This is a genomic window from Intestinimonas butyriciproducens (assembly GCF_016901775.1).
GTDB lineage: Bacteria > Bacillota > Clostridia > Oscillospirales > Butyricicoccaceae > Pseudobutyricicoccus.
Window position 1 is genome coordinate 1 of sequence record NZ_JACJKW010000017.1, and the last position, 57671, is coordinate 57671.

The 57671-nt window shown below is 49.6% G+C and carries 62 protein-coding genes, 1 tRNA gene and 2 pseudogenes (1 of these 65 running past the window's edge); 40 read left to right on the forward strand and 25 right to left on the reverse strand.

Annotation, left to right across the window (positions count from 1 at the left end):
- Positions 1-502: 502 nt before the first annotated feature.
- The 3 genes from H6A25_RS09555 to H6A25_RS09565 all read right to left on the reverse strand — a co-directional run bounded on the left by H6A25_RS09555 (position 503) and on the right by H6A25_RS09565 (position 2543).
- Entirely contained in the window at positions 503-1423 is a 921-nt protein-coding gene (locus H6A25_RS09555; RefSeq protein ID WP_204751921.1) for a restriction endonuclease, read from the reverse strand.
- Positions 1424-1621: 198 nt separating this feature from the next.
- Positions 1622-1710: transfer RNA gene (locus H6A25_RS09560), tRNA-Ser, on the reverse strand.
- Between the two features lie 38 nt (positions 1711-1748).
- A complete protein-coding gene (locus tag H6A25_RS09565) occupies positions 1749-2543 on the reverse strand; it encodes a protein-ADP-ribose hydrolase (protein ID WP_204751922.1) in 795 nt (264 codons plus the stop codon).
- 129 nt (positions 2544-2672) lie between these two features.
- On the opposite strand from H6A25_RS09565, the gene H6A25_RS09570 reads away from it, so the two are divergent.
- The 37 genes and pseudogenes from H6A25_RS09570 to H6A25_RS09750 all read left to right on the forward strand — a co-directional run bounded on the left by H6A25_RS09570 (position 2673) and on the right by H6A25_RS09750 (position 35512).
- The gene (locus H6A25_RS09570; protein WP_243423318.1) at positions 2673-3038 is read left to right on the forward strand and encodes a cysteine-rich small domain-containing protein; all 366 of its coding nucleotides are present in this window, start codon (positions 2673-2675) and stop codon (positions 3036-3038) included.
- A complete protein-coding gene (locus H6A25_RS09575) occupies positions 3035-3586 on the forward strand; it encodes a DUF2284 domain-containing protein (RefSeq protein ID WP_204751923.1) in 552 nt (183 codons plus the stop codon). Before H6A25_RS09570 ends, H6A25_RS09575 begins: the two co-directional genes overlap by 4 nt.
- A 159-nt stretch (positions 3587-3745) precedes the next feature.
- Positions 3746-4150, forward strand: coding sequence for a cell division protein SepF (locus tag H6A25_RS09580; RefSeq protein ID WP_243423324.1), 405 nt, complete (start codon positions 3746-3748; stop codon positions 4148-4150).
- A gap of 328 nt (positions 4151-4478) precedes the next feature.
- A complete protein-coding gene (locus H6A25_RS09585) occupies positions 4479-5411 on the forward strand; it encodes an RNA polymerase sigma factor (RefSeq protein WP_204751925.1) in 933 nt (310 codons plus the stop codon).
- A 70-nt stretch (positions 5412-5481) separates the two neighbouring features.
- Complete coding sequence (locus H6A25_RS09590; protein WP_204751926.1) at positions 5482-5682, forward strand: helix-turn-helix domain-containing protein; 201 nt, start codon at positions 5482-5484, stop codon at positions 5680-5682.
- A 148-nt stretch (positions 5683-5830) separates the two neighbouring features.
- Positions 5831-6127 (forward strand): hypothetical protein, encoded by a 297-nt coding sequence (locus H6A25_RS09595; protein WP_204751927.1) that lies wholly within the window; start codon positions 5831-5833, stop codon positions 6125-6127.
- 85 nt (positions 6128-6212) lie between these two features.
- Entirely contained in the window at positions 6213-6437 is a 225-nt protein-coding gene (locus H6A25_RS09600) for a helix-turn-helix domain-containing protein (RefSeq protein ID WP_204751928.1), read from the forward strand.
- A complete protein-coding gene (locus H6A25_RS09605; RefSeq protein WP_204751929.1) occupies positions 6430-7608 on the forward strand; it encodes a DNA methyltransferase in 1179 nt (392 codons plus the stop codon). Before H6A25_RS09600 ends, H6A25_RS09605 begins: the two co-directional genes overlap by 8 nt.
- A 3-nt stretch (positions 7609-7611) precedes the next feature.
- Positions 7612-8535, forward strand: a complete 924-nt coding sequence (locus H6A25_RS09610) for a Bpu10I family restriction endonuclease (protein ID WP_204751930.1) — start codon at positions 7612-7614, stop codon at positions 8533-8535.
- Between the two features lie 24 nt (positions 8536-8559).
- The gene (locus H6A25_RS09615; protein WP_204751931.1) at positions 8560-10455 is read left to right on the forward strand and encodes an AAA family ATPase; all 1896 of its coding nucleotides are present in this window, start codon (positions 8560-8562) and stop codon (positions 10453-10455) included.
- Between the two features lie 306 nt (positions 10456-10761).
- The gene (locus H6A25_RS09620) at positions 10762-11070 is read left to right on the forward strand and encodes a DUF3847 domain-containing protein (protein WP_204751932.1); all 309 of its coding nucleotides are present in this window, start codon (positions 10762-10764) and stop codon (positions 11068-11070) included.
- A 2-nt stretch (positions 11071-11072) separates the two neighbouring features.
- Entirely contained in the window at positions 11073-12545 is a 1473-nt protein-coding gene (gene mobQ / locus H6A25_RS09625; protein WP_204751966.1) for a MobQ family relaxase, read from the forward strand.
- Between the two features lie 14 nt (positions 12546-12559).
- Positions 12560-13174, forward strand: coding sequence for a hypothetical protein (locus tag H6A25_RS09630; RefSeq protein WP_204751933.1), 615 nt, complete (start codon positions 12560-12562; stop codon positions 13172-13174).
- Positions 13175-13177: 3 nt separating this feature from the next.
- A complete protein-coding gene (locus H6A25_RS09635; RefSeq protein ID WP_243423319.1) occupies positions 13178-13570 on the forward strand; it encodes a recombinase family protein in 393 nt (130 codons plus the stop codon).
- A 136-nt stretch (positions 13571-13706) separates the two neighbouring features.
- Entirely contained in the window at positions 13707-13919 is a 213-nt protein-coding gene (locus tag H6A25_RS09640; protein WP_044986815.1) for a DUF5348 domain-containing protein, read from the forward strand.
- A complete protein-coding gene (locus H6A25_RS09645) occupies positions 13916-14215 on the forward strand; it encodes a DUF6050 family protein (RefSeq protein ID WP_087267984.1) in 300 nt (99 codons plus the stop codon). Before H6A25_RS09640 ends, H6A25_RS09645 begins: the two co-directional genes overlap by 4 nt.
- A gap of 140 nt (positions 14216-14355) precedes the next feature.
- On the forward strand, positions 14356-14586 hold the full coding sequence (locus H6A25_RS09650; protein ID WP_050006550.1) for a hypothetical protein: 231 nt from the start codon (positions 14356-14358) through the stop codon (positions 14584-14586).
- Between the two features lie 4 nt (positions 14587-14590).
- Positions 14591-15427 carry a DUF6017 domain-containing protein gene (locus H6A25_RS09655; RefSeq protein WP_204751934.1) on the forward strand — a complete coding sequence of 279 codons (837 nt, stop codon included), beginning with the start codon at positions 14591-14593 and terminating at the stop codon, positions 15425-15427.
- 116 nt (positions 15428-15543) lie between these two features.
- Entirely contained in the window at positions 15544-16035 is a 492-nt protein-coding gene (locus H6A25_RS09660; protein WP_004611945.1) for a PcfB family protein, read from the forward strand.
- Complete coding sequence (locus tag H6A25_RS09665) at positions 16032-17804, forward strand: VirD4-like conjugal transfer protein, CD1115 family (RefSeq protein ID WP_204751935.1); 1773 nt, start codon at positions 16032-16034, stop codon at positions 17802-17804. Before H6A25_RS09660 ends, H6A25_RS09665 begins: the two co-directional genes overlap by 4 nt.
- 111 nt (positions 17805-17915) lie before the next feature.
- The gene (locus tag H6A25_RS09670) at positions 17916-18128 is read left to right on the forward strand and encodes a Maff2 family protein (RefSeq protein ID WP_004611947.1); all 213 of its coding nucleotides are present in this window, start codon (positions 17916-17918) and stop codon (positions 18126-18128) included.
- An 88-nt stretch (positions 18129-18216) separates the two neighbouring features.
- Positions 18217-18429, forward strand: coding sequence for a Maff2 family protein (locus tag H6A25_RS09675; RefSeq protein WP_004611947.1), 213 nt, complete (start codon positions 18217-18219; stop codon positions 18427-18429).
- Positions 18430-18466: 37 nt separating this feature from the next.
- Positions 18467-19336: a VirB6/TrbL-like conjugal transfer protein, CD1112 family gene (locus H6A25_RS09680; protein WP_204751936.1), complete on the forward strand. Its 870-nt coding sequence runs from the start codon at positions 18467-18469 to the stop codon at positions 19334-19336.
- Positions 19337-19351: 15 nt separating this feature from the next.
- Positions 19352-19900 (forward strand): annotated as a pseudogene (locus tag H6A25_RS09685) (MT-A70 family methyltransferase); the annotation flags it as partial.
- Between the two features lie 58 nt (positions 19901-19958).
- Positions 19959-20291 carry a PrgI family protein gene (locus H6A25_RS09690; protein ID WP_204751937.1) on the forward strand — a complete coding sequence of 111 codons (333 nt, stop codon included), beginning with the start codon at positions 19959-19961 and terminating at the stop codon, positions 20289-20291.
- Between the two features lie 61 nt (positions 20292-20352).
- Entirely contained in the window at positions 20353-22692 is a 2340-nt protein-coding gene (locus H6A25_RS09695; RefSeq protein WP_430651172.1) for a VirB4-like conjugal transfer ATPase, CD1110 family, read from the forward strand.
- Positions 22693-22811: 119 nt separating this feature from the next.
- Positions 22812-23333 carry a nitrogen fixation protein gene (locus H6A25_RS09700; protein ID WP_420865191.1) on the forward strand — a complete coding sequence of 174 codons (522 nt, stop codon included), beginning with the start codon at positions 22812-22814 and terminating at the stop codon, positions 23331-23333.
- A gap of 153 nt (positions 23334-23486) precedes the next feature.
- Positions 23487-24317, forward strand: a complete 831-nt coding sequence (locus H6A25_RS09705; RefSeq protein WP_430651173.1) for a DNA-methyltransferase — start codon at positions 23487-23489, stop codon at positions 24315-24317.
- Positions 24317-26521 (forward strand): C40 family peptidase, encoded by a 2205-nt coding sequence (locus H6A25_RS09710; protein ID WP_050005964.1) that lies wholly within the window; start codon positions 24317-24319, stop codon positions 26519-26521. Before H6A25_RS09705 ends, H6A25_RS09710 begins: the two co-directional genes overlap by 1 nt.
- A gap of 17 nt (positions 26522-26538) precedes the next feature.
- Positions 26539-26784: a DUF4315 family protein gene (locus H6A25_RS09715; protein ID WP_004611956.1), complete on the forward strand. Its 246-nt coding sequence runs from the start codon at positions 26539-26541 to the stop codon at positions 26782-26784.
- Entirely contained in the window at positions 26777-27586 is an 810-nt protein-coding gene (locus H6A25_RS09720) for a DUF4366 domain-containing protein (protein WP_050005965.1), read from the forward strand. Before H6A25_RS09715 ends, H6A25_RS09720 begins: the two co-directional genes overlap by 8 nt.
- The gene (locus tag H6A25_RS09725; RefSeq protein ID WP_204751939.1) at positions 27583-29652 is read left to right on the forward strand and encodes a DNA topoisomerase 3; all 2070 of its coding nucleotides are present in this window, start codon (positions 27583-27585) and stop codon (positions 29650-29652) included. The genes H6A25_RS09720 and H6A25_RS09725 overlap by 4 nt, the downstream gene beginning before the upstream one ends.
- Positions 29649-30404, forward strand: coding sequence for a phosphoadenosine phosphosulfate reductase (locus H6A25_RS09730; protein ID WP_204751940.1), 756 nt, complete (start codon positions 29649-29651; stop codon positions 30402-30404). Before H6A25_RS09725 ends, H6A25_RS09730 begins: the two co-directional genes overlap by 4 nt.
- Positions 30405-30419: 15 nt before the next feature.
- On the forward strand, positions 30420-32249 hold the full coding sequence (locus H6A25_RS13090) for a DUF3849 domain-containing protein (protein WP_204751941.1): 1830 nt from the start codon (positions 30420-30422) through the stop codon (positions 32247-32249).
- A 5-nt stretch (positions 32250-32254) separates the two neighbouring features.
- Positions 32255-33526 (forward strand): hypothetical protein, encoded by a 1272-nt coding sequence (locus tag H6A25_RS09740; protein WP_204751942.1) that lies wholly within the window; start codon positions 32255-32257, stop codon positions 33524-33526.
- Positions 33527-33528: 2 nt separating this feature from the next.
- Entirely contained in the window at positions 33529-33741 is a 213-nt protein-coding gene (locus H6A25_RS09745) for a transposon-transfer assisting family protein (protein WP_207750854.1), read from the forward strand.
- 13 nt (positions 33742-33754) lie between these two features.
- On the forward strand, positions 33755-35512 hold the full coding sequence (locus H6A25_RS09750; RefSeq protein ID WP_204751943.1) for an antirestriction protein ArdA: 1758 nt from the start codon (positions 33755-33757) through the stop codon (positions 35510-35512).
- Between the two features lie 354 nt (positions 35513-35866).
- Here H6A25_RS09750 and H6A25_RS09755 read toward each other — a convergent pair whose 3' ends face one another.
- The gene (locus H6A25_RS09755) at positions 35867-36814 is read right to left on the reverse strand and encodes a tyrosine-type recombinase/integrase (protein WP_087384113.1); all 948 of its coding nucleotides are present in this window, start codon (positions 36812-36814) and stop codon (positions 35867-35869) included.
- Between the two features lie 209 nt (positions 36815-37023).
- Between H6A25_RS09755 and H6A25_RS09760 the strand changes: the two genes are divergently transcribed.
- Entirely contained in the window at positions 37024-38100 is a 1077-nt protein-coding gene (locus H6A25_RS09760; RefSeq protein ID WP_204751944.1) for a restriction endonuclease subunit S, read from the forward strand.
- Here the strand turns inward: H6A25_RS09760 and H6A25_RS09765 are convergent.
- On the reverse strand, positions 38093-38779 hold the full coding sequence (locus H6A25_RS09765; RefSeq protein ID WP_345941605.1) for a restriction endonuclease subunit S: 687 nt from the start codon (positions 38777-38779) through the stop codon (positions 38093-38095). The two genes, H6A25_RS09760 and H6A25_RS09765, sit on opposite strands and share 8 nt — an antisense overlap.
- 293 nt (positions 38780-39072) lie before the next feature.
- Between H6A25_RS09765 and H6A25_RS13095 the strand changes: the two genes are divergently transcribed.
- Complete coding sequence (locus H6A25_RS13095; protein ID WP_345941606.1) at positions 39073-40020, forward strand: restriction endonuclease subunit S; 948 nt, start codon at positions 39073-39075, stop codon at positions 40018-40020.
- On the opposite strand, the gene H6A25_RS09775 is transcribed toward H6A25_RS13095, so the two are convergent.
- From H6A25_RS09775 to H6A25_RS09800, 6 genes are all read right to left on the reverse strand, one after another.
- Positions 40013-41242, reverse strand: coding sequence for a restriction endonuclease subunit S (locus H6A25_RS09775; RefSeq protein ID WP_204751947.1), 1230 nt, complete (start codon positions 41240-41242; stop codon positions 40013-40015). The two genes, H6A25_RS13095 and H6A25_RS09775, sit on opposite strands and share 8 nt — an antisense overlap.
- 2 nt (positions 41243-41244) lie before the next feature.
- Positions 41245-42813 (reverse strand): type I restriction-modification system subunit M, encoded by a 1569-nt coding sequence (locus H6A25_RS09780; protein WP_087383931.1) that lies wholly within the window; start codon positions 42811-42813, stop codon positions 41245-41247.
- A 12-nt stretch (positions 42814-42825) separates the two neighbouring features.
- The gene (locus H6A25_RS09785; RefSeq protein WP_087383928.1) at positions 42826-45591 is read right to left on the reverse strand and encodes a type I restriction endonuclease subunit R; all 2766 of its coding nucleotides are present in this window, start codon (positions 45589-45591) and stop codon (positions 42826-42828) included.
- 84 nt (positions 45592-45675) lie between these two features.
- Positions 45676-45882, reverse strand: a complete 207-nt coding sequence (locus H6A25_RS09790; RefSeq protein ID WP_087383925.1) for a helix-turn-helix domain-containing protein — start codon at positions 45880-45882, stop codon at positions 45676-45678.
- Between the two features lie 155 nt (positions 45883-46037).
- On the reverse strand, positions 46038-46370 hold the full coding sequence (locus H6A25_RS09795; protein WP_087383922.1) for a hypothetical protein: 333 nt from the start codon (positions 46368-46370) through the stop codon (positions 46038-46040).
- Between the two features lie 102 nt (positions 46371-46472).
- Complete coding sequence (locus tag H6A25_RS09800; RefSeq protein WP_087383920.1) at positions 46473-46934, reverse strand: SLOG family protein; 462 nt, start codon at positions 46932-46934, stop codon at positions 46473-46475.
- Between the two features lie 153 nt (positions 46935-47087).
- Between H6A25_RS09800 and H6A25_RS09805 the strand changes: the two genes are divergently transcribed.
- On the forward strand, positions 47088-47423 hold the full coding sequence (locus H6A25_RS09805; RefSeq protein WP_087383916.1) for a helix-turn-helix domain-containing protein: 336 nt from the start codon (positions 47088-47090) through the stop codon (positions 47421-47423).
- A 57-nt stretch (positions 47424-47480) separates the two neighbouring features.
- Here the strand turns inward: H6A25_RS09805 and H6A25_RS09810 are convergent, their stop codons facing one another.
- The 14 genes and pseudogenes from H6A25_RS09810 to H6A25_RS09875 form a co-directional block, all read right to left on the reverse strand.
- A complete protein-coding gene (locus H6A25_RS09810) occupies positions 47481-48848 on the reverse strand; it encodes a relaxase/mobilization nuclease domain-containing protein (protein WP_087383913.1) in 1368 nt (455 codons plus the stop codon).
- Positions 48809-49138: a plasmid mobilization protein gene (locus tag H6A25_RS09815; RefSeq protein WP_204751948.1), complete on the reverse strand. Its 330-nt coding sequence runs from the start codon at positions 49136-49138 to the stop codon at positions 48809-48811. The genes H6A25_RS09810 and H6A25_RS09815 overlap by 40 nt, the downstream gene beginning before the upstream one ends.
- Positions 49139-49398: 260 nt before the next feature.
- The gene (locus H6A25_RS09820) at positions 49399-50058 is read right to left on the reverse strand and encodes a vWA domain-containing protein (RefSeq protein ID WP_204751949.1); all 660 of its coding nucleotides are present in this window, start codon (positions 50056-50058) and stop codon (positions 49399-49401) included.
- A gap of 96 nt (positions 50059-50154) precedes the next feature.
- Complete coding sequence (locus tag H6A25_RS09825) at positions 50155-50577, reverse strand: hypothetical protein (protein WP_204751950.1); 423 nt, start codon at positions 50575-50577, stop codon at positions 50155-50157.
- Positions 50574-52082 (reverse strand): DNA methylase, encoded by a 1509-nt coding sequence (locus H6A25_RS09830; RefSeq protein WP_204751951.1) that lies wholly within the window; start codon positions 52080-52082, stop codon positions 50574-50576. Before H6A25_RS09830 ends, H6A25_RS09825 begins: the two co-directional genes overlap by 4 nt.
- 35 nt (positions 52083-52117) lie before the next feature.
- Positions 52118-52732 (reverse strand): lactate utilization protein, encoded by a 615-nt coding sequence (locus H6A25_RS09835; RefSeq protein WP_204751952.1) that lies wholly within the window; start codon positions 52730-52732, stop codon positions 52118-52120.
- Between the two features lie 32 nt (positions 52733-52764).
- A pseudogene (locus H6A25_RS09840) lies at positions 52765-53759 on the reverse strand (O-acetyl-ADP-ribose deacetylase).
- 68 nt (positions 53760-53827) lie between these two features.
- Positions 53828-54052, reverse strand: a complete 225-nt coding sequence (locus tag H6A25_RS09845) for a PF20097 family protein (protein WP_204751953.1) — start codon at positions 54050-54052, stop codon at positions 53828-53830.
- Between the two features lie 20 nt (positions 54053-54072).
- Complete coding sequence (locus tag H6A25_RS09850; protein ID WP_204751954.1) at positions 54073-54969, reverse strand: MBL fold metallo-hydrolase; 897 nt, start codon at positions 54967-54969, stop codon at positions 54073-54075.
- A gap of 65 nt (positions 54970-55034) precedes the next feature.
- Entirely contained in the window at positions 55035-55340 is a 306-nt protein-coding gene (locus H6A25_RS09855; protein WP_204751955.1) for a carboxylate--amine ligase, read from the reverse strand.
- On the reverse strand, positions 55337-56056 hold the full coding sequence (locus H6A25_RS09860) for a hypothetical protein (protein WP_204751956.1): 720 nt from the start codon (positions 56054-56056) through the stop codon (positions 55337-55339). The genes H6A25_RS09855 and H6A25_RS09860 overlap by 4 nt, the downstream gene beginning before the upstream one ends.
- A gap of 36 nt (positions 56057-56092) precedes the next feature.
- Positions 56093-56578 carry a hypothetical protein gene (locus tag H6A25_RS09865; protein ID WP_204751957.1) on the reverse strand — a complete coding sequence of 162 codons (486 nt, stop codon included), beginning with the start codon at positions 56576-56578 and terminating at the stop codon, positions 56093-56095.
- Positions 56579-56626: 48 nt separating this feature from the next.
- Complete coding sequence (locus tag H6A25_RS09870) at positions 56627-57433, reverse strand: hypothetical protein (protein WP_243423321.1); 807 nt, start codon at positions 57431-57433, stop codon at positions 56627-56629.
- Between the two features lie 27 nt (positions 57434-57460).
- Positions 57461-57671: the end of an ImmA/IrrE family metallo-endopeptidase gene (locus H6A25_RS09875; protein ID WP_204751958.1), read on the reverse strand. 299 nt of this gene lie beyond the right edge of the window; the window shows 211 of its 510 coding nt (coding positions 300-510); its start codon lies beyond the right edge, outside the window; its stop codon occupies positions 57461-57463.

Sequence of the window (57671 nt, forward strand, 5' to 3'; positions counted from 1 at the left end):
TCCTTCGCGGCTGGCAGACCGTACCAACGCGACGTGACGCGTGCGCTAGTAATCCAGGGTTTCACCCGTCTGTGCAAAACCCCCGGCTTCGCCGGGGGATATTTATTTGCAATAAAAATTCAGGAAATTTGAGGAAAAGTGACCAAAACCGCCCAAAACCGCCCTTTGCCATTGGGATAGAGAGTGAAAAGAAAAAACCGGCCTCTCGGCCTGAGAGAGGAGGTGAAGATGACAAATGCTCTCGATTTCCCAAATGGAAACCATACGCCATCAATTTGACAGCTTCTGCCGGAAGGCGCTGCGGGAGGAGAGCCGCAATCTCAAGATGCAATATGCACGCAGAGCAGAAAGAGAAGTAGCCCTTTCTCAGCTCTCCGAAAAGCAGCTCCAGGCATTCAGTACAGAAGATCGATATCCGTCCGATGTGATCTGTTTTGAAGTAGGACGGCATTCGTGTGTCTGTCCAGGATGAACGCCTGGCTGATGCGCTTTCCTTCTTGGATCAATCATTGTCGTCGCTAAAAAAATCGCTATCCAATCGTTTGATTTGGTATACCGCCTCCGTGGATACACCAAGGTTATATTCAATCATCAGTTTGGCCAATGATTCGCCATCAACCAGTACGACCTTCGTTGTGTGCTGCTTTTTGGCATACTCACGGGCCTCTTTGGTGAATTGTGCGGTAGTGATAAACAATCCTTTGTTGGCTCCTTGGCCGGCCAGTGCCCCCACAAATTTTTGGAGCTCAGGCCTTCCAATGGAGGTTGTCCGATCCCATCGTTTTGCTTGAATGTAAATCAGACTGAATCCCAATTTGTCTTCCCGAATGATGCCGTCAATTCCTTCGTCTCCGGTCTGGCCAACGACAAGTCCTGCATTCTCAACAGAGCCGCCATACCCCATGTTTTCCAACAACTGAACGACCATCTTTTCGAAAAAAACAGGGGACTGCTTCATGATTTCTGTAAGCAAATCGTCGGCCAGCGCATGATTGATCTTTTGATAGGCAAGATCAAATGTATCCTGTGGGGATTGTCCATCCTGGCTGTCGGTTGCAATATGCTTGGTAGACTTAGGTTCCGCATGCATAAACTGACGAAATGACTCGAATTGCTCTAAAAAGGAGTTGTCGATTACATCGGGATTGGAGTCAAGCACTTGTTTTCCTTGTTGAGTTAGTTGATAAATACCTCGTTGCGGACTGGTAATCAATCCAGCTTTTTTTAAATAAGTTCGGGTCCAGCCGACACGATTATCGAAGATGGCCTGTTGACCACTGGGAAGCCGCTCTTGTCTTTCTGTATCACTGACAGAAAGACGGGCCGCAATGATATCCCGCAGTTCTTTACTTTTATGCTGCTGCATATCAGCCAAGCATTCCAAAAATACACGATACATTTCATCATACTTTGGGATGGCCATTGTTTCACCTGTCTTTCTGTATAGCGGCTCAAAGAGCCCTTTTTCGATGTTGTTCTGTTCGATATTCGCAGATTCTCCAAACTTGTTGCTATTTTTTATGATACACTATGTCGATTATCTCTGCAAGAAAATCCATATTTGCAAAAAGAATGGAGTACCCAACTGGGTACTCCATTCTTGCAGGGCCAGGCCCTTTTCTGGCGCAGCGGGTGGGATTCGAACCCACGTGGGATTGCTCCCAAACTGATTTCGAGTCAGCCCCGTTATGACCACTTCGATACCGCTGCATGGTGCCTTAACAGCATACCGGAAAAATCCCCGTTTGTCAAGGGGCAGAGGGCAGACGGAGCAGGGTGCGGTAGAGTGCGTCATCCCCTTTGGTAAAGGTGTTGAACACCACCTTTTTCGGATAGGGTGAGTCTTTGAGAAAATCCAGCACCGCAGAGACGGCAATGGCGGCGGCCTCCTCCGGCGGAAAGTGGAAGGCGCCGGTGGAGATGCAGCAAAAGGCCAGCGACTCCATCTGCTCCCGCTGGGCGATGTGCAGACAGGACAGATAGCTTTGCCTGAGCGCCTGCCTGTCCTTTTGGGTGAGATTGCCGTGGACGATGGGCCCTACCACATGGATGACCTTTTCACAGGGCAGGTTGAAAGCCGGAGTGAGCACCCCCACGCCGGTGGGCTGGGGATAGCCTTGTTTTTCCATATATTCATGGCAATAGAGCCGCAGCTGCATCCCGGCATAGGTATGGATAGCGTTGTCGATGCAGTGGTGGCCCGGGGCAAAGCAGCCCAGAAGGGCAGAGTTTGCGGCGTTGACAATGGCGGACACCGGCAGGGTGGTGATGTCCCCACGCCAGAGTGCGACCCGGGGAAACAGGGGAGAGGGGAGAAGGGCGGACAAAGAGGCCACGCCCCGCTCCGAAAGCCGCTCCTTCAGATAGGCATCCTGGACCGCCAGCACTTCTTCCGGCACCGGTTTGGGCGGGCGCAGATTCATCAGGGCCCGCAGCAGTTTCCGCTGGTTTTCGGGGGAAAGGGGGATAGCTTTGCCTTCATACCGCTTGTTTTCCCCCAGAAGAAACTGAAGCAAAAATTCCCGCCTTTGCTGCTGATCCATGAAAACCCCTCCTTTTTTTCTGATGGTATCACAATCCGATCCCCTTTGCAAAGGGGGGGATTTTGGTTGACGGGGTTTTCGGGGGGAAGTATAATAGAATAATCAATGAAAAACAGCCGGAGGTGCACCATGGACGAGAAGAACATTCTGGAGGAGATCCCCGATCTGTATGAGGACAATGGAATGTGGAGAGGGAGCCAGTACTCCTTTTTCCGCCACGAAAAATGCGAGTTTTTCCCCTGCCATAAAACCGAGGACAAGGAGAATTTCAACTGCCTGTTCTGCTATTGCCCCCTTTATGCCCTGGGGGACAAATGCGGCGGCAATTTCCAGTATACCTATGGGGGCATCAAGGATTGCAGCCAGTGCATGATCCCTCATAAAAAGGACAACTACGGCTACATCGTGGGCCGCTTCGGAGAGCTGGTCAAGCTGCTGCAAAAGCAGAAGGCCGCAGAAGAAGAGCCCAAGGCCCCGGAAAGCGAAAATAAGTGACCGGCGTCACAGTGGAAAAGCGGGAGGGGGAAATCCCCCTTTCCCGGCTGATGGATTTTTACCACCGGGAAAAATACTGGGGCTTCTGCCGGGCCTGTCCACGGTACGGAGCCTTGTGGTCTTGCCCCCCTTATGAGGAAGGGGCTTTGCCGGATCTGGATCGATTTTCCAAAATCCGGCTTTTTTGTCATGTGCTCCATTTTTCCCCGGAGCTGCGCCGGGAGGTTGCCTCGCCGGAAAAAGCCGGGACTTTCATGGAAAGCTGCGCCGCCCGGTATGGCAAAGCCGCCCACGAGGAAATGCTCCGGCTGGAACAGAGCCATCCGGGCAGCCTGGGGCTGACCCATGGAGGATGCCGTCTGTGCGCCCATTGCGCCCGGCCGGAGGGGAAGCCCTGCCGCCAGCCGGAGAAAATGCGCCTTTCTCTGGAGAGCCTGGGCTTTTCGGTGGTGGACCTGGCCAGGGAAGTGCTGCGCCTGCCCATCTCCTTTTCCCAGGAGGGGCTGCCGGCTTATCAGGTGATGCTCTGGGGCCTGTTTTTGCCCTGAAAGGGAAATCCTGGGCGAAAAAAACGGTGTTTTCCAGGGAAAAGTCGACAAAATATCCTTGTCAAACCAGGGAAAATAAGCTATAATTTCATATAAGGATGAAAAAACAATGGCCAAGCTTTTGGCCGAAGATAAAACGGAGGGTCTGCTGTGGCGCTGATGGATAAGATCCGGTCCTTTATGGGCTATGACGATGAGGATTACGAGGACGAGTACGAATACGAAGTGGAGGAGAACCGGGCTCTGGCGCCCCGGAAGGTGGAGCGTGCCCGGACAGAGGAAATGACCATGCCTGCTCCGGCGGCTGCTTTCCAGATCACATCCATCCGCACCAACCGCTTTGAAGATGCCAGCCTGGTGGTGGACGAGCTGAAGGCCGGCCGCACGGTGGTGCTCAATGTGCAGGCCGCCACTGTGGAAGTCACCCGCCGCATGATCGATTTCATCAGCGGCGCCGCCTATGCCAGAGACGGGCACATCGCCCAGATCGCCACAGGCGCTTATCTGGTGGCTCCTTACAGCGTGGAGCTTACCGATGAAACCCGGGAGCAGCGGTATTTCTAAAAACCAATCTTGAAAAGTCGAAATCCCCCGGAGGTTTAGACGGGTGCTCATAAGAAAGTAATTCCAGAAATTTTGATTATGGCATCTGTCAGACGGGGTTGGCAAACGAGATAACGGGTATTCGGTGAAAAGCCGAGTACCCGTTATTTTTTTGCCTGTGCGTGGAAGCAATAGATTTATTCGCAGGTTTCAAGTATAATGAAGCTATAATCATCCTATCCCATCCATTCTGGAATTTTTCAAAAAATTTGGAAACATTGGAACAATTCAGTCTTTCTCGTGCCATATATAGTAGAGGGCTATTTCAAAACGATTGGAGGTGACGCTTATGGAGAAGCGGAAAAGCCCGAATGGTTTCATTGTAGTGCTGCCCGGTGAGATTATCGAAATACCGCAGGACAGCGACAAATCATGGCTGACCTTGTTTTACAGCTTACCGAGAGAGCTTGCAGAAAAGTGGAAACCCGCCTATGAACTTCCCCGATGCCCCTATGAGGTTTTACGGACGGACAAATACGACCACATCGTATGTGATGATATGTTCAAGCTGCTTGTGTGGGACTGCTACGCATGGAGTGCATGGCAGTTTTTCCAAGTGAAAGACCATAAGGGCAATTATCGTGATATTCCCGGTACATGGACGCAGTACACAGGATATTTCCCTTTGTGGCGTTTATCATACAGCATTATCCCCCACATCCGAATGAAGTTCGAGCAAAACGGGCTGGGCTTCCAAAACCTCTACAACATCCCGCAAGGCATGGAAGTACCGTGGTTGACCTATCAGCAGTTCAGCAATCTGATTGGCAATGTCACCGACATGGTAGTTGAAGAACAGGAATGGCAGCCTGTGATTGATGCGATATGGGAAAACCGCACCGTAGAGGACTATGAAGCCATAAGCAGCACAGTCAAGACTGACTTCATGCGGAAGTGGCATCACAATCGTTCCGGCAAGCCGATCTCTCTGGATGAAATGATGGAGAGTGAGGACGGGGACATTTTCGATGTGGCAGACCCCCGTAGCGATTTTGAAAATTCCGTTATTTCTGAAATGCAGATCGCTACCTTTGCGGAAAGCACTATCACAGAGAAAGATCGGGAGATATTGAAGCTGCGTATGGAGGGCTACACCGAGCAGGAGATCGCAGACAAGGTTGGCTACAAGACCGCAAGCGCAGTCCATAAGCGGATTGCCAAGCTTGCAGACGCTTATGAGGATTTCGTGACAGGGGAATATCAGAAGTATTTGGACAAGTAAACAGATGCAGAAACGGCAGCAGTTACCGAAAAGGTGACTGCTGCTTTTTCATGCAGGAAAGGAGATTTTTATGAGTAGAGAACCGTTTGAAACCATGCCTGATGTGATGGATGCAAAGCAGCTTGCCCAAGCATTGCAGATTTCCAAAGCGGGCGCATACAACCTTTTGAACAGCCCGGATTTTCCAACCTTGCGGATCGGCGGACGCAAGTTGGTGATGAAGCATGAGCTTGTGGAATGGCTGAAAAGCCGCACAAACCGAAAAGAATGAAAACACAGTCAAGAGCCGGAAAAGTGACAAATAAACTGACAGCATCAGTTGGAACATACTCCACATAGTTTGGAGTGTTTCTACCGGAAAATCACACCACTTTTCCAATTCAAGAACTGAGAAAAATTTGCGAAAAACAGGAGGTTTTATGAGAACAGAGCTTACCAAGAGAGAAAAGACAACTGCCATCTATTTTGATGAATACGGGAGCATGATTGAGGTGCAGACTCATAATACCAATCTGAAAAAGCGACTGACGGCATTTGCGGCGAATTACCCGGAGTGCTGCCGCCAAATTGACGATGACGAACAAGGCGGGCTGACCTTTGAGATTGAAAAAGGCAGATTGAGTTTCCGACTGACTGCGCCATACAGTGAGGAACGAAAACAGATGGCAAGTGAATGGGCGAAAAAGAATGGATTCTTACACATTCAAAAGCGCTAATTGCAAACAAAATTCGAATTAATCCGCTATCTGTTGTATTTTTCCTTTTTGCGTGATAAAATATAAGTTGAAAGGGGTGAAATCTATGGCGGTTACTTATAAAAAATTGTTTCATTTAATGATTGATAAAGGAATAACCAATTCCGACCTTATAGAACAAACGGGATGTAGTGCTAATATTATTACAAGACTTAAACGGGATAATTATCTTGCTCTTGACACGATCGAGAGAATATGCAGAACTCTACATTGTGGGGTCGATGATATTTTAGAGTTTATTGATGAACCATTGGAGAGTGCAGATGATTGATACAATGACAATATTTGAAAAAATACCTATAGATAAAACATCTATATCGCAAGGGGAACTGGATATTGATAATAAAACTCGTTCAAATCTTTTCGCATGGAATGGACAATTTTCGCCGCAATTTGTTGAAGCCTTATTGAGCCATTATGCGCAGGATGGCGATGTTGTTATTGACCCTTTTGCCGGATCAGGAACCACATTATGCGAAGCAGCACGAAAAGGCATTTCTGCATATGGCATGGAGTTGAATGCTTCTGCATACTACATGGCTAAGACATATGAATTGGCGAACAAATCTCTTCCTGAGCGAAAAGTATTAATAGATTCTGTTGAACAAATTCTGACATCTATATCAAAAACAGATGAAATTTTACCGACGATTACTCGTGCCATTCAACAGAATAATCCTTCTGCTTTATCAGCATTGTTGAGCACGCTGATAATCCTGATAGATTTGTTTAACAATGAATTGTCAATTTCACTTCTCCATACGAAATGGACGGGACTAAAAAAAACGGTTTTAGAAATTCCTTTCTCTACAGCACAGATTAAAGTTGATATGGGCGATTCTCGTAAACTGGGATGCAATTCAGGGGAAGCAACTTTGTTGATAACATCCCCACCCTATATCAATGTCTTTAATTATCACCAAAAATATCGTCGATCAGTTGAAGCGTTGGGTTATGATGTTTTAGCAATAGCAAAAAATGAGTTTGGCTCCAACAGGAAAAACAGAGGGAATCGTTTGCTTACTGTTATTCAGTACTGCATAGACATGGCGTTATCCATCAAAGAAGCAATGCGTGCCTGCTGTCAAAATGCCCGAATGATTTATGTTGTTGGTAGAGAGTCTAATGTATTGGGCTACTCTTTTTGTAATAGCCGATTAATTTTCGAAATAGCAACAGAGATTTTTCAACTACCTTTTTTGTTGAGGCAAGAACGAGCGTTCAAAAACAGGTTTGGGCAAATGATATATGAAGATATCCTCCATTTTGAAAATGCCCAAACAGAAAAGTTTCTAAGCGAGGAAGATATAGAAGATGCTGCGCGTTCTATTGCCGTAAGGATATTATCCGAGAAAGCGCAAATGTATCCCGACAGCAAGAATATTGAACTGATTTTTGAAGCGATAGAAAGAGCTGAAAATGTAAATAGATCGGAGGGATAAATAATGCCAAGAGGTACTCATGGTGAAAAAATAGTTGCTGCTATGGAGAGTGCCAAACTGCCAAATAGCGACAAATCCAGATTGGAAGTAGCGTTACAAAAATATGATGAATGGATTATTGCATTAGAGGAAGCAGATGCCCCCACAGTTGATGAGCTAATTGAAAAATTAGTGGGGTTACTCAATAAATACAAGTTCTACATCGACATTAATTTGATTTTTGATAGCCCCGAAGATTTCTTATATCGCCAGAAGGGCCAGTTGAAACTTGATAATACAGTTATTGAAGAGTTTCTTCCTATCTTTGTGCGGAAGTGCATAATTAAAGAATTTGGCAAATGTGATGTCGAAGTAGGCTCACAGACGGCAACATTTTCGTCTGCATATTTTGCGTCCAGTTTAAGCTCTCCTACAATCGGCGGAGGACTCAGCATAAAGACAAAAGATCAAGACTTCTCGATGAGCAGAACACTATATTTGAGATCCTCTTACACGCCAACATTTGATGCAGAAAAAACTGTAACAGTCACAACACATTTAGGATATGTGATGGCAGAATTAAAGACAAATCTTGATAAGACTATGTATCAAGAAGCCTCTGCTACAGCCCACGATGTAAAGTTGGCGGTAACAGGAGCAAAATATTATTTGCTTTGCGATTTCCTTGATATGACACCAATTAGCACAGCGACAACCGATATTGATGAAATTCTGATTGTGAGAAAGGCAAAAAGAATTAGCTCCAATGTTCGGAAGGAGTTCAGCACATTCGCAGGAAGGCAAGCACACAGGGCTTGGTACATAGATTATCTGACAAACAACCCATATTCAGCAGATATCTTTAGGCGATTTGTTGAACATATTTTCTCACAAATGAAGAACGAGGATTTAATTGAGGAAAGCGTTCTTGATTTGGGGTATTTTTAATAAATCAATGCGAAAGGAGTATGTATGTTACTTAAGAAAGTCACCATCCATAAATACAAGAGCTTCCTGACAGAGCAGACTTATGAGGTGGAAAGCCAGATTACACGGATCGTTGGCAAAAACGAATCTGGAAAAACGGCGCTGCTCGAAGCTCTGGCAAAATCGAATTATTTCGAGGATAATGCAGACTTCCAATTCGATAAGGACTTAGATTATCCTCGCAGCGAGTTGACAAAAGTACGCACTGAAAATCCCAGAGTGTTAACTTGCGAGTATGAATTATCTGACGAAGATGTAAAAAGTGTGGAGGATGTTTTTGCGGAGGGCATTATTTCTAAGCAGCGCTTTTCAGTGACATCTTACTACGATAACACAAGGACAACAACGGGAGTTTCAACTGATTTTGGAGTTTTCAAAGATTGGCTGATTTCAGCTTTTGGCGTGGGAGAACAAGGCAAAGAACTTATTCATGCTGCAACCGATTATCCTTCCTTAGTGAGCGTTGTTTCCGAAAACAACTCCCTGCCGGGCATGAACGAGATTAAAGCCGAACTGGAAAAAATTAAGAAGGGAGCAAACGGATGGACGAATCCGCTGGAAGGGTACATCTATAAGACCTATATTTCTCCTGCGATTCCTAAACTGTGGTATTTTAGCGATTACTTCAGCTTGCCTTGCAGAATCAATTTAAGTGACTTCGCCGCAGGAAAACCGACAGGAAGCTTGTCTTCTGAGGAATACAAAATCGCAAAGGCACTGTTTGAATTAAGTGGCTTGCAGATTTCTGATATTCAATCCGAGAGTAATTTTGAAGCGTTCAAGGCGCAGTTGGAAGCAACCTCTAATTCCATCACGGATGAAATGTTTGAGTACTGGACAACAAATCGGAATCTTGAAATTCGCTTTGAAATCGAGCATGCTGCAAACAATGTTCGCTATCTCAATATCAGAATTTATAACTCCAAGCACAGGGTAACGCTGCCGCTGAAAAATCGCAGTAAAGGTTTTCTTTGGTTTTTCTCTTTCCTTGTCTGGTTTAGCAAAATTCAAGGCGACAAGAACAGTAAATACATTTTATTATTGGACGAGCCCGGACTTAGTCTTCATGCCTCTGCACAAAATGATTTGTTGCGATTTATTGACGAAAAGCTTGCACCCGAATATCAAGTCATATACACAACACACTCGCCCTTTATGATTGATTCTCTAAGACTCAATGAAGTGCGAACTGTCTATGATACACAGAATCCTAAAATCGGTAGCGTTGTGTCGGATGCTGTTGAAGAAAAAGACTCCGATACGCTGTTTCCGTTACAGGCAGCGTTAGGTTACACGATTGCCCAAAACCTATATGTTTCACCGCAAAATCTTTTGGTAGAGGGTATTTCCGATTTGGTTTATCTTAACCATTTCTCGACTATTTTGAAAGATATGGGGAAACAGGGGCTGTCCGATGATGTCACGATTGTCCCGGTGGGCGGTGCAGATAAGATTGCAACTTTCATTTCGCTCATGCGAGGCAACGAGCTATCCACAGTATGTTTGCTCGATACCTTTACGGATCAAGGGGCAGAAGTTCGATTGAAACGAATGGTAGAGCAGAAAATTATTGCTGACAAAAAGATTCTGTATTACCATTCCGTGATAGAACAGACCTTTGCTGACATTGAGGACTTGCTTAGCAAGGAAGAATATCTTGCGCTGTATAACGGTGCTTTCGGTACATCTGTGCAGATTTCCGATCTCGATGCAAATAAGCCGATAATGTCGCAGCTGAAACGGCTTAATGGTAACAAGTCTTTCAATCACTATTCTCCCGCAAATTATATGGCGAAAAATATTGGCACACTTTCCTTCTCAGAAGAAACGATTGGGCGGTTTGAAAAGCTGTTTTCGATGGTCAATAGTAAATTCGATTAGGCCGACCTATAACTCCCTTTGGAACAAAGGGCGCACTTCTATACAGGGTAAACCCTGTATGCGTGCGCTCTGCGAGGCAAACAGCCCGGACGATGGAAGTCCGGGCTGTTTTGCGTCACTGCGTTCCGTACAAGGGGCTGCACCCCTTGCGCCGCTTATGCGGCTATCCCTGCCCGTTTTGGATGGGAAACAATCTGTTTGCACAGACAGTTTCCCATCCAAAGCCTAAAACTCAACACGCAAATTTTACCGCTTGTCCGAAAGACAGGCGGTATTTTTTATCTGCAAATAAAGGGGGAATCTACGATGCCAACAACCGAAAAACTGAAACAGGAGATCGCAGACGCAGAAAAGAAGCTGGCGCAGGAGCGCAGCAGGCTCCAGCGGCTGGAAAACCGCAAATCCTATTATGAGAAGGGAGACCGGCAGAAACGAACGCACCGCCTCATTACCAAAGGGGCCGCCGTGGAGAGCATCGCACCGCTGGCAAAGGCTTTGAGCGAAACGGAGTTCTATGCTTTTACGGAAAAGGTTTTCGCTTTGCCGGAAGTCAGGGCTTTGTTGATGGAAGCGGTCAATGCACACAATGAGGCAAGCCAGAAAGGAAAGGGATAAGTATCGCACTATTTCACTTCCATGTTACCCAAATCAAACGCAGCGCAGGTCAATCCGCTGTTGCGTCCGCTGCTTACCGATCCGGCGAAAAGCTGCACAGCGAGTATTACGGAGAGGACAGCGACTACACCCGGAAAGGCGGTGTCCTCTGTTCTGAAATCCTGCTGCCGCCCCACGCCCCGCCTTCCTTAGCAGACCGGCAGACTTTGTGGAACGAGGTGGAAAAGGCAGAACGGGGCAGGAAAGCCCAGCTTGCATACAGTTTTGACATTGCTTTGCAGAACGAGTTTTCCATGCAGGAGAACATCGTCCTTGCAAGGCAATTTTTATTGGAGCAGTTTGTGAGCCGGGGCATGGTGGTGGATTTCTCCGTTCATACCCCCGACAAGGGAGACGGCGGCATTGCCAACCCGCATTTTCATGTCATGTGTCCTATCCGTCCCCTGCTGCCGGATGGGAAATGGGGCAACAAGCAGCGGCGGGAATATCTCTTGGATGAAAACGGGGAGCGCATACGGGATGAAGCAGGAAACTATGTGTTCAACGCTGTCCCCACCACGGATTGGGGCAAGCCGGAAACGCTGGAACATTGGCGGGAGCAGTGGGCGGCAATGTGCAATGCTCGATTTGCCGAGAAAAGGCTGGAATGCCGTATCGACCACCGCAGCTACGAGCGTCAGGGCGTGGAGCAGCTGCCTACTGTCCATGAGGGGCCGGCGATCCGCCAGATGGAGGCCAGAGGTATTCGTACTGATAAGGGTGATTTCAACCGCTGGGTCAAGGCAACCAATGCGTTGATTGGCAAACTGAAAAAGAGAATTGTGGCGCTGCTTAACTGGCTGAAAGAAGCACATGAGGAGTTGAACAAATCGCAAGCCCCCAATCTGGCGCAGCTGCTCAGCGAGTATTACACCAACCGCAGCACAGGGGCATGGAGCCGGAAAGCGAAAATCGGAAATCTCAAAGAATTCAATGAGATTTGTAATTATCTCATGCAGAACAATTTGACAACGCCGGAACAGTTGCAGGAGCGTGTATCTGCGTTGAGTGACCGCATTGACACTTTGAAAAGTACCTTGTCTGGCAAATCTGACCGCAGGAAGGAGTTAGATGAGCTTCTCCGCATGGTACAGTTTTACGCTGACGGAAAACCTGTTGCTGACAAGCTGGCAGCCATCAAGTGGAAAGGTAGGCGTGAGCAATTCATGTCTGAAAATGAAAATGCACTCCGCCTGTATCACATGGCAGAGCGCAAATTAAAGCCGCATTTTAAGGATGGAAAATTGCCGGTCACTGCATGGCGCAAGGAGCATGACCGTCTGGAACAGGAATACAAGACGGGGCAAGCGGAACTTTCGCCCATTTATGCGGAGGTGAAAAAACTTTGGCAGATCAAATACAAGGTAGAACAGGTTGTTCGTGCGCAGGAAAATCACGAGCAGAACCGCAGGAAACAGCATCAGATCGACCATTAAGGAGGACTTCAAAAATGGAACTCAACTGGAAAGAGGACAATAACCTCATAAGGAAACTTGCCAAAATACTTCTCGGAGATACGCTGCCCAATGGTGAGCCTGTAAGTTCACTCATATTGCTTGATGATACTTCACGGGCCGAATTGCAGCGGTGGGCAAATATGAGTGATGCAGAATTTGCAGCCGCACAACTCAGCGGTGATTCCATCCGCATTGATGTGGAGGATGTCATCAAACAACTGGAAGAAAAATATGCCCTTGATCCACAACTGCTCGATGATTTGTTTTCTGGTATTGATGCAGATGATTTGGATATTTGGGAAGAAATCAGTCAATGGGAAGATTCTGACCATGACGAACCAACGGAATATTTTTTCTTCAATCCTGACCCCTATTTCAAACCCGAACCGCTGCCGCCTGACCGCCCCAAACACAATTTCTGGTTTGACGAGACTGGGCATATCCGTGTGAAAAATCCATCTGCATTCTGGCTGCCGGAGTTCACTTTACAGCGTGAGATCGGCGGCACAATTTACACCATTATGGGCAGCTATGACGGGACAGAAACGCTGGACAGAAAGATGGAGCGCATTTTGACTGAAAAGTTTACAGAAAAGACGGAGGGATAATGAATGACAAATACCGGGAATCTTGGTACAATAGAAGCAACCAATCCTGTACTGACAGTTGCCCCTTTGAAGGAGGATACAGAAATGTTACGGGCAACTGATAAAATCACCGCACTCTATTGCCGCCTCTCCCAAGAGGATGCCAACGAGGGCGACAGTAATTCCATCACCAACCAAAAGGACATCCTGCTCCGATACGCAAAAGAGCACCGTTTCCCGAATCCAACATTTTTTGTGGATGACGGATACAGCGGCACAAACTATGACCGCCCCGGATTTCAGCAGATGCTGTCAGAAATCGAGGCAGGAAAAGTGGCTGTTGTGCTGTCGAAAGATTGTTGTGCGATAATGGGACTAAATCAGAAAGACCTTGAAAATCAAGGGATTCTGGCTTAGTCCCTTCTTTTTTGACCTGAAAGAGGAACAATCGCACTACAATCGGCGCACCGGATCAAAACCGGCTTGCGGTGGCTATGGAGGTACACTGCATAAGCCCTTTCCGTTGCGCTGCCCACAACGAAAGGAGTCCATCATGAAACAGGGAACTTTGGTTTATGACCACGCAACGGATCGGTACGACATTCGCTTTGACCTTGACTGCTACTACGGCGGTCTGCACTGCGGGGAATGCTTCGATGTCATGGTCGGGGGCAAGTGGAAACCCACCCGGATCGAGATGGCTGCGGACTGGTATCTCGTCGGCATCCGCACGGACGATTTGCAGGGATTGAGGGTGAGGATGTGAAGACTTTCCTCAAGGAAGTGCTGCTTCCTCTGCTGATTGCCCTTTGTCTTGCCGCATTCTTCAAGCCGGTCTATATGGCGGACGGCGTATGTGACTACTTCCTGATGTGGCTCTGTGTCGGCTTCCCATTCGGCATCCGCAGGATGTGTCTCTGGCTCGTCCCCTTCGGTTACGGCATATCCGGCACAGTAGGAATCTTCGCACTCAACATCATTATCGGTGGTCTTATCGGAGGACTCGCCCTGATTGTTGGGCTGCTGCTCGGCATCATCCATACCATCCGAGAAATCATCTGAATATCTGAAAAGCTAAGAGGGTTTGTTTCATTCTCCAATTCGGAGCATGAAGCAAACCCTCTTTTTTTGTTGCCCGAAAGCTGGAACAATCTGCCCCTTGCAGATGACGGCGGTGCGGCGAGGAAAGGAGAGAAAACAAAATGAGCTACATGACAGCCGGTAAGCTGCAAGCCTTTGAAGCCCTCATGAAGGAGGTACCCGGCCACAACCACTATGACAGCGGATGCGACGGGATCTGCCCGGAATGCCGGTCGTGCTGCTTCCATCGTCCCTACTGGAAATATCAAACCTGTGTCTTCGAGGAATGTCCCTATTCCCCGGTGAAGCTGTCAACGCTGCGCTGTCAGCCGGTGATGGCAAGGGAGGGATAACCGCATGGCAGTCTATCGCGTCAACAAAAACCGTGGCTACACGGTCATGGCAAATTACCATCTCAGGGATAAAACCCTGTCCCTCAAGGCCGTGGGGCTACTCTCCAAAATGCTGTCCTTCAACGATGGCTGGCAGTTCTCAACGAAAGGTCTTTCGGCGATCTGCAAGGAAGGCCCCGATGCTGTTCTGGCAGCTCTCAGGGAGCTTGAGGACGCAGGGTATCTCGTCCGTCATCAGTCACGGGATGAAAAAGGCCGGATGAGCAGCATGGTTTTCGAGATATACGAGAAGCCGCAGATGGGTTTGCCGGACACGGAAAAACCGCATACGGAAAAGCCGGACACGGATAATCCGTTCACGGGAAAACCGTGTACGGAAAATCCCGCACAATTAAATACTAATCAAGTAATTACCAACGAAAGAAATAACTCTCTGAGAAACTATCAATCTATCAATCTTGATGGGATGGACAGGATGGATGAACGGGAGCAATACAGGGAATTGATCCGGGATAACCTTGAGATCGACATCCGCTCTCAGGATAGGCACTATGACCTTGACCGGGTAAATGAAATTGTCGAGATCATGCTGGATGCTGTTTGCTCCACAAGACCCACCATCCGTATCAACGGAGAAGATATGCCGCAGCCGGTGGTTAAGTCACGCTTCCTCAAGCTGGACAGCGGCCACATCGACTATGTGCTCCAAGCGATGAACGATTGCCCTTCCGACATTCGGAACATCCGGGCATATCTGCTTACGGCGTTGTATAACGCTTCACTGACCATAGACAACTACTATTCAGCCCGCGTGAACTACGATTTTCACGGAAAAGGCTGATGCGTAAGCATTCTCAATCAACTTAAAGGAGGTGAGATGAAAACATGATCCACATTTTACACGGTGTCCCGCCTTAGTGACAGGATTGCCCCGCAAATCTCAGAAAGGAGGTCCCCATGCAGGATGAAGTAAATACTAAAGTCGTTGCGATTGCCATTAAGGGCGGCAGGATCACTGCGGAAGTGCTGAAAAAGGCGCTCGCCAAATTCATTGAGGAAATTGAAAAGGCCGAAAAGCAAGCCTCTCAGCCCAAGACCTACCGGGGCAAGCAGTCCATCAAGCACCTTGTCGAGCAGAACGCCGCAATCAGCAACATCGAAGTGACCGACGGAAACATCAAGTCTTTCGAGCGTACAGCGAACAAGTACGGGATCGACTACGCGCTCAAGAAAGACACCTCTGAGCAGCCGCCGCGCTATCTCGTCTTCTTCAAAGGCCGGGATGTGGATGTGATGACTCAGGCGTTCAAGGAGTTTTCCGCCAAGACGGTCAAGCAGAAAGAAAAGCAATCCCTCAAGCAGAAGCTCTCCCGCAGCAGGGAGCAGTCTAAAGCCCAGCACAAGGAGAAGGTCAAGGTTAAGACGAAGGATCGGGGCGTTGAGCTATGAAAAAGAAACGCGACATCAAAAAGCTCGTCCTTCTCAATCTCCCGTATGTGTTCGCCTTCTACTTTGTGGATAAGCTGGCGGCGGTCTTCCGACTGGCTCCCGGTACGGAGTTTATTGACAAGCTCACCGGCGGCTTTGCCAATTTCGGCGCAGCGTTTGCCAATCCGCTCCCCAGCTTCCACCCGGTAGACCTTCTCATTGGTGTGGCAGGAGGCGCATTGCTCAAGCTGGCCGTCTACATCAAAGGCAAAAACCGCAAGAAATTCCGCCAAGGGGAGGAATACGGGTCAGCCCGTTGGGGGCGACCGGAAGACATCCGGCCTTACATGGATGACGACTTCTCCAACAATGTCATCCTCACCCAGACCGAGGGGCTGACGATGAACAGCCGACCGAAGCAGCCGAAGTACGCGAGGAATAAGAACATCCTTGTGATCGGCGGTTCCGGCTCCGGCAAGACCCGCTTCTTTGTGAAGCCCAACCTCATGCAGATGCACAGCTCCTATGTGGTTACTGATCCCAAGGGCACAGTATTGGTCGAATGCGGAAAGATGCTTGAGAAAAACGGGTATGTCATCAAGTCGCTGAATACGATCAACTTCCGTAAATCCATGCACTACAACCCGTTCGCTTACATCAGGTCAGAGAAGGACATCCTCAAACTGGTCAATACGATCATCGTCAACACGAAGGGAGATGGCGATAAGTCCGGGGAGGATTTCTGGGTCAAGGCAGAAAAGCTCTACTATACCGCACTCATCGGCTATATCTGGTACGAAGCGCCGGAACACGAGAAAAACTTCACTACCTTGCTCGAATTGATCAACGCATCGGAGGCCAGAGAGGATGACGAGACTTTCAAAAATCCCGTTGACCTCATGTTCGATGAGCTGGAAGAGCGTGACCCTGACCACTTCGCGGTCAAGCAATACCGTAAATATAAGTTAGCCGCTGGCAAAACAGCCAAGTCGATCCTGATTAGCTGCGGCGCACGGCTTGCCCCGTTTGACATCGCGGAGCTGCGGGAGCTGATGAGTTACGACGAGATGGAGCTGGATTGCATCGGCGACCGCAAGACGGCGCTGTTTGTCATTATCTCTGATACCGACGATACCTTCAACTTTGTCGTTGCGATTATGTACTCCCAGCTTTTTAACTTGCTCTGCGATAAGGCGGATGATGTCTACAATGGGCGGCTTCCCGTTCATGTCCGCTGCCTGCTCGACGAGTTTGCGAACATCGGTCAAATCCCGAAATTCGACAAACTGATTGCTACGATCCGAAGCCGGGAAATCTCAGCATCCATCATCTTGCAGTCCCAGAGCCAGCTCAAGACCATCTACAAGGACGCGGCGGACACGATTGTCGGCAACTGCGACTGTACGCTCTTCCTCGGCGGCAAGGAAAAATCCACTTTGAAGGAACTCAGTGAAATCCTCGGAAAGGAGACAATCGACCTATATAACACATCAGAAACCCGTTCGACCAACAACTCATACGGCCTGAACTATCAGAAGACCGGCAAGCAACTCATGTCGGAGGACGAAATTGCTGTCATGGACGGCGGCAAATGTATTTTGCAGCTTAGAGGCGTGAGACCTTTTCTCAGTGACAAGTACGATATTACGAAGCATCCAAAATACAAAATGCTGTCCGACTACGATAAGCGCAACGCCTTTGACATCGAGAAATACCGTTCTCACAAGCTGGTAGTCAAGCCCACCCAAACCTTCGACCTCTATGACATGGGAGAGGTTGAAGCCGATTAAAGCCCCGTCATGCACTGCGCATGGGCAATGCCCAAAGCAGAACAATGATGGGGCTTCTATTTTTTTACCCATTTTCAATAATTCACACTCAAAAATCAAGGAGGTCACTCTATGGAATTTATCAATCAGGCGGTTACGGTCCTTCAGACGCTCGTTGTTGCCCTCGGTGCCGGTCTGGCTGTGTGGGGTGTGGTCAACCTCATGGAGGGGTACGGCAATGACAATCCCGGTGCCAAGTCCCAGGGCATCAAGCAGTTGATGGCCGGTGGCGGCGTGGTACTCATCGGCACGACCCTCATCCCCCTGCTGTCCGGTTTGTTCTGATAACCGGTTCGCGTATCCACATGGGAGAGCGCGAAATGCCGCGCTCTCCCTTCATTTTTAACCAATTTCCAACACAAGGAGGTCATTTATGGAATTTATCAATCAGGCAGTTACCGTTTTGCAGACCCTCGTTGTCGCCCTTGGCGCTGGCCTTGCCGTGTGGGGCGTGGTCAACCTCATGGAGGGGTACGGCAATGACAATCCCGGTGCCAAGAGCCAAGGAATCAAGCAGTTGATGGCCGGTGGTGGTGTGGTACTCATCGGCACGACCCTTATCCCGCTCCTGTCTGGCCTGTTCTGATCCGGCAACCCCAGCATAACCGAAAGGTGGTGAAATATTGGGATTTATCCTTGAAAAAATCGAAGGAGCCATAAAAGAGCTTCTGATCGGCTGGATTGAAAGTAACATGACCAATATGTTCACCGATGTCAACGACAAGGTAGGGACGATAGCTGCTGAGGTAGGCAAAACGCCCTCTTCATGGGATAGCAGCATATACCAGATGATCCGGGGACTATCCGAAAATGTGATAGTCCCCATCGCTGGTATCATCATCACCTTTGTCCTGTGTTACGAGCTGATCTCCATGATCACCGAGAAAAACAACTTGCATGACATGGACACATGGATGTTCTTCAAGTGGTTCTTCAAGGCGGCTGTGGCGATCTACCTCGTTACCAATACCTTTGACATTGTGATGGCGGTCTTCGACATCGGTCAGAATGTCGTAGCCGGTGCAGCCGGTGTCATAAGCGGCGACACGAACATCGACATCGAATCCACTCTTGAACAAATGCGCGCCAGCATGGAAACGATGGGCATTGGCGAACTGCTCGGCTTGTCCATAGAGACGCTGCTGATCAGCCTGTGCCTCAAGATCATGTCCATTCTCATCACGGTCATTCTCTATGGCCGTATGATTGAGATTTATTGCACCGTGAGCATCGCGCCCATTCCCATTGCGACGATGAGCAACCGCGAATGGGGCAGCATCGGCACGAACTACCTCAAGGGCTTGTTTGCGCTGGCATTCCAAGGCTTTCTCATCATGGTGTGCGTCGGCATCTATGCCGTGCTCATCAACAACATGATCATCGCAGCCAATATCCACTCGGCGCTATTCTCGGTGGCAGCTTATACGGTCATTCTTTGCTTCTCCCTGTTCAAGACAGGTTCGCTTGCAAAGTCACTATTCAATGCCCACTGAGAAAGGAGGGTCAGCTTGAAGAAATACTCCGTGATCTACGCCGACCCTCCGTGGCGGTACAAGGTCTACTCAAAGAAGGGGCTTGGCCGCTCAGCGGAAAGCCATTACCCGACCATGAGCCTTGAAGACATCAAGGCTCTGCCTATTGGAGAGCTTGCAGCAAAAGACTGTGCGCTCTTCATGTGGATTACCTTCCCCTGTATGCAGGAGGCGTTCCAAGTCCTTGAAGCATGGGGATTTGAATACAAAACGACGGCTTTTGTCTGGATCAAGCAGAACCGGGTGTCCGACAGTCTCTTTTGGGGCATGGGGTACTGGACACGGGCGAATGCTGAACTCTGCATCCTCGCAACGAAAGGCCATCCCAAACGGGCAAGCCCCGGTGTGCATCAGGTCATCATGAGCCACATCGAAGAGCACTCCAAGAAACCGGAGGAAGCCCGCAACCGCATCGTCCAGCTCATGGGCGATGTCCCGCGCATCGAACTTTTCGCCCGCCAGTCCCCCGAAGGCTGGGATGTATGGGGCAATGAGGTCGAATGCAGCATCACGCTTGGAAAGGAGGTTCCCAATGGCGTTTGTACCGGTCCCGAAGGACCTGAATCGTGTCAAGACGAAGGTCATGTTCAACCTGACAAAGCGGCAGCTCATCTGCTTTGCGCTGGCTGCGGCAGCGGGTGTTCCGATCTTCTTCCTGACTAAGCCCAGCCTCGGCATCTCCACTTCGGCAATGCTGATGGTGGTCATCATGCTCCCGTTTATCTTCTTCGCTCTCTATGAGAAGGACGGGCAACCGGCTGAAAAAATCCTCGGTCATGTGATCAAGTCCATGTTTCTGAGGGATAAAGTGCGGCCATACCGCACGAACAACCTATACGCTGCGATCCAGCAGAAAATCAAAGAGAAGGAGGAATTGCAGATTGCACAGCAGCACGAAAAAGGCCGCAGAGCCTAAGCGGCTTACCAAAAACGGCAAGGTGTACGGCGATCTTCTCTCCGCCGAGGAAAAGAAGAAGCTGGTCTTGCAGAAGAAAAAGGACAAGAAGGCAAAGAAAGTCCGCAAATCGGCGCAGCAGACCATCCCCTATGTGGAGATGTGCCGCGACGGCATCTGCAAGGTCAACAGCCGTCTTTATACAAAGACTATCCGTTTCAACGACATCAACTATCAGCTCGCCCAGAACGAGGACAAGACGGCCATCTTCGAGAACTGGTGCGACTTCCTGAACTACTTTGACAGCTCGATTTTTGTCCAGTTCTCTTTCATCAACCAGAGGACGAGCATCAGCGAGTTCAAGAAGCAGATCAACATCCCGGAGCAGGCTGACGAGTTCAACGACATCCGCAGCGAGTATTCCGAGATGCTGCAAAACCAGCTCACGAAGGGCAACAACGGCCTCATCAAGCGCAAGTACATTACCTTCGGCATTGAGGCCGACTCCCTGCGCATGGCGAAGGCTAAGCTGGATCGGATTGAGACGGACATCCTCAACAATTTCAAAACCCTCGGTGTGAAGACCGAGCCGCTGTCCGGCTACGAACGGCTGAAAGTGCTCCATGATGTGTTCAACATGGACTCGAACGAGCCGTTCCGCTTCTCCTTTGACATGGTAGCCCGGACGGGACTCAGCAGCAAAGATTTCATCGCGCCCACTTCCTTCGACTTCCGTGAAGGCAAGTGCTTCAAGATGGGCAAGGCCATCGGCGCAGTGAGCTTCCTGCAAATCCTCGCGCCGGAACTCAATGACCGGATGCTGGCTGACTTCCTCGACATGGACAGCAACATCACGGTCAATCTTCATATCCGCACGATTGATCAGGCGAAAGCCATCAAGAGCATCAAGATGAAGATTACTGACCTCGACAAGATGAAAATTGAAGAGCAGAAGAAGGCCGTGAGAAGCGGATATGACATGGAAATCATCCCGTCCGACCTTGCCACCTACGGCGGTGAGGCCAAGCGCCTGTTGCAGGACCTTCAGACGCGCAACGAGAGAATGTTCCTTGTGACTATCCTCATCATGAATACCGCGCCTACTCGGCAAAAGCTTGAGAACGCCATCTTCCAGACGGCTTCCATTGCCCAGAAATACAACTGTGCGCTCAAGCGGCTGGACTTCCAGCAGGAAGAAGGGCTGATGTCCTCTCTTCCGATTGGCCTGAATCAGATCGAGATTGAGCGCGGGCTGACCACCTCTTCGACGGCGGTGTTCGTCCCGTTCACGACGCAGGAGCTTTTTCAGGGCGGCGAGGCGCTGTATTACGGGCTGAATGCGCTCTCCAACAACATGATCATGGTTGACCGCAAGCAGCTCAAAAACCCGAACGGTCTGATCCTCGGCACCCCCGGCTCCGGCAAGAGCTTTTCGGCGAAGCGGGAAATGACCAACGCCTTCCTCATCACAGAAGATGACATCATCGTCTGCGATCCCGAGGCGGAGTATTATCCCCTTGTGCAGAAGCTCGGCGGTCAGGTCATCCGCATCTCGCCGGTAAGCACCGACTACATCAACCCGCTGGACATCAATGTGAACTACTCGGAAGAGGAAAACCCGCTGACTTTGAAGTCTGACTTCATCCTCTCCATGTGTGAGCTGATTGTGGGCGGCAAGGATGGGCTGCAACCGGTGGAAAAGACCATCATCGACCGCAGTGTCCGCAAGGTGTATCAGGACTACCTTGCCGATCCGGTTTCTGAGAAAATGCCCATCCTCGAAGACCTCTACAACATCCTGCGCAGCCAGAGCGAGCCGGAAGCACAGCGGATTGCCACTGCCCTTGAAATCTATGTGCATGGCTCGCTGAATGTCTTCAATCACCGGACGAATGTGGATGTGAATAATCGCTTCGTCTGCTATGACATCAAGCAGCTCGGAAAGCAGCTCAAAAAGCTGGGGATGCTCATTGTGCAGGATCAGGTCTGGAACCGTGTGACCATCAACCGCGCCCAGCACAAGGCGACGCGCTACTACATGGACGAGTTCCACCTTCTGCTCAAGGAAGAACAGACAGCCGCCTATTCCGTCGAAATCTGGAAGCGGTTCAGAAAATGGGGCGGGATTCCGACCGGGATCACCCAGAATGTCAAGGATTTGCTGGCTTCCCGTGAGATTGAGAACATCTTTGAGAACTCCGACTTCGTTTACCTTCTGAACCAGGCATCCGGCGACCGGCAGATCCTCTCGAAAGCGCTGAACATCTCGCCCAGTCAGCAGAACTACATCACCAATTCCAACGCCGGTGAAGGCTTGATCTTCTACGGCTCGACCATCGTCCCCTTCAAGGATGACTTCCCGAAGGACACGATGCTCTATCGTTACATGACTACCAAACCCGAAGAAACCTTGCAGAATTAAGGAGGACTACCTTTATGAAAAAGAATATGAATGAGAACTTTGAGATCACCGTTGACGAGATGACCGAGATTTTCGGCGATACGCCGGTTGAGATGAGCTTCCGCGAGGTCAAGGAAGGCATGGACAGCTTCTTCGGCCTGATGGGGCTGACCGTGGAGCTGGTCAACCTGATCCGCAAGGAGGACGAGCTGAAAAAGCACCACCGCGCTTACCTCCATGTCCGCGAGGAAATCGCCGAGTGCGCCAATGAGGCGACGGAGGTCATCGGCGGTATTCTCGACTCCATTCAGGAGAAAGAACACATCTACCGTGTGTCCGGCTCTCCTTCCGCTTTTGATATGGATGAGGAAGACGAGTATGAGGATGATTTCGTCACCATCCCCAAGGAGAAGTACGACAGCATGATTGAGGATCTGCTGACGATGGCCGAGCTGATCGACATGGTATCGGATATGCGCACCAAGGATGTCCGCGCCATTCAGGAGTTTGGCAAGTTCATCCCGGCCTATGCCGCCTATGAGCGCAATCGTCTTTCCCTGTACCGCGAAGCGGCGAAGGAGGCCGAGTCCATCATCGACCGCTGGGAGGATGAGCTGGACGATGACGAGGACTACGAGCCGGACGAGTATTTCTCCGACTGATTGCGCATCAAGTCTCGCAGAAAGGAGGGAGTCCCCATACAGCTTGATCACATTTACACCGGCGATTGTCTCGAAGTCCTCAAAACGCTGCCCGATGAAAGCGTCCATTGCTGCATCACCTCCCCGCCGTATTACGCGCTGCGTGATTACGGTGTGGACGGGCAGATCGGCAGAGAGGCAACGCCAAAGGAATACATCTCGCGCCTGACGGAAGTGTTCACCGAAGTCAGGCGCGTACTGCGCTCAGACGGGACGCTCTGGCTTAACATCTCCGACACCTATGCCGGGAAAGGCAATCAGGGCGGCTATGTGGACGCAAAGAATCCCAAGGGCAGAAACGGTCAGGCTGTGGCTCTCAACTACAAGGTTGAGGGCTGCAAGCCCAAGGATATGATCGGCATCCCGTGGATGCTGGCCTTTTCGCTCCGCGACTCCGGCTGGTATTTGCGCAATGACATTATCTGGATGAAAGAAAACCCGATGCCGGAAAGCGTCAAAGACCGCTGCGCCCGCTGCTATGAGCATATCTTTCTGTTCTCGAAGTCACGGAAGTATTTCTTTGACTACAAGGCCATTTCCGAGCCGATTGCTCCCGGAACGGTAAGCAGGCTCAAGCGCGGGGTCAAGGGAAGCAACAAATACGGGGAGCCGATCCCCGGACAGGCAAAGCAGCAGACCATCAACCTGTGCCGTGAACACGGTGCTATCTCCGATGAGATGATCAATCCGCTGCGTAACAAGCGGGATGTCTGGATTATCAACACCGTCCCCTTCAAAGGCGGTCACTATGCCGCATACCCGCCGAAGCTGGTTGAAACCTGTCTGCTTGCCGGATGCCCGAAAGACGGCGTTGTCCTTGATCCCTTCATAGGCAGCGGCACAACCGGTATGGTCGCAAAGCAGCTTGACCGTCACTATGTCGGAATTGAGTTAAACCCTGAATACAAGGAACTTGCCGAGGCGCGGATTGGAGGTGAAATCTGATGCCGCATGATGAATTGAAGCCCAAAGACCGGGTTGTCCTGCGGATGACCAGAGACGGCGCAGTGGAAGAAAACCTCACCGAAGGCACCTCAGAAAAAGTGTCAAAACGGCTTGAGGACGCCCAACTTGTTGCGCCCCACGACACGGAAACCGGCGATATTGCCGAAGAGGTCAAGAAGCGGCGGCAGCTTCGTCCTGATGAGCTGGAAGACGCAGTGAGTCAGGCTCAAGCCGAAACACAGTCCGCAGATGCGGCGCAAGAGTACAATCCGGGCGATCTACCCGTCAGCGATGATCCCACATCTCACACTCTGCACTCTGAGACATACCGCACCCATTCCGTTGACTACGGAAAAGCATTTGCCGATACCGCTGTTACCGGTAAGGTCAGCAGACCTCGCGCTGAAAGGCAGATTGATGGAGAGTCCGTTCTGGAAAGAGCGGCGGAAACCTCCGCAGAGATGCCGGACCTTGACGATGATGCCCCAGCTTCCAGACGGATTGAACGGTTGGAGCGAAAATCTCAGAAGGCGCATGAGCGTCTGGATGCCGCCCGTGAGAAGCTGCCCACCAAGAAGGTGTTGAAAAAAGAGCGCGTCTTTGACGAGGAAACCGGTAAAGGCAAAACCCGCCTCTACTTTGAAGACGAGCTGAAAGTCCCCAAGGGACAGAGCAAATTGCAGTTTGAGGCAGACAAGACCGTCCGCAAGGTCGGCGATACGCTTGCCTCTGGCATCCACGGCAAAATCCATGAGGTGGAGCAGGAAAACTCCGGTGTAGAAGCTGCCCATAAGACAGAGATTGCCGCCGAGTCCGTTGTCCGCCACTACCAGCATCATACAGAGCGCAGTGCAAACAAGCCGTTCGAGAAGGTGTCCAAGCTGGAGCAGAAGGCCGAGGCCGCTGACCGGAAGCTCCATTTTGAGAAGACGGTTGCCGAAAACCCTGAGATGAAGGCTTCCCGAGCCAATATGAACAAGCACTACCAGAAGCAGCACATCAAGAAGGAATACGCTGCGGCTCGCAAGGCCGGGGCGCAAACGGCCTCCACCGCCACCAAGTCCACCGCTAAAACCGTCCGAGAGAAAGCGTCGGATAAGGTCAAGGACTTTATCGCCAAGAACAAAAAGGTCTTTGCTTGGCTGGGAGCTGGCTTGATGATTCTGATCCTGTTGTCTGCTGGGATTAGCTCCTGCACGGCAATGTTCACCTCTACCACTTCGTCTGTCATCGCCACTTCCTACCTCAGTGAGGACGATGCCATGACCGGCGCGGAGGCGCAGTATTGTCAGATGGAGGCGGAGCTGCAATCGTATCTGAATAACTACGAGAGCACGCACGACTACGATGAGTACCACTTTGACCTTGATACGATTGAGCACGATCCCTATGTGCTGATCTCCATTCTATCCTCCTTCAATGAGGGAGAGTTCACACTGGACGAAATTCAGGGGCTTCTTCAAACGCTCTTTGACCGGCAATACATCCTCACCGAAGATGTGGAGGTTGAGGTACGCTACCGGACAGAGACCCGTACCGGGACAACGACTGTCACCGATCCCGAAACCGGCGAGACCAGCACGGAAACTTACACCTATGAGGTCGAAGTGCCGTATAACTACTACATCTGTACTGTCACGCTGGAAAACTTTGACCTCTCCCATTTGCCGGTCTACATCATGAATGAAGACCAGCTCTCCATGTACTCAGCCTATATGTCAACGCTGGGCAACCGCGAGGATTTGTTCCCCGGCTCCGGCTATGTGGACAAGTACATTGAAAACCCACCCGATGACTACACGGTCAATGCGGAGTATCTGACGGACGAGAAGTTCGCAACTCTCATCGCAGAGGCAGAAAAATATCTCGGCTACCCGTATGTTTGGGGCGGCTCAAATCCGTCCACTTCCTTTGACTGTTCGGGATTCGTCAGTTATGTTCTCACAAACAGCGGACTTGTCAACACCGGGCGGCTGGGTGCGCAGGGGCTTTACAATGTCTGTTCGCCTGTTTCCAGCGCCGATGTGAAGCCGGGGGATCTCGTCTTCTTTGTCGGCACTTATGACACGCCGGGCGTGTCCCATGTGGGCATCTATGTGGGCGACAATGTGATGTTGCACTGCGGCGATCCCATCCAGTACACATCCATCAACACTTCCTATTGGCAATCCCACTTTTATGCCTTTGGAAGACCCAACTACTAACCGAAAGGAGCGTTTTTATGAACCCGAAATATCAGAAGGTCTGCGCGGAAATCGCCAAAACCGAGAAGAAGGTCGAGGACCTGCAGGGGCAGCTCAAGGAGCTGTACGACAAGAAAACCGAGCTGGAAAACCTTGAAATCGTCAACACCGTCCGTGCGATGGTCATGGACAAGGATCAGATTATGGCGTTCCTTGCCGCGATGAAGGACGGCAAGGCGGAAAAGCCTACCACTACCCAGCAGGAGGTGACGGACAATGACTAAGAGAAAAGGAATCCGCACTCTGGCGGCACTTGCACTGTGCTTCGCGCTTTGTATCTCGTTCACTGTACCCGCATTCGCCTATGCGGATGATACCGAGCAGGAGCTTCCGGTCACGGAGGCGACCCAGCCCGAGGCAACACCGGAAACCGCAGCACCCGAAGAGCCTGAACCGTATGAGGGCGAGCCGATTGAAGGTGAAGGCAACGCTTATACCCGCGATCTGCTCTATGACAAGGCGACGAATAAGCAGTTCATCACGGTGCAGACCAAGACCGGCAACACCTTCTATGTCGTGATCGATTACGATGCGCCCATCAACGAGGAAAAGGAACAGTACCAAACCTATTTCCTCAACATGGTGGACGAGGCCGATCTGCTTGCCCTGTTGGATGAGGAAACGGCATCTTCGCTTACTACCTGTAACTGCGATACCCGCTGCGAGGCTGGAGCTGTCAATACGGAATGTCCTGTTTGCAAAACAAACATGAGCGAGTGCACCGGCGCTGTAACTGAGCCGGAAGAGCCGGTCGAGGACGCGGAAGCCGAAGCGCCCGAAGAGCCGGAAAACGCTTCCCCGAACATTGTCCTGATCATCGGCATCGTTGCTCTGGTCGGCATCGGCGGTGGTGCATATTACTACATCAAGTTCGTTCGCGGCAAGAAGCAGAAGGACGAGGATCTGGATTTCTTCGATGACGAGGGTTATGAGGAAGAGCCGTATATCAATGAGGACGAAGAGCCTGTCATTGCTGACGATGAGGATAACGGGGACGAAACCAAAGAAACGGAGGAAACGATTTGATCTTAGTGATTGCGGAAAAACCGAGTGTTGGAGCCGCTATCGGGAAGGTGCTGGGTGCTTCCTCCCGTAAGGACGGCTATCTCGAAGGAAACAACTACATCGTCTCATGGTGCGTCGGTCATCTTGTGGGGCTTGCGGACGCAAGCTCCTACGATGAGCGCTTTGCCAAATGGCGGTACAGCGATCTCCCCATCGTCCCGGAGGAATGGCTGTTTGAAGTCCCGAAGGACAAGCAGAAGCAGTTCAAGGTGCTGTGCGACCTCATGCGCGATAAGCGTGTGACCGAGCTTGTCTGCGCCACCGATGCAGGACGCGAGGGCGAGCTGATTTTCCGGTTGGTCTACAACAAAGCCGGTTGCACAAAGCCCTTTAAGCGCCTGTGGATCAGTTCGTTGGAAGATAGCGCAATCCGGGAGGGCTTTGCCCATCTGCGAAGCAGCGGCGAGTATGACCGGCTCTACGAAGCCGCGCTTGCCCGTTCCAAGGCAGATTGGATTGTCGGCATCAACGGCACAAGGCTGTTCTCGACACTCTATCATAAGAAGCTGGTGGTCGGGCGCGTCCAAACGCCTACGCTGGCAATGCTGGTGGAGCGTGAAGGCAAAATCTCAACCTTCCATAAGGAGAAATACTTCAATGTCCATATCAGCAAAGACAACCTGACGGCGGACCTGGAAAAGGTCAAAACCGAAGAGGAAGCGAAGGCGATTGCGGCGGCTTGCGATAAAAAGCAAGCCGTCGTTTCTTCTCTCAAGAAGGAGACGAAGACGGTCAACCCGCCGAGGCTCTATGATCTGACCACCTTGCAGCGGGAAGCCAACCGCTACTATGGCTTTACCGCCCAGCAGACGCTCGATCTGGTGCAGTCCCTCTATGAGAAAAAGCTGCTCACCTATCCCCGAACGGACAGTCAGTTCATCACTGAGGATATGGAGAGCACCGCTCATCAGGTGATCGGCATTGTCTCCCGCAAGCTGCCGCTCTTCGAGGGCATTACCCATGAGCCGGACATCGGGCGAATTACCAACAACGCCAAGGTCACTGACCATCATGCCATTATTCCCACCGTCCAGCTTGAAAAGCAAGATCTCACCGAGCTGCCGGAGTCGGAGCAGAAAATCATCCGGCTTATCGCCATGCGCCTTCTGAGCGCTACCGGTGAGAAGCACATCTACGACGAGACTTCGGTCACGCTCACCTGTGAGGGCTACGAGTTCAAGGCAAAGGGCAAAACAGTCATGCAGGATGGATGGAAAGCCATTGAGCACCGCTTCAAGGAAACGCTCAAGAGCAAGGAAAAAGACGAGCCGGAGCGCTCACTGCCTTCTCTGAATGAGAAGGATATTCTCTCTTCTGTCGATTCCAGCGTCACCGAACATTACACATCCCCACCGAAGCCCTACACCGAAGACTCCCTTCTGTCGGCTATGGAGACTGCGGGGAATGCTGAGTTCGACGATGATACCGAAAAGAAAGGGCTTGGCACTCCTGCCACCCGCGCCGGTATCATCGAAAAGCTGGTCAAAGGTGGCTTTGTTGAGCGCAAGGGCAAATCTCTCGTGCCTACAAAGGACGGCAACAACCTTGTATGCGTCCTGCCCGAACAGATCACTTCTCCTTCCATGACGGCGGAATGGGAAAATACCCTGATGCAGATTGAGCGCGGCAATGCGGATGCGGACAAGTTCCTTTCCGGCATTGTGGGGATGACCTCCGAGCTGGTCAAAGCCTATCCCTTCCTCTCTGACGCCGAGGCAAACCGCTTCGATACCGGCAGAGAGTCCATTGGCAAATGTCCGCGCTGCGGCTCGCCGGTCTATGTAGGCAAGGGAAACTACTACTGCTCGAACAAGGAATGCTCCTTCTGTATGTGGGAGGATAACAAGTTCTTTACGAGTAAGAAAAAGAAGCTGACCAAGAAAATCGCCGCCGAACTGCTGGACAAGGGTTGGTGCAGAGTGACCGGGCTTTATACGCCGAAACGCCCGCAGCTCTATGATGCGGTGATCCGTCTGGATGACACAGGCGGCAAGTATGTCAGCTTCAAGATGGAGTTCGACCGATGACGCGCCCGCGATATATTGCCTCATGCAGCGGAGGCAAGGACAGCGTAGCAACCATTCTCCTTGCTGCGGAGAAAAACGAGCCGTTGGATGAGGTCATTTACAGTGAGGTGATGTTCGATCAGGAGATCAGTGGAGAAGTCCCGGAGCATCGGGACTTTATCCACCAAAAGCTCAAACCGTTCGTTGAAAATGAACTCGGATGCAAATTCACGGTTCTGCGAAGTGACAAAACTTACGATGATGTGTTCCATCACATTATCACAAGAGGACCTTATGAAGGGCTGCTCCGAGGTTTTGTCTGGCCGGGAAAGTGCGCGGTAAATCGGGACTGTAAAATGCCTCCACTCCGCAAGTACCACAAGGCTCAACCTGATGACACCCGCAGCTATGTAGGTATTGCATTGGACGAGCCAAAGCGTCTTGCCAGACTGAATAAGGAGAAGGACATCAGCCTTCTTGCAAAGTATGGCATGACGGAAGCGGATGCTTGGCGGCTATGCGAGAAATACGATATGCTCTCTCCCTGTTATCAACATTCCAAACGCAACGGTTGTTGGTTCTGCCCAAACGCATCGACTTTTGAGCTTTCCCACATGGTCAACCGTCACCCTGACTTATTTGAGAAGTTGATTGAATGGGAACATACAGATAATTTGTATCATCGCAGATTGACCAGAACGGAAACTCCGTCTGAGGTAAAAGCCCGTCTTTGGGGCAAATCTCAGCCGGAGTTTTCTATTTCAAATCAGTAAGATTGGAGGTAAGAAATGGCTGAAAACAGAAACGCCCAGCAAGTCCGGGAAATCACTGACAAGCTGGAACAGGGACTCAAGGAACTGTTTGAATCCGAACGCTTCAAAGAGTACCTGAAAACGATGTCCAAGTTCTACAACTACTCGTTTAACAATACGCTTCTCATCGCCATGCAGAAGCCGGGTGCGACGCTGATCGCCGGTTACACGGCATGGCAGCGCAACTTCGACCGCCATGTGATGAAGGGCGAAAAGGGAATCAAAATCCTTGCTCCTGCGCCCTACAAGGTGCAGGAAGAGCGGGAAAAACTCGACCCGGTAACGCAGAAGCCCGTTCTCGACAAGGACGGCAAGCCGGTCACCGAGACGGTTGAAGTGACCCGTCCCGCCTTCAAGGTGGTGAGCGTCTTCGATGTGTCCCAGACGGACGGCAAAGAACTTCCCGATATTGCCGTAGACGAGCTGACAGGCAGCGTGGAAAACTACGCCGCCTTTTTTGATGCTCTCAAAGAGCTATCTCCGGTCCCCATTGCCTTTGAAAACATCACCGATGGCGCAAAAGGCTACTTCTCTCATGTAGAAAACCGGATTGCCATTCAGGAGGGCATGAGCGAAATCCAGACCATCAAGACGGCGATCCATGAGATTGCCCATGCCAAGCTCCATGCCGTCACTCCGGGCGAAAAGGTCGCTCCCGAAGACAAGAAAGACCGGCGCACTAAGGAGGTCGAGGCAGAAAGCGTCGCCTATACCGTCTGCCAGCGGTACGGCATTGAGACCTCTGACTATTCCTTCGGCTATATCGCCGGTTGGTCCTCCGACAAGGAGACCAAGGAGCTGAAAGGCTCGCTGGAAACCATCCGCAAAACGGCGGCTGAGATGATCACCGGTATTGATGAAAAGCTCAAAGAGCGGCTTGCCGTGAAGGAACAGGAAGCCCCTACGCCGCTGCGGGATACGGCGATTCCGGTTTACTGGGAAGCTGCGATGTATGCCTTTGAAGCTGGTGAGCTGGGTGCTTACCGCGCCTCGATGCAAGCGAACATGGACTGTAAAGAGGCGATTGAGCAGACCATCAACGACTACTACGGCAACAACCGACTTGCGGCGGAGTCCGCCGTTAAGAGCATCCTTGAGAAATTCTCGCCTGAGCGCGTCGCCTATGTCCTCGCGCAAACCATCCAGCAGAAAGACCATGATGGGCGCATTTCCCCGGACTGCAAGGAATGGGCAAAGGGCATGGATGGCAGCCCGGATCATGCTGCTCAACTCATTATTGACAGTGTAAATCCGGGGCTTGTCAGTCTTTTCACCGAAGAGTTCGTCCGGCAGACCGCTATCGGTAAGGCGCAGGAGCAGACACCGGCTGAACAGAGCAAAACGGCTGTCCCGGAGGAAGGTCCCGAAACTCCGGCTCCCAAAGAGCCGGAACAGGCGGCACCGGTGAAGCATCGCCTCACACCGGAGGAAAAGAAAATCAAGGAAGCTGTCATGGACACGCTCAAAGCGCAGATCGCCGGTCGCAACGACGGGATGCTGTCTACCTACCGTTCGTCCAATCAGTCCTTCAAGGTGATGATGGAGTACAAGGTCAGGATTGAGGGCAACACCGTTACCCGGGATGGCGAGCCGATGTTCGCTATCCACCGCCGCCATTCTGCGAAGAAGGTACAGGGCTGCTACCGCGAGCTGACACCGATGCTTGAATACATCGGCAAAGAGAAGACTCAGGAAGCAGCGCGGGAAAAGCCTTCTATCCGGGAACAGCTCCGTGCTGCGGCAAAGAGCCAGCCGGAACGCAAAGCGCCGGTCAAGCAGAAGTCCCGCGATGCCGGTTTGGAGTGATGCCTATGAAGTTTGAAAACATCGATCTTGTAGATGCCCTTCGCCGGATTATGGACATCCATACCCAGAACTACAAAGAGGACTTTGAGCTGGACGCCGGGCTGCTTCACAGCCTTGCCGGTTCCCAATCCCCCGAGGACAAGCGCCTTCTTTGGATGTCCCGTCCGAACGGCACTTACCTCCTGCCTGAGCGTGAAGTCTATGTGGAGGATTCCTACGAAAACAAAGTGTGGGAGTTTTACCATGAGCAAACCCGTGATCCCATCCTTGCCTACGCGGTTGAGATCGAGGGCGTAGAGGGCGATACCATCAGAGGCAACCTCATTGAGCTGGACTATGCCGCCCATGTAGAGAGGATGCAAAAGCTCACCGTTCCGGTTGAGACAGTGGCAGTCACCTTTAAGGACGATGCCACCTTTTATCTGCCTTTCCGCAGCTACCGGCGCGAAGTGATCCCGCTGGAAGAAAAGCACGGCGAGGTCGTGTCGGTGAGCTATCTGCCTGAGAACGCGGCTGAGCTTGACATGATCCTCCGCCGTGAGCGCTTCAAAACGAGCTACCATGCGAAAGCCGGCAGTATTGATGATCACATTCACAAGCTTGCCGTCCAGCATGGCGTGACCGAAAAGCTTGGCATATTGCCTCTTGAAGCGCAGACCGCCTACAACGCCGTCAAGGAATCCCATCCCGAAGCGATTGTCTGCTTTGCCCAGAACGGCTACTTCGAGATTTACGGCGAAGATGCGAAGAAGGCAGCGCCCGCGCTCGGCACAAAGCTCCTGATGAAAGAGTTAGAAGGCGGCGGACAGGTTGCCGTGACCGGCTTTCGGGAAGATCAGTGGGTTGCCAAGGCTAAGGCGCTGTGGGGGCAAGGCAATGATGTCCTTGTCACGCAGCCCGGTGAAGACGGCAGACAGGAAACCGTCAAGCATCTTCTCGCTGAGGATTACATCCCAGTCGGCACGGTGATGGATATGGACGGCAAAACTGTCCGCGTTGACAAGGTGGACTTTCAAAACGAAGAGATCAGTCTGACAGACATCACGGACAGGAAAAATCCCGTTCCATTCCGTGAACGGCTGTCTATTGTCCGTTCCTATGTGGAGGACGCCCCGGCAGAAAGCCTATGGGAAGCAATGGATCGCAGAGAGCATACCTCCCAGAAGAAGCCCTCTGTCCTCGCAAAGCTCAAAGAACACGCCCAGACTGCGCCGGACAAAGGCGCTAAAAAGCCTGAGCATACAAAGAAACCGAAATCAAAGGAAATGGAGATGTGATTATGTTTTTTACCGTGGAAGAGACGAATCTGATGTGCTGCTTCGACACTTCCAGCCGCAAGAGGCTGATTGCTGAAATGAAGTCGCTGCCCATCGACGAGCTGGACGATGAGATGGCGGAGCTGCTTTTCCATACCGTTCGGAAGCTTGAGGGTATCACCGACGAGGCGTTTGCCCAGCTCTACATCGCGCCGGACAGCATGATGGACGATTGAAAGGAGGATGCCTATGCCCGTATTGGATGGCAGTTTTGAAGCCTTTGTGACCAATCTCGGCAAGTACAACGAAGGCGAGCTTGTCGGTGAGTGGGTTCATTTCCCGACCACCGAAGAGGAAATGAAGAAGGTCTTCGAGCGGATCGGCATCGGCTCAAAGGACGAGTTCGGTCAGGTCTATGAGGAATGGTTTATCACGGATTATGACTGCTCCATTCATGGAGTCAGCAATCTCCTTGGCGAATACGAAAACCTCGATAAGCTCAACTACCTTGCCGCCCGGTTGGATGAGATGTCCCGCTCTGAGCTTGAGCATTTCGTGGCAATCATGGATAATGGCTGCGATGAAGTGAATGACCTCGACGATATGATTAACCTGACCTACAATCTCGACAACTATGATTTTATCCCCGACATCAAGGACTATGACGATCTCGGTCGCTACTACTTCTTTGAGGGTGGGTACAACATCGACAACAAGTTCGGCAGCTTTGTGGATTACATTGACTTTGAGCGGTACGGCGAAGACTGCGCAATCAATGAAGGCGGCACACTGACCGATGCCGGGTACATCCGTCCTACCGGCGATAGCTGGAACCGCTACTTTGACGGGACGCTTGAGGATATTCCCGATGAGTACCGCGTCACCGGAAGCGGCGAGGAATTGGAGCAGCCGAGCACGATCACTGTGCTGGTGGTTGAGCCGGACAGGAAGCCCTATGTGAAAGAAATCCCTTCCAGCCTTGAGTCCTTACAGCATGAGGTTGGCGGGAGCATAGAGGCGGTCTATCCCTTTGAAGAGCCGGTTGCCATTGTCTGCAATGAAGAAGGCAAAATGAACGGTTTGCCTCTCAACCGCGCCCTGCGGGATGACAGCGGTGAAATCTATGATATTGTTGCCGGTACCTTCCTTGTCACGGGTCTGACGGATGACAGCTTCGGCTCGCTTTCGCCGGATCTGTTGCGGCAGTTTATGACGGAGTTCAAAATGCCGGAGCAGTTTGCCAAAATCGGAGACAGGATTGTTGCTATCCCGATGATTTCCGAAGAACAGCAGAAACAGACGGTTCTTGAAGAGAAAAGCTCCATTGTCAATGAAAACACCTCCGGCATGGCGGTGGATGGTCATATCGGCACATGGCACACGATTGACCATAAGGAGATCGATGGCCACACCTTTTGGCTGATGGAGCACGACACCTTTGGGGACGATGCCTCCTGCATCATTGTCGATGAGCGCGGCGAGCTGGTGCTGTCCCATATCTATGACGGCTTCGATGAAACCGCAGTCAATCTGCTCCGTCAGGAGGTCATGCCGGTCGAGAAGATGCCGGACGACAGCATCAGCATCGAGGAAATGAAGCAGTACGGCTACAAATGGGGCGGGATGCTGCCCATGCGGGAAGAGACTGCGGCTGAGGTCATGAAGTCGTGCCAGATTTACCGGCTGTACGGCGACGATACCGAGGGGCTGGTTCTGGACGCCAAGGAGATCAAGGAACACGCCGCAAAAGGCGGTATCTTCGGTGTGGAGAAAGCGGATTGGGTGGCTGAGCTGGAAAAGAAAAATCCGCTCAAAGCCGCTGAAATGTCGCTTGAGGATGACTACGGCATGATTGACGGGATCATCAACAACGGTCCGAAGGAAGACAAAGCGAACGAGAAAGGCGAGAAAGCCTCTATCATGGATCGGCTGAAATCCGCCAAAACCGCCCAGCAGACGGATAAGCCTTCTCCCCACAAGGAGAAGAAGAGCGAGCGTGAGTTATGAGCCGGAGTAAGAAATGGAAGCTCGAATGGAGCTTCTTTTTAGGCAGCGACGGTCGCCGCAAATACAATGACCTGTGCCGCCGCTGCGTTCATCCCTGTAAGCAGAGCTTCCGCGCCGTTATCCTTGCCTGTCCGCGTTACTTTTCCAAGCGCTCAGGACAAAGCCAAAATCTGTCGGATTAAAGGTTGAAAATCGCTGATTTCCTGCCCTCTGCGCAGAGATGACGCATTGCCCCGTATGTTTTCCCGTCTAAGCTCCAAATGTCTGAAATGTCAGAATAAAGGTCGATTTTTATACAAAAGCGAAGAGCCTCGGTCGATGCCCTTGCGGGTGTCGGCTGAGGCTCTTTTTTGTTTACAGCAGATCGTTCAGAAGGTTCATGCACTTTACCTTCTGTTGGAGATTGGCGCTCCCATAGACATTCAGCGTGAATGAAACATTCTTGTGTCCAAGGATTTCAGAGAGCGATTTGATGTCAAACTCCGGTATCTCGATTGCCCTCACTGCGAAGGTGTGCCGGATCTCATGGAACTTTACCTTTTGCAGCCCGTTACGCTTGAGAAAACGGGTGAAAAATTGCCGGTATGTACGCGGCTCGGTCGGCCTCGTTTTGCCCGTCAGGAAGTAGTGATTCGGATTTTCCGTGTAGAACTTCTTGATGATGTTCATGAGTAACGACGGAACCGGGATAACACGGGCAGATGTCTTCGTCTTCGGCGGTCCTATATGGAGATAGGACGATCCCTTTCGCTTGTCATAGATGCGCTGGACAGTCTTGTTGATATTGATGGTCTTGTCCGTAAGGGAAATATCCTTCATCTGGAGTCCGCAAAGCTCACCGATCCGAATGCCGGTAAACAGCGCAATCAGAATACCCGCCGTTTTTCTGTTCAAGTCCATGTAGATGCACTGAATAAGGGCTTGTTCCTGATCTTTGGAGAGCGAGTTGACTTTCTTGATACCCAGCTCTTTCGGGTACTCAATCAAGTCCCAATTCAGCAATGGAATAGCCCGCTCTTTATAGGCGAACTCCATTGCAAGCCTGAGAACGAGAATAACATCCCGTATGGTCTTTACGGTAAGCCCTCCCGTGTTGTCAAGCCGACCGGCATTGTAGAGATACGAAATGTAGCTCTGAATGTCCGTTTCGGTGATGCTGCCAATCTTACGCTTGCCGAAGTACGGGATCAGATGATTTTCGGCAATCAGCGTGAAGCTGGCGTGGGTTGACGGTGTGATCATTGGCTTCTTCTGATTTAGCCAAGTGTTCAGCAGCGTCTTGAATTGTGTATTGTTAGTCATATTGACCACCTCCACGAACATTATCAGGTGGAGGAGCAAACAGAGCATTATCGTCCTCAAGTAACGGTCTCGAAAAGCGCCCGAAACTGCGCTTTCCGGGCTTTGACGAGCCGTGGCACGGCAAACCATTTGGCGATCTTATTCAGGAGTATAGTGATCGCACTCAAACGGAAGACGAAGATACTCTTCTCTCTGCTGCGATAGAAGGAATGTTCCTAAATTCAGAGTTGTTTGGTCATCAGCGTGGAGCGAGCAACAAAGGTTATAAGAAAATCAAATACGGTACAATGGTCTTATCTACCCAAAATCTGCATTTAGGAAACGCAAATGTAAACCTCCGTTTTAAGAACGGCATGGTATCTCCTGCATATAAAACCTATGATATAACGGGATGCTCGATAGAACTGCTGGCACATTGGATTAAATCAGATGCTGCAAAACATTTCTTTTATAATGCTACAACCGTCGGTGCGAGTATGTGCCGACGAAATGTGGAATGGAAAACGCTCTATGAGCAGCCCCTGTTTTTGCCATCCACTGACGAACAAGATAAAATCGCTTCCTTCCTGAGCTTTTTGACTCAAAGAATTGATGCGCAGCAAAAATATGTTGCGACACTCAAGAAGTATAAAAGAGGACTCTCAGATGAGCTTTTTGGGGAGAAAGGACCAGGCGAAAGATGGATGACAGTTCCGTTTAGTGAAGCATTTGATCTGTTACAGAACAACACCTTCTCGCGGGATGAAATGTCAACTGAAAACGGAATAGCATATAACATCCACTATGGAGATGTTCTGATTAAATACGGCGCGGTGGTTGATCTGTCCAAGTCAAAGGTACCATACATTCGCTCGGATGTGAGCCTTTCAAAGTTTGCTCGGAGTAGTTATCTGCGAAATGGTGACATCGTGATCGCAGACACCGCAGAAGATTATACAGTTGGTAAGGCGGTAGAAATTGTTGGAGTCGCTGATACAAAGGCATTATCAGGTCTTCACACAATACCATGCCGCCCTAAGATTTCGTTTGCTTCTATGTATCTTGGTTACTTTATCAATTCCAAAAGATTTAGAACGCAAATACTTCCGCTGGTACAAGGGACGAAGGTTTCCTCCATCAGCAAAAGCGAAATACAAAAAACATCCATTGCATTTCCCTCTTTCGAAGTGCAGTCACAAATAGCCTCTGTGCTTTATGCTTTGGATCATAGGATTGATATTTGTCAGGCTTGTGTTCATGGACTTGTACGCACTAAGGAAGCATTGTTACAGCAACTCTTTATATGAATAGCTGCTGTAATAACCCCTCTTTTAGATCGGACAAAAAAGCAAGCGCATTTTCTTCATTCATGATCCTATCATCAAGCGAGGAAAGGAATCCTATAATCGTGTTCTGCGTGCTTTTATCCGGGTATGTCAATGTGAGCTTGCACAATTCGCTCGCTTGAATATGGACAACTGACTTCCCCTGTGCTATGCGGGCGATTTTTGCATTAACAACATGATTAAGCAGATAGCTCATAATTCGTCCATCCACCTTATCGCCACGGAAAATATAGAGGTCTCCGGCAAGAATGACATTGGGCAGCATAACGCAGGAAGCCGTTGAAATCTCTTCTGGCGTCTCGCCGGAAGTCGGGATCACGACATCACCCACACGGCTCAGAAAAGTTTCATCAACTTGTGCTTGCGTCCGTCTTTTGACGCTGGTTACAACCTCGTTGTAGGTGGTATAAAGTTCTCCATAAAGGATAAAGGGGGTACCATCCTCGGATATATCGGCTTTGGAAAGAGGCGCACCCTTCACAAAGCTGCCGAGTTCGCCCATCTTTGCAGTTGTCCATCTCGCATTTCTGAGCGGACATGATTTTGCCGAAAGAAGACACCTTACCGCACCTCTTTTATACTTCTGTTCAAGTACGCAGATAAAGCTCCACGAACGCCGAAATCCCTTGCAATAGCGGATTTACCTCTGCTACTGCAAGGGATTTTGCTATGAGGCGGTATTGATTTTGGAAGTCTAAATAGCCCTCAAGTAACGGTCTCGAAAAGCGCCCAGCATTATCGTTTAGAGATGATTGCGGAAGAGAGTTTCCAAGTTGGCATCGCACTACCCTTGGTACAATTATTGAGCCATATTCAGAGAAAGTTCATGGAGAACATGACTTTGAAGTCCTTACATCTTCTCGTGAAGGACTTCAAAGACAAATAGATCATTTTGGCTCTCAACAAAGGCACGATACAGACGGCTATAACATTATACCTCTTGGCTTTTGCACATATAGAAATAGAAGCGATGACGGAAGGTTTACCTTCAACATTAACAAAATCAGCGACAAGGCTATTGTAAGTAAATTCTATCCGGTCTTTCGATTCAAAAATGCGAACAGCACTTTTATGACAGAATATCTCAACTCGTCAGCCCGAGCACGAAAAAAACTGTCAGTGCTTGCGGTCGGAACAAGTCAAGTTGTTCTTTCGTTCGAAGCGTTAAAATCTGCAAAGTTTGATCTTCCTTGTAAAGAGGAACAGGATAAAATCGCTTCTCTGTTAGAATGCTTGAACGAACGAGTTGAGCTTCAGCGTTCCTTTGTCGATGCCCTCAAGAAGTATAAAAGAGGATTGCTTTCAAATCTGTTCGGTGAAAAGATAACTCAGGGATGTACAACAAAGAGTTATTATTTCTCGGAGATTGCCCAAAGAAGAAGCGAGAAATATGATCCCTCTTCTGGCATCGAATATCCTTGTGTGGAGTTGGAGAACATCGAACAGGAAACGGGGAAAATCCTTGCCACAGTTCCATCAACAGCGCAAAGCAGCATAAAAAATATAGCAATGCCCGGTGACACACTTTTTGGCAAATTGCGCCCTTATCTTCGTAAATATGCTTTTGCTAAAAAGACGATGGCTTGCTCATCGGAGATATGGGCGCTTATTCCGTCAGATGTTGTTTTGCCGAAGTTCTTATTCTACCTTGTTCAAACTGAGCATTTTCTTCGAGTAGCCAACATCAGCTCAGGTACAAAGATGCCGAGAGCAGAGTGGTCTAATATTGAAAAAGCTGAGTTTTTTATCCCTGATTTCTCTGTTCAGCGTAAAGTAGTCTCTCTTCTTGAGGGGCTGGATCAAAAGATTACTTTTGCGGACTCAACACTCCTTAGCTTGAACAGATTAAAAGCATCGCTATTGCAACACCTCTTCATATAAAGAGCTGTTGCAGCAAGGAGGATTTAACACTGCATAAGGCGGAAAGTAGCTTTTGATGTACTTCTATCTTTTCCCCGAGAAAGGATAACGCCGCACCAATTTTCTCCTGCTGATTAAGTGGCGGAACCCAAATGGGAATTTCCGCAAGATCATCTGCATTGATAGCTGGATACCCTGTACCTGTACTGCGAAGCATTGCTTCACGGGCAAAATAGTCTGACGAAAGTTGCTCGTATATGAATTGAGTGTCCATCTCTGAGCATCGGATTTGTGCATACCCGGTAGATGCAACTGTTGGATATTCAAAACCCTTTTGGAAATAGTAATTGTTTTTTTGGTAAGGTCGGACCATTTGATAGAGTAAATCGCCTTCCTCCAAAAGCCTTTGTGCTCGACTTGGTGCAGAGTTACGAGATATAAGTTTTTTACTGTTCAAAACACCCGACTCTACGCACTCTAAGTCAATATATATGAACGCCTCTGGAAGCGATCCGGTCTTGGGGTTGATATGGACTACGCTTCCCAATGGCTCCACATCATGCGAATCAATTTCAGAGGCTTTTGGGGACAAATGTGAACGCTTAAAGAAAAATCGGTTTTGTAATCCTCTTTTATACTTCTTGAGGTTATCCACAAGAAGTTGCTGAGATGAGATTCGTCGCTCAATAGCGTTTAGAAAAGAGGCGATTTTCTTTTGCTCTATTGAAGATGGAAAACGAATTGGCATGGAAAAGAAATCGTCATCCTTTATACTTACTCTGTCATGCCGTGCGCCACTGTCGCCGGTCATATAAATATAGCGATGCCATGCAGACGAACGGAAATACCACTCAAAAAAGTTCGTGTCTACATCTCCTTTGGCTCGAAAACAGAGATAGAGCGGCGAAACAATCCCAGCATCAGGATAAGCATATCGGCTTATAGGTCCGTATGGAGCATCGGATGACTTTCTCGGATTGTAAACAAAGTCATTATGTTCAATTATGTAATACCCGCTGGTATTATCGCTGTTTGCAATGTCTTTATCGAAGTAATCGCGCTGGGGGATAAGCCCCATCTTTGCGGAGTTACAAATCACATTGGAAATACGCCCATCCGTATTTTTCTTTATATTCTTTGCAAAACACGCTGATAACTTTGATTCGTTCCACGGCTCATCAAAGCCCGGGAAGCGCAGCTTTGGACGCTTTTCGAGACCGTTACTTGAGGATACATTTGCCATAATTATTTGCCCTCCACATCAAACGGGAAATCCAGCCCCAGCTCATCAAAATACGGCTTCAATTCCGCGTCGATGTCCTTGATTTCACTTTGGAGCTTGCGAATTTCCGCAGCCACTTCGTTCAGATCAATTTCTTCTTCCGGCTCAAAGGTATCAACATAGCGGGGAATGTTGAGGTTAAAGCCGTTCTCTTCAATCTCCTGCATAGTCGCCACATGAGCATACTTGTCAATGTTCTCGCGGCGCTGGTATGCGTCTACAATCTTGTCGATGTCGCTTTGCCGGAGGATGTTCTGATTCTTTCCAGCCTCAAAGTCTTTGGAAGCGTCGATAAACAGGATGTTATCCGCATTACCGTTACGCTCCCTCTTGAGGACAAGGACACAGACAGGAATACCTGTGCCAAAGAAGAGGTTTGCCGGAAGGCCAATGACTGCATCCAGCACATTCAGCTTTTGGATGAGGTGCTTGCGGATCACCTCTTCGGCAGCACCACGGAAGAGAACACCATGAGGAAGCAGGACAACGGCTCGTCCGTCTTCATCCATGTGGTAGACCATGTGTTGCACAAAGGCAAAGTCCGCCTTGCTTTTCGGGGCAAGCTTGCCATATTCGTTGAAGCGGGGATCTTCCATGAACTTCATATCAGCAGACCAATTCGCAGAGTATGGCGGATTAGCAACCTGAACGCGGAACTTCTTGTCGCCAAAATAGTCATGCTCCAAAGTATCGCCGTTGTAGATATTGAAGTTGCGGTACGGAATGCCTCGCAGAATCATGTTCATTCGGGCGAGATTGTATGTAGTTGAGGTCAACTCTTGCCCATAGTAGTTTCTGACATTCGCGTAGTTTTTAAGACGCAGCAGCAGCGAGCCGGAGCCACAGGTCGGGTCGGCAGCATCTTTCACATCCGTCAACCCGAGGCAAGCAAGGCGGCAAAGCAGCTCGGCAGGACCCGAAGGGGTATAGAACTCACCGGCTTTCTTTCCGGCAGTTGCAGCAAACTGACCGATCAGGTACTCGTAGGCATTGCCCAGCACATCAATTTTGGTGTCTTCCACGCCGAAGTTGATTTCGTCAAGGGAAGAGATAATCTTCGCCATTACAGAGCTGCGATCCTTTACAGTATGCCCGAGCTTTGTAGAATCAAGCTGCATATCGGAAAATAAGCCATCGAAGTCTTCCTGAGAGTCGTTACCTATGGTGGACTCCATCAGGGAGTTGATAGCCTTCTGCAAAAACTCGATGTCAAAGGAACGGTTCTCGACCATCTTGACCATCTTGCGGAAGAGGAATTGCGGCTCAATCACATAGCCGAGGTCACGCAGAGCTTCCTCTACGACAGCTTCTTTGTACTCAGGATCAGCCCATGCCTCTTCATAGCTGATCCCGTCATCTTTCAAAAGGTTGACCATGTACTTTTCGGTTTTGTCCGAAAGGTAGTAGTAGAAGATCATGCCCAAGATGTAATTCTTGAACTCATAGGCTTCCATATTGCCGCGAAGGGCGTTTGCCATTGCCCAGAGCTTGTTGCAAAGCTCTTTCTGATGAGCCTGAATAGAGTTGTCCATTTCTTATTCTCCTTATTGGTATTTCTCGGCGTGTTTTCTGATAAAGTCCACGATACGGTTGACCAAAGAACGCTTCTTCAAAAGCGGCATCGGCTTTGTGAGCCGGTCGCGGATGTTTCCGGCATCCATCGTACCGGAGAACTCGTATTCTGAGATGAAGTCGGTGAGCACCTTAGAGTCGATGTCCTCCTGATGGGCAAAGGCTTCAATCTCTTTTTGTTTTTCCGCGTTCTCGAAGTCGTTGTAGGCAGCGTCAATTTCATCCGCGCTGTTAAGCCCCGCAACAACCGTGTCCAAGAACGATTGCAGGATCTCAACCTTTTTGAGCAGCTGCGGGTTGTCTGTCCTTCCAAGTTCATCTTTGATGTGCTTGATGTCATAGTCCTTCTGCTTCGCGTCATCAAAGTGGATGTTGCGGATGAGATTCATGATGTAGGCGACATTGATTCGGTCGCTCTCCATAAGTTCAATGCAGAAGTCCACATCGTTCAGAACAGAGACAACCTCACGGTCTGTTTTTTGCTTCGAGTAGAGCATCAGATATTTGCTCTTATAATCCTGATACTCCTGCTCAGACATCGTGAGTGCATCCTGGTCAAAGCTGAACTCGATAAAGGTATGCAGCGATTGCAGATACTTGGTCAGCTCGCGGAAGGTGACAACGAAGAGTTTTTGATCATCCTCGCTCTGCATGGTGTCCACGGCTGCGGGAGTGGCGGCGATCTCTTTGAGCTTTATGACCATCTCATTGAACTTCTCGACAAAGAAGTCATAGTCCGGGACAATAATGCCGGAAGTATCTTGCGTTTTTGAGAACAAAGTAAGCGCGTCATCCGTCTGCTTTTTGAGGTTGCGGTAGCAGATGACAATGCCGAAGGGTTTTGTCTCTTTCTCCACGCGGTTCGTGCGGGAATAGGCTTGCAACAGGTCGTGATACTTCAAGTCCTTGTCCACATAGAGGACGGAAAGCGTTTTGCTGTCAAAACCGGTGAGGAACATATTGACCACAAGCAGGATGTCCAATGGCTTTGTCTTCTTGCCCTTCACACGGTCAGAAATATCCTTGTGATAGGCTGCGAAGGTATCGGTCGAGAAGTTGGTGCTATACATCTCGTTATAATCTTTGATGATCCTCTCCAAAGCATCGCGGCTGTGCTCATCCTTGCCTTCTGCATCCTCGTTTTGCCCATAAGAGAAGATACCGGAGATGTTCAAGTCGTGCTTTATGCTCTTGAAGATGTCATAATACTTGATCAGCGCCTCAATCGACGAAACGGCGAAGATTGCGGTGTATTGCCTGTTCCGTGTCTTTGCTTTATGATTTTGGACTATATGATTGGCAATGAGCGACATACGCTCTTCGGACAGATAAAGCTCATTGACATCAATGGCATCTGCCAGCGTGGGATCGTCCCAGTCAAAATCGCCTTCCATCGTCTTTATGTATTCCACATGAAAGCCAAGGACATTGTTGTCAAAGATAGCGTCTTTGATCAGGTAGTTATGGACGCACTCCCCAAACAGCATCTCCGTGGTTTGCGTGATTTTTCCTTCTACTTTTCCGTTGACTTCAAAGCGGGGTGTTCCTGTAAAGCCAAAGAATTGAGCTTTCTGGAAGTGTCTCACAATGTCCTTGTGCATATCGCCAAACTGACTTCTGTGGCACTCGTCGATGATAAAAACAACCTTCTCATCTTTGTACGCATCCATGATCTTTGCATACTGAGGGCGCTTGACAGCATTCGCCATTTTTTGCATGGTGGTTACAATAAGCTGCCGGTTTTTATCCTGCATCTGCTTCACAAGGACATCGGTGCGGTCAGTGGCATCTACCGAGCCATTTTCAAACTTATTAAACTCTTCCGTGGTCTGAGAGTCCAAATCCTTGCGGTCAACGAGAAAGATTACCTTTTTGATATTTGGATTGGCTGCGAGGATCTGCGCCGTCTTGAAGGAAGTCAGCGTTTTTCCCGCGCCGGTTGTATGCCAAACATAGGCATTGCGGTTGGTCAATGTCGCTTGCCGGACAAGAGCTTCGACCGCATATACCTGATAGGGGCGCATGACCATAAGCAGTTTATCCGTATCATTCAGGATCATATACCGCGTCAGCATCTTGATGATATGGTCACGGGCGAGGAAGGCAATCGAGAAATCCTTCAAATTGGTAAGCCGCACATTGTCGAAGTCTGTCCAGAAGAATGCGAGGCTGTGCAGCATCTCCCGATCCGAGTTTGCAAAATACTTCGTGTCTACACCGTTGGAAACAACGAAGATTTGGATGAAATGGTACAGACCGTTGTAGGAATGCTTTTTGTAGCGCATCACCTGATTGACCGCTTCTCGGATGTCGATGCCCCTTCGCTTTAATTCCACCTGAATCAAGGGAAGTCCGTTGACAAGGAGCGTCACATCGTAGCGATTGACATACTTTCCGACAACTGTCGTCTGGTGCGTTACCTGAAAAATATTCTTGGTGTGGTCGCTGTCAAAAAACGAAAGATACACCTTCGTCCCGTCTTCTCGCTCTAAGACAAATTTGTCTCTGAGGATTTTTGCACTTTGGAAAACAGATTTGCCAAGCATCAGATTAAGAATGCGTTCCCATTCCTTATCTGTGAGCGGCTTATCGAGCTTATCTGCATTGAACGCCTCGAATTGCACCTTGAAGTTTTCGACCAACGCATCATAGTCGGGAACAGAAACGGTGCTATATCCCTGCTTATTCAGTTGATCTATGAATTGCAGTTCAAGCTCTGCTTCGCTTTGATATGCCATATCTTCATCTCCATTACTTGAGGATCGTTTGGATGCCCAACGACCCCCGAATTTTATCTAACTGTTTTTACCGTAGGGAACATCTTATTCGTCGCGCAGCACTTCGCAAATATCTCCGATGTCGCAATCAAGGTAGTCGCATAGACGCATTAAAACTGTCAGCGCGACTTCCTCTCCCTTATTGAGTTTGCTCATAGTGCCTGTGGATAGCCCTACATCCTTGCGCAGCGTCGCCTTGGATATATCTTTTTGGATGAGCAGCACCCATAATTTCTTGTAGCTTATTCTCATACAAACGCTCCTTATATTGCGGTTTGTGACGGGTACAAAAACACAATTTACATTGTAGCAGAAACGCTTGGTGTCTACAACGCATTTCTTCGAGTATTTACAAAAAAGTTGCAAGCTCTCGAAGCATTAGGGGGCAAATGAAACCTGAGCGCCTTTCAGCGGCTCAGGTCAGACCATTGGGGCTGAATAAGCCGGTCCCTTTTGAATACAGCCTTTGTGTAAAAGTCGAGGGACATGACCATATCAAAACCTTTAATGTGGTCAAAGAAGGAGATGTCATCCGACATCTCAATAATTCTTCTAAGGAAGCCCATGCACGCGCCGCAATCAAAATAGTAGGTGGCAGAAATGTGACTCAGATGTTCCTCAATCTCAATATCCAGCTCATAGTCATTTGAGATTTCTATGGCTGTTTCGATGAAAGTTTGCGCCATTTTCTCGCGTTCCGGCAAGGCAAGGTAAGTTACATTGCTATAAATCTTTTTCATGATTTCGTTGAACGAAGGTGCTTGCTTTGCATCTTCTCCGAAGGCTTCTACGAGGTCGGTTCTTTCTTGAGTTCCTCTATTGTTTCTTTGTGAAAGTGTTTCTCATAGATTATCTCTCCCATCGTTCCTCTCTCCTAAATTGATTATTGTCAGCCCATTTTTCTGAGCGCGTTCGAGTGTTTGCGCAGCGCCTCCCCAGCCGTGAGTCACATAGCACAAAGCGTATGCAGCGTTATCAACGAGATACCGGTTCCTTGCTGGGATCGCAGCCTTAAAATGATACTTCTCAAAGCCTTCTGGATAGATAATGTCATCGAAGTATTTTGGCTCGGCAATGTTGAAAGTGAGGTAGGGGATGACAAGGTAGTTCCTTATCTGCGGATAGCTCTTTTTCAGGTCAAAGACAACCCTTGCGCACATCCAATCAAACCCGCCCATGCCGCCATTTAAGAAGTCAGTAACCCCGGAGGCGATAAGCTTTTCAACTTCTCGACGGACATCCTCTGCTTGGACACCGTAGCATTCCTTGTGACCAATGAAGGTCGCTGTCGCTTCTTTTCCCATCTCAAGATACACCTCTTCAAAATAAAAGGATAGCACAACTCCATGAACAAATCAACGCTATTAGCGTTGGCAACTTCCACATAGAATGTGTATAGTGATAGCCGTGTCACCTATACTATTAGTGTATATTACACGCTGATAGGAGGTGCTGTGATGAGGCTTGAGTCCGTCGGCAAAAATATCCGCAAATACCGCCTGATGAGGAAGCTTCGTCAAGAGGACCTTGCGGAAAAAGCCGACCTGAGTATTAACTATGTGGGCGCAATAGAGCGCGGCGAAAAAACGCCTTCTCTTGAGTCCTTGATTTCCATAATCAACGCTCTCGGCGTTTCAGCGGATATGATCCTTGCGGATGTCCTTGACAATGGGTATTTGGTAAAAGATTCGCTTCTGGCTCAAAAGCTTGATAAACTTCCTGCGGAGGATCGCTCTCAGATTTATGATGTCATCGACGCGATGATCAAGCATTCAAAACAAGTTAAGCCCTGAAATAACGAAGGCTCACCGAAATCTTGCAGTAGGTTTCGGTGAGCCTTTTTCTTTTGCTTATTCGAGTTCTCCGCTGCGGGATTTCTCCTGTTCCTTTGCCATCGAGGGACTGAGGAAATCATCCACATTCGCCTTCATCGTGTCAATCAGGCGAGCTTCTTTTTTCAACTTGGCGCGTTCGTCATAAAGGCGCTGCTGCTCGTCCACGAGCCGTTGTTGTTCGGCTTGCAGAGATTTCAAGCTCGGCAATTTTCCGTCGCCCTGTATGGCGAGAAGGGTGCTCTTTGCTGCCTCATAGATGACAAGTTCGGCTTCATGTTTGGCTCTGAACGCCGGTTTGTCTGCCGCCTTCATATAGGCATCATAAATTGGTTTGAGACGCTGGTAGTTCGAGATGTTTTTGATAAGCGGCTGGACTTCGCGCAGTCTGGCTTCAACGCTTTTCAACTCATCACCGGTTCGGGCATAGGAGCTGTGAATGTCCTCGGCTTTCTTTTCAAGGTCAGCATATTGCAGAAGGTTGTTCTCGGTCAGATAGTTGAGGGTACGCGCAGCCTCCTTGAGAATGGTGAGCTTTGCTTTGTGCTCATAACCCTTGCTGCCGATGAGTTGGATGCGTTCCTGAATGTCGCTGATGAGGGAGATCCCCCAGCGAGAGGTCTGCATCTGGCGCTTGCGGTTCCCGCGCCCCTGAATGCGCTCTTTGATCCGGTCCTCGGTGTAGTTGTCTCCGATGGTCTTTGCACGGGTAAAACGCTCCTGTCCCTCAGCACGGAAGGAGATGTATTTTCCGGTCTTGATTTCATATCCGGCTTCCTGCATGAGCTTCAAAAACTCATCGTAATCCTTCGCTGTGATGATGCAGCGGTCGATGGTCTGCTTGAGTTTTTGCTTCCAGCTCGTGCCGCGTTTGGCCTCCGTGTATTCCTTGTAGTCCATGCCCTTGCTCTGCGAGGGCGGGATCACGGAAAGCCCATGCTCCTTGCAGATTTCATCGCTGAGTTGGCGCATTTCCCGGTAGGTTCGCCGGTTGCTTCGGTAGGCATGATAGTCTACAAAATTGACAGCGTTGAAGATGATGTGATTATGGCAATGCCCCTTGTCGATGTGGGTGGCAATCACATACTCATACTTGCCTTTCAGCCATTCGTCGGCAAACTGCTTGCCAATTTCATGAGCCATCTCCGGCGTGACTTCTCCGATGTCGAATGATTGAATCAGGTGTCGGGCAATCACCTTCGGCATCTGCATTCCTTGCTGGGCGGCGAGGTTTCGCGTCCACTCAAATTCATTTGCCGCCGCGTCGCTGGCAGCACAGCCGAAAGAGGAAACATAGAGCTGATCGTCAGTCTTCGCCGGGTCGAGGATGTAGGCAAGCGCCTTGTTTACAGTTCCTCGGATTGGCTTGATTTTAGTAACTGCCATATTTCCTTTTGCCTCTCTTTCAGCTCGGTGACATCATCCTCATAAAGGTTTCCCTTTGAATTGATACGGCGGCAAATCTGGTTGATATTTGACGCTGCACGGCTGACAGCGGCGGCAAGCTTCTTCTGCTGGGTGTAGTCCACCTTGATGATGTAGCCGTCAATCGCTATCTTCCTGAGATATGCGCCCATGTTCTTTGTTCCGAGCTGCGCCATCTTTGATTTGATGATCCGATGCTCATTTTCCGACACGCAGAACTCAATGCGTATTGGCCTCGTTCTATTTGCCATAGGCAATTTGTCCTTTCGTAAAGATAGAGGGTTTGGGAGACATCCCAACAAGCATTTGAAGAGTAAGGGCGGGGTTCCTTTACTCGAAAATCGCCGTGTGTACGGACACCGGCTGTGCTTGCTATTCTCTCAAAATCGTACTCCCGGTGTATCTCCCCGTAAAAATCCCCTTCACTTTACAACGGACATTTTATAAGGAAATTAGCGGTATGGACGAGAAAAAAGGCGCTCGAAAGCGCCTTCTCTCATGCTTGTGCAGCTTATTTCTTTTTCCCTTTACCGCGTTTCTCGTAGTCCTCGTCAATCCGACGCTTCCAATCTGCGCCGAGCGGGGCGCTCTGTCGGACCGCAGAGATTGCTTCACTCTGCACTTCAAAGTTGAGCTGCGTCCCAGCGCTGTCAGAGTGGTAATTGACAGCCCGGTCAGCTCCGATCCCAAAGTGCCGCGCTGTTTCCACCGCGTCAATGTTTGCGCCGAAGAACAGGAACTCCCAGCCGTACTTTGCCTTCTGCCGCTCGATCATCTGCTTCACCCGGTCGCTGCTGTAAAACCGGCTCGCATTCTCCATCCCGTCCGTGGTGATGATAAACAGCGTATGCTCCGGGACATCCTCCGGTCGGGCGTACTTATGGACATTGCCGATGTGATGGATCGCACCGCCGATGGCATCCAGAAGAGCCGTGCAGCCCCGGACGGTATAGTCCCTGTCGGTCATAGGCTTGATGTCTCGGATGTCCACGCGGTCATGGATCACCTCGCTCATGTTGTCGAAGAGGACTGTGGAGACAAGCGCTTCGCCGTCTACCTTCCTTTGCTTCTCGATCATGGAGTTGAAGCCGCCGATGGTGTCGGCTTCCAGTCCGCTCATAGAGCCGCTGCGGTCAAGGATAAAGACGATCTCGGTTAAGTTCTTTTTCATGATGAATCCTCCCATATAGAAAAACTGTGACTGCTTTTGCTTACAGTCACAGTATAGGAGAAATCGTCTTCGGTCTGGTCGCATGGAAAGCGACATTCAAAACATATCGCGGAACAGTTCGCTCTCGATGTCAGCAACATCATCCAGAGGGATTTTTGTCCCGTCTGTGAGCATCATCCAGCGCTCATACTCGTCTATCCTTTTGAGGTTTCCGATCTTTGTCAAATACGCTCCGCCGGACTTTTTTGCATCCGGGACAAAGTAGGTGACGGTCAGGGCGGGATGGTCGCCAAGCCTTTCCATGAGGATCTGCTGCTTCCTGTCCAGCGCCTCTTTTTCCTCTTCACTGAGGTCAATCTTTTTATCCGTCAGCCGCCCGGTTTCATGAATTGCATCATCGTACCCGGTGAGGGCAGCGAACGGAGAGAACTGCGCAGCCCTGTCCAGCATCGGCATCTGTGGTCTTTTTGATGAGACATGGTGAGGGAGATTGATGATGTCTTTGTAATCATCGCTCATGCCTTGTGACCTCCAATCTGCGCGTTCCGGTCCTTTGCCGTCGCTCCCTCCGAAAGATTCATCCCCTTGAGAATGGCATTCTTCCCAAACTTCTTTTTGATGGTGAGCATGGCTTGCTGAACTTTCTTTTCCCGTGCCAGCTCTTCGTCTTCCTGCTTGCGCTTCGCGTCGAGCGCAGCATAATCGGTGAAAAGGTCAAGCTGCTCATAATCGCCCTTGGAAGAAGGGGCGGAGGCTTCGTCGATCACATGGGTCGCTGTGATGTTCAGCCGCCGGATAAGCAAGCTCTTGTCTGCGATCCGGTCAAACAATTCCCCGGCAGCATCCATGATCTGCTTCGTGGAAGAGGTGTAGCGTTCCAGATTGATTGTGCCGTGGGCGTGTTTCGGTATCTGCCGATCGTAGTGGTCCTTCACGACTTCGCCGTGATACTTTCTCCGGCGCTCCGGGTCTGTCAAGTTCTCAATGTCATAGCCTATCGTGACAACGAGCTGGTCGGTGACAAAGCCCTTGCTCACTAAATCCATTGAAAGGCTATCCGCCATCTCCCGAAGGACGAGCCGCGCCTTGTTTGCCTCATAAGGCTGGTGTAGCACCTGTCCCGATCCCAAGCTGTTACTTTCCGGCTTATAAGCCTTGACAGCTTCAACCGTGCAAGGCTCCCAGCCCCAAGCATGGTCGATTAGCAGTTCCGCGTTCTTTCCGAAAAGCTTGTAAAGCAAGTCCTCATCCGTGACGGAGCGGCGGGCGACATCGCCCATCGTGAACATCCCGTTCTCTTCAAGCTTCTTGGTATATCCTTTGCCTACCCGCCAGAAGTCGGTGAGCGGCTGGTGTGACCAAAGCGTCTTGCGATAGCTCATCTCATCCAGCTCGGCAATGCGGACTCCGTTCTTATCTGCCGGAATGTGCTTGGCGACAATATCCATCGCCACTTTGCAGAGGTAGAGGTTTGTGCCAATTCCCGCAGTTGCTGTAATACCGGTTGTCGAGAGGACATCGAGAATGATCTTCATGGCAAGGTCATGGGGAGACAGCTTGTAGGTGGCGAGGTAGTCGGTGACATCCATGAACACTTCGTCGATAGAGTAGACGATGATGTCCTCAGGTGCGACATACTTCATGTAAACCTGATAGATACGGGTGCTGTACTCCATGTAGTATGCCATGCGCGGCGGCGCAATGATGAAGTCAATAGCGAGGGACGGGTTCTCTTGCAGCTCAGAGAAGAGGTACGACGAACCTTCCAGCTTTCGCCCCGGCGCGTCATGCTGCCGCCCTGCGTTTGCCTCCTTGACGCGCTGCTTGACTTCAAAGAGCCTCCCGCGCCCGGAAATGCCGTAGCTCTTGAGAGAGGGCGTGACTGCAAGGCAGATGGTCTTGTCCGTCCGGCTCTCATCCGCAACGACGAGGTTTGTGTCCAACGGGTCTAAGCCGCGCTCACGGCACTCAACCGAAGCATAAAAGCTTTTCAGGTCGATTGCGATGTATGTGCGTTCCGTCATGCTCCGGCTGCCTCCTTTCGTTCTGTTGCTAAACCTCAATATCCCAAAGCCCCATTTATAAGGACGATCTCATATTCCGCTCCGGTTGGTTTGTTCCATAACACAGAAAGATTCCTGCAAATGCGTTCGGGACTGTTGCAGTTATAACATTTATCAGCTTTTATGGTACAAGGTGTTTTTCTGTTTAATCGCTTGGCATTCAGGGGAGCGGCCACATTACGAGCACGATAGATAGCCGATTCCAGATCCTTTGTGATTTTATTTACTCCTACGAGCAAATAAACTTTAGAAGGGCCGTAGGATATAGCCGCAACTCTGTTGCCTGTATTATCTATATTTACGATTTCACCGGTTTCGGATATGCCGTTGACAGAGCTGATATAAATTTCTGCACGAGAAGCTGCCGTTCGTGTTTCCATCACAGACATTTCCGCAGGTTTTTCATCGTGCCAATAAACGGTATTATGCTTTGACAGCATTTCAAACAGGTTCATTTGATGAGCAGTGACAGAACCGCCGATGCCGACCGTCTTCCCGTCAATTTCCTTGTTCATATACTCTGCTGCAAGTTCTTTACAATCGAAAACAGATACGATATATCCTTTTTTCTCTAATGCTGATTTAATTTTTGAAAAGTCATATTTAGACATTGATTTTCCTCCACAAATCCCGGGGCGTTCTCTCACTCTCCAAGCAAACTCTGGTCAAAGGCAAACAGAGCCTCGTTGATCTCGAAAACATTGTAGTTCCCGTGCTCGATGAAATACTCAATGATGATGTCAAACTTGTTGGAGTGCGAGAGGGCAAAGCCCGCCTTCATGAGCATTTCTTTCGTTTCATCCAACGGAAGCTCTAAGGCAATCGCAAAGGCGAGCGCCGTGGGCTTTGACGGCTTATACAGCCGGTCGCTGCGGATCTTTGAAAAGAGCTTCCGGTCGATGTTCGCTTTCTTGTAGCACTGCGCGTCAGTCATGCCTTTCTCGTCAATCTTACGAAGGAGCATTTCAGAAAAGCTCTCGTCGATCTGCGAAAGAGCATCGTCAAGGCTTTTCGTGCTTGCCGCCATTGGAGCGCCGAATATTGCTTCCTCCGGTTCATCCGAAAGCATCTGCATCCGGCGAAGCTGTGAAGCGCGGCTATCCGTATGCGCGTCCACATAGGTATCGTCTATGTATGCGGCAATGTCGGAGAATAGCTTCTCGCTGATCTGATATGCCTTGCGGTCGAAGATGACAATGTAGACGGTCATGTCATTTTCCAGAAGAAAGTCGCTGATCGTGTCAATGGCAACCTTCAATGCCTGGTCTTTCGGATAGCCGTAGATGCCCGACGAGATCAGCGGAAAGGCAACCGTCTCGCAGCCGTGCTCCTTTGCCAGTGCCAATGAAGTTCGGTAACAGGAGACAAGTTTTTCCGTTCTCCGTGGTTGCCGTCCCGCCAGCGCGGTCCGACGGCATGGATCACATACTTACAGGGCAGTCTATATCCCTTTGTGATTTTCGCGCTGCCGGTTTCGCAGCCTCCCAGCGTCTTACACTCGGCAAGCAGCTCCGGCCCTGCAGCCCGGTGGATGCAGCCGTCAACACCGCCGCCTCCCAGAAGGGAGCTGTTCGCTGCATTGACGATAGCATCTACCTTCATTTTTGTGATGTCGTTTCGTACAATTTGAAGAGGCACATTACCACCCGCCTTTCTGTTCTTCGCATTTCATTTTTCATCTGTCTCAATATCTCGAAAAAGAGAAATCAAATACGAGATGTGCCGTTTCTATAATCAAATAGAATCAAGCCACATTCTTTGCAGATAAAACCTGAAAAGTCGGTCCCCATAAATGCTTTTCTGGCAATCATGACATCATCTTCGCATTCCGGGTTCATTGAAATCTTATGTTTCCTTTTATTAAATGCGACAATCCTTTCAGTTTGCAGATAACCTGACTTCATATCTTTTCCGCATTTAGGACATTTCATAGCCACTACACCTTTACCCTTTAATCCTTCGATGAATGAGAATTTGCTTGCCAAAGCATCTGATTATCGTCAAAGCAGAAGACAAGGCTTTTCTCTTCATACATACTTGAAAGATACGAACGAAGCGTGCTGCCGATGAGTGCGTATTGTTGTGCCGTCATTTGAAGATGATAAACTTCAAAAATCTGCTTTAATAGCATCTCGAATGTAATTGGGGCACTGCATATCTCAAGGATTTTTCTCTTCACTTCGGAGATTGCCTTTATGTTGAGTTCAATTATCCCTTGAATATTTTCCATCACGGGCGCGTGTGACGGTACAAAGCGCTCTGCGCGCAATGCTTGAAGAGAGGATAATGTTTTCAGCGCAACATCTGGATTCCATAGGTAGCCAATGCCGTATTTTTCAAGCGTTTCTGCGGATGATACGCTGTCTGCAATATAAGCGGTTCCATCACTTGTTTTGAATCCAACCATTTCAAAGCAGTGCCCAGGTAAGTCAAACATATTGATACCCGCTGGTAAACTTTCACTGGTTAATGGAAGTACCTGGCTTTCTTGTGCCATCAAAAACTTGTGCTTTAGCTCTTTGAACGGAAGCCCGCCATAAAGGCCAATCGGTTCCAAAAGCGGGGTGTTCGCGTAGGCGCATTCCATCCCTTTTGCATATATATTGCACCCGGTCTTTTCTTGCAAAAAGTGATTTCCGCCGATGTGATCGGCATGAGAATGAGTGTTAAATATAGCTCTTAACTTCCACTTATTAGAGTCAAGAATGCGATAAACCTTTTTTCCTGCATCCTTATCACTCCCACTGTCAATCAGAACAACTTCGTCATCGGAAACCCTGATCAAGCCAATCTTCGCAGGGCAGTCAATGTAATAATCATGTTCTGTTAGCTGTATTAACTCGTACATATCTTGTCTCCCTTTTTGCGGTTCTGTTCTGCTTCATCCTCATCAATTTGATGGATGAGAACTATTCATTCTTCCGTCTCTACAATGCCATAGTCAATTAGGATGTTCTTATCGGCATTCGGCGGATAGACGATCCCCATCATCTCATACTGATAGCGCCGCACCTTCCGAAAGTCTTTGACCGGCTCAGGTGCGTAGGCCGCTGTTTCGCAGTGCTCATACTCCGGCATACCGGCAAGGTCATCCGCTGCCGCTTTAATCAGGGCATCGGCCACATCATCAATGTTCTTTCCGGTTTCAACAGCCACCAGCTCATGCTTTTTAATATCCTTATCAAGATCGCCAAAAGAGCGATAGAGAATATATTTCATGACTCTTGTTCCTCCACATTCTTTTCTTCTTCCAGTACATTTTCCAGAAGTACCGTCAGCGTTGCAGCGATTTTCTCAAGTTTCATCGCTTCTTCTTCATCCTGCTGCATCAAATAACGGATTGCAGCCTTGAAGGCCGTTGTTCTGTCCACTTGGGTTTCGCTATCAAATCGGTCAAGGATTTCATTGATCAACTGGACAACTGCCTCTTCCTCCGGGGACAACTCCGGTATGTCAAACATGGAGGCCAGTTCTTCATCCTCCATAAGCGTCTCATATTTGAGGTAGGAGCGGTATTCTTCGGACATCAGCTCTTCAAAATAGTTGATCATGATATGGACACGGTACCCGCCGCCTTTTTCCGGCGTGATGCAAAGGTAGTGCGCTTTTTCACCGATGTCTTTTACGAAGGACATATCCTCTGCATCGTCAAATTCCAGCATTCTCAAATAGAGGTCGATGTGCGCGTCCCAGTGCTCATAGTCCACAACGCCGCGAATCCTTCCGTGATGCCGCTTTGCATAGTCATCGCACCGGTTGAGCAGATAGTCGTAATTTTCCTTATCCTTAGGTACAACCACCTTCGGGATTGCGTCCATTTTCTTTGTAAACTCTTCCATAAATCCGCCAGGGGCAAAGGCTCGCTCAAATACAGCCGTTGCGCGGTCATCTTTTTCTACAATCTCATAATTGCGTTCAAATACGGTATTTTCCATTTTATATTTCTCCATGCAAATTCTATTGGTTCCGACTCACCTTGTTGGCAACGGGATGTTCAAAAGGAACATCGCAGCTAACGCCAAAATCCACGGAAGAAAAATGACAGGCAGAAGCAGGATTGCTTTGTGGTTCTCATAATGGTATTCCTCCACCGAAAACAGCTTGCGGGGATTATCCAAATAGTACAGATACAGATAAACAGGTGGTCTGGTTGGTTCTTTGAAGTAGGCGTGATATTCTCGCTCTTCACCCTGTAATTCGTAATGGTAGGTAGCGCTCCAATCGTACTTTCCAACTTCGCCTTTTGGATGCTTTTTAACAAGAGCTGCCTTAATCACATGATCCCTGCTTCGCGCAATATCCCGCTTGCGCTCCCAGCTCAGACGGGATGAGACTTTCCCATAAAGCGGAATGGCAATAATATAACCGCCAATTAGAATCGCAAATACAATTCCCCATTTTAACCAGTTGATGGGATCATCTGAAAATACTCCGATCAGCGCTTCTGTTATACTCATCTTCACACCTCCCGATTTGCTGTCTCATATCAATACTGAATGTTGCCTTCAAGGCATCTGGAAGTTTCGCAGTAAATTAAGGGATAAAATATTCAGATACAGATAGCCCAGCTCTGAAATATAGTCAATATCAATTTCAATCAACCTGTCCTGGAGCTGGTTGAAGACAAGCCTCATCAAATCCATCTCCGGCGCAGTATCAAACAGCTTTAAGCTGTGGATCGCTTTCTCAGCTTCGTCCCATGTTTGGGATGCCTCGACCTCAGCGCTGGTCATCACCGCTGTTAGAATCTCGCTCACAAGCAGCTTGCCGTCCAGCTGGTTGATCTCGTCCCTGAGTTGGGCGAGCATTTTCTTCTTGTCCCGTATCGGAAAGATGTCGCAGTTATCATCGCATTCAATCGCAATAATCTCTGCAATGCACTCCCGCCAGACGGCATATCCGGCGTTGATCATGCCGTCTTCCTCGTTGGAATGCGCATAGCCTTCACAGTATTCGTCATAAAAGCTTTTCCCATCCAGTTCATGATGGACGCAGTAAATGTGCGCCAGCTCATGCAGGAAGATATGCAGAAGTTCAACCGGATGGTAGGGTATGTCCGTGCGGAGCAGGATGCCGTCCTTGCCGCCATTGTCTATCCCGATGAAGGAAGACGCCCGGAAGTCGAAGTAGCCGTCCTCCTGATACCGGTCTTTTAGCCGGTAAGGGAAATACTGAGCGCAGAACTGCTCAAAGATTTCTTCCTGATCGTCGGTCATAAAACAGGTAAGGATGACATGATCGCGGGAAAAGTCAGCATCCATCTTGTCGTTAAAAATCTCTATGGCACGGGCAAGATAGGAGTCATAGTTCAAATCGTTCGTCGCCTCCCTCTAAGGTCTTCATTTCAGGAAGTCGCTCCTATGTTCAATGCGCCGGAGATCATATCCGCTTTCCGCCAAGTGGGCAATTTTCAAGGCAACCAAATTGATGTCTGTTCCCATTGCCCGTGCAATCTGCTCGGATGTATAGCCGTAATCATAGATGTACTCAAGAATCTCATCGGTGTCGAGCAGGATTTCAGCGGCAACGATGTTCGCCTCATACTCCGGC

Bases quoted from the DNA above. Each gene is read 5' to 3' on its own strand.
- H6A25_RS09565 (WP_204751922.1), bottom strand. From the start codon at position 2,543: ATGGATCAGCAGCAAAGGCGGGAATTTTTGCTTCAGTTTCTTCTGGGG.
- H6A25_RS09590 (WP_204751926.1), top strand. From the start codon at position 5,482: ATGAGTAGAGAACCGTTTGAAACCATGCCTGATGTGATGGATGCAAAG.
- H6A25_RS09740 (WP_204751942.1), top strand. From the start codon at position 32,255: ATGAAGTTTGAAAACATCGATCTTGTAGATGCCCTTCGCCGGATTATG.
- H6A25_RS09775 (WP_204751947.1), bottom strand. From the start codon at position 41,242: ATGGCAAATGTATCCTCAAGTAACGGTCTCGAAAAGCGTCCAAAGCTG.
- H6A25_RS09580 (WP_243423324.1), top strand. From the start codon at position 3,746: ATGGATAAGATCCGGTCCTTTATGGGCTATGACGATGAGGATTACGAG.
- H6A25_RS09800 (WP_087383920.1), bottom strand. From the start codon at position 46,934: ATGGGAAAAGAAGCGACAGCGACCTTCATTGGTCACAAGGAATGCTAC.
- H6A25_RS09555 (WP_204751921.1), bottom strand. From the start codon at position 1,423: ATGGCCATCCCAAAGTATGATGAAATGTATCGTGTATTTTTGGAATGC.
- H6A25_RS09855 (WP_204751955.1), bottom strand. From the start codon at position 55,340: ATGAAATATATTCTCTATCGCTCTTTTGGCGATCTTGATAAGGATATT.
- H6A25_RS09615 (WP_204751931.1), top strand. From the start codon at position 8,560: ATGTTACTTAAGAAAGTCACCATCCATAAATACAAGAGCTTCCTGACA.
- H6A25_RS09690 (WP_204751937.1), top strand. From the start codon at position 19,959: ATGTTCAACCTGACAAAGCGGCAGCTCATCTGCTTTGCGCTGGCTGCG.
- H6A25_RS09620 (WP_204751932.1), top strand. From the start codon at position 10,762: ATGCCAACAACCGAAAAACTGAAACAGGAGATCGCAGACGCAGAAAAG.
- H6A25_RS09610 (WP_204751930.1), top strand. From the start codon at position 7,612: ATGCCAAGAGGTACTCATGGTGAAAAAATAGTTGCTGCTATGGAGAGT.
- H6A25_RS09810 (WP_087383913.1), bottom strand. From the start codon at position 48,848: ATGGCAGTTACTAAAATCAAGCCAATCCGAGGAACTGTAAACAAGGCG.
- H6A25_RS09825 (WP_204751950.1), bottom strand. From the start codon at position 50,577: ATGAGCGATGATTACAAAGACATCATCAATCTCCCTCACCATGTCTCA.
- H6A25_RS09805 (WP_087383916.1), top strand. From the start codon at position 47,088: ATGAGGCTTGAGTCCGTCGGCAAAAATATCCGCAAATACCGCCTGATG.
- H6A25_RS13090 (WP_204751941.1), top strand. From the start codon at position 30,420: ATGGCTGAAAACAGAAACGCCCAGCAAGTCCGGGAAATCACTGACAAG.
- H6A25_RS09605 (WP_204751929.1), top strand. From the start codon at position 6,430: ATGATTGATACAATGACAATATTTGAAAAAATACCTATAGATAAAACA.
- H6A25_RS09715 (WP_004611956.1), top strand. From the start codon at position 26,539: ATGAACCCGAAATATCAGAAGGTCTGCGCGGAAATCGCCAAAACCGAG.
- H6A25_RS09660 (WP_004611945.1), top strand. From the start codon at position 15,544: ATGCAGGATGAAGTAAATACTAAAGTCGTTGCGATTGCCATTAAGGGC.
- H6A25_RS09755 (WP_087384113.1), bottom strand. From the start codon at position 36,814: ATGACTAACAATACACAATTCAAGACGCTGCTGAACACTTGGCTAAAT.
- H6A25_RS09830 (WP_204751951.1), bottom strand. From the start codon at position 52,082: ATGACGGAACGCACATACATCGCAATCGACCTGAAAAGCTTTTATGCT.
- H6A25_RS09820 (WP_204751949.1), bottom strand. From the start codon at position 50,058: ATGAAAAAGAACTTAACCGAGATCGTCTTTATCCTTGACCGCAGCGGC.
- H6A25_RS09835 (WP_204751952.1), bottom strand. From the start codon at position 52,732: ATGTCTAAATATGACTTTTCAAAAATTAAATCAGCATTAGAGAAAAAA.
- H6A25_RS09750 (WP_204751943.1), top strand. From the start codon at position 33,755: ATGCCCGTATTGGATGGCAGTTTTGAAGCCTTTGTGACCAATCTCGGC.
- H6A25_RS09600 (WP_204751928.1), top strand. From the start codon at position 6,213: ATGGCGGTTACTTATAAAAAATTGTTTCATTTAATGATTGATAAAGGA.
- H6A25_RS09815 (WP_204751948.1), bottom strand. From the start codon at position 49,138: ATGGCAAATAGAACGAGGCCAATACGCATTGAGTTCTGCGTGTCGGAA.
- H6A25_RS09670 (WP_004611947.1), top strand. From the start codon at position 17,916: ATGGAATTTATCAATCAGGCGGTTACGGTCCTTCAGACGCTCGTTGTT.
- H6A25_RS09865 (WP_204751957.1), bottom strand. From the start codon at position 56,578: ATGAGTATAACAGAAGCGCTGATCGGAGTATTTTCAGATGATCCCATC.
- H6A25_RS09745 (WP_207750854.1), top strand. From the start codon at position 33,529: ATGTTTTTTACCGTGGAAGAGACGAATCTGATGTGCTGCTTCGACACT.
- H6A25_RS09860 (WP_204751956.1), bottom strand. From the start codon at position 56,056: ATGGAAAATACCGTATTTGAACGCAATTATGAGATTGTAGAAAAAGAT.
- H6A25_RS09665 (WP_204751935.1), top strand. From the start codon at position 16,032: ATGAAAAAGAAACGCGACATCAAAAAGCTCGTCCTTCTCAATCTCCCG.
- H6A25_RS09630 (WP_204751933.1), top strand. From the start codon at position 12,560: ATGGAACTCAACTGGAAAGAGGACAATAACCTCATAAGGAAACTTGCC.
- H6A25_RS09675 (WP_004611947.1), top strand. From the start codon at position 18,217: ATGGAATTTATCAATCAGGCAGTTACCGTTTTGCAGACCCTCGTTGTC.
- H6A25_RS09785 (WP_087383928.1), bottom strand. From the start codon at position 45,591: ATGGCATATCAAAGCGAAGCAGAGCTTGAACTGCAATTCATAGATCAA.
- H6A25_RS09760 (WP_204751944.1), top strand. From the start codon at position 37,024: ATGTTCCTAAATTCAGAGTTGTTTGGTCATCAGCGTGGAGCGAGCAAC.
- H6A25_RS09790 (WP_087383925.1), bottom strand. From the start codon at position 45,882: ATGAGAATAAGCTACAAGAAATTATGGGTGCTGCTCATCCAAAAAGAT.
- H6A25_RS09730 (WP_204751940.1), top strand. From the start codon at position 29,649: ATGACGCGCCCGCGATATATTGCCTCATGCAGCGGAGGCAAGGACAGC.
- H6A25_RS09595 (WP_204751927.1), top strand. From the start codon at position 5,831: ATGAGAACAGAGCTTACCAAGAGAGAAAAGACAACTGCCATCTATTTT.
- H6A25_RS09850 (WP_204751954.1), bottom strand. From the start codon at position 54,969: ATGTACGAGTTAATACAGCTAACAGAACATGATTATTACATTGACTGC.
- H6A25_RS09845 (WP_204751953.1), bottom strand. From the start codon at position 54,052: ATGAAATGTCCTAAATGCGGAAAAGATATGAAGTCAGGTTATCTGCAA.
- H6A25_RS09700 (WP_420865191.1), top strand. From the start codon at position 22,812: ATGGACAGCTTCTTCGGCCTGATGGGGCTGACCGTGGAGCTGGTCAAC.
- H6A25_RS09635 (WP_243423319.1), top strand. From the start codon at position 13,178: ATGACAAATACCGGGAATCTTGGTACAATAGAAGCAACCAATCCTGTA.
- H6A25_RS09640 (WP_044986815.1), top strand. From the start codon at position 13,707: ATGAAACAGGGAACTTTGGTTTATGACCACGCAACGGATCGGTACGAC.
- H6A25_RS09720 (WP_050005965.1), top strand. From the start codon at position 26,777: ATGACTAAGAGAAAAGGAATCCGCACTCTGGCGGCACTTGCACTGTGC.
- H6A25_RS09795 (WP_087383922.1), bottom strand. From the start codon at position 46,370: ATGAAAAAGATTTATAGCAATGTAACTTACCTTGCCTTGCCGGAACGC.
- H6A25_RS09780 (WP_087383931.1), bottom strand. From the start codon at position 42,813: ATGGACAACTCTATTCAGGCTCATCAGAAAGAGCTTTGCAACAAGCTC.
- H6A25_RS09655 (WP_204751934.1), top strand. From the start codon at position 14,591: ATGGCAGTCTATCGCGTCAACAAAAACCGTGGCTACACGGTCATGGCA.
- H6A25_RS09585 (WP_204751925.1), top strand. From the start codon at position 4,479: ATGGAGAAGCGGAAAAGCCCGAATGGTTTCATTGTAGTGCTGCCCGGT.
- H6A25_RS09650 (WP_050006550.1), top strand. From the start codon at position 14,356: ATGAGCTACATGACAGCCGGTAAGCTGCAAGCCTTTGAAGCCCTCATG.
- H6A25_RS09570 (WP_243423318.1), top strand. From the start codon at position 2,673: ATGGACGAGAAGAACATTCTGGAGGAGATCCCCGATCTGTATGAGGAC.
- H6A25_RS09710 (WP_050005964.1), top strand. From the start codon at position 24,317: ATGCCGCATGATGAATTGAAGCCCAAAGACCGGGTTGTCCTGCGGATG.